Origin of the sequence: Pseudomonas tumuqii (assembly GCF_013184545.1) — a bacterium.
Taxonomy (GTDB): domain Bacteria; phylum Pseudomonadota; class Gammaproteobacteria; order Pseudomonadales; family Pseudomonadaceae; genus Aquipseudomonas; species Aquipseudomonas tumuqii.
This window is the reverse complement of record NZ_JAAOJA010000002.1, coordinates 169917-227587: the sequence shown is the minus strand read 5'-3', so window position 1 is coordinate 227587 and position 57671 is coordinate 169917. Positions and strand designations below refer to the sequence as shown.

48 protein-coding genes and 1 tRNA gene (2 of these 49 cut by a window edge) are annotated in these 57671 nt (G+C 60.8%); 22 read left to right on the top strand and 27 right to left on the bottom strand.

The window, feature by feature from the left end; genetic code table 11:
- The 3 genes from G9C89_RS04945 to G9C89_RS04935 form a co-directional block, all read right to left on the bottom strand.
- A protein-coding gene (locus tag G9C89_RS04945; protein WP_218575908.1) for a WD40/YVTN/BNR-like repeat-containing protein crosses the window boundary here: on the bottom strand, nucleotides 1-1127 show its 5' portion. Its footprint begins 37 nt before the window's first position; 1127 of the gene's 1164 nt are visible here — the first part of the coding sequence; it begins with the start codon at nucleotides 1125-1127; the stop codon falls past the left edge of the window.
- A 147-nt stretch (nucleotides 1128-1274) separates the two neighbouring features.
- Nucleotides 1275-2645, bottom strand: coding sequence for a DUF1329 domain-containing protein (locus G9C89_RS04940; protein WP_172145543.1), 1371 nt, complete (start codon nucleotides 2643-2645; stop codon nucleotides 1275-1277).
- Nucleotides 2646-2671: 26 nt separating this feature from the next.
- Nucleotides 2672-4291: a DUF1302 domain-containing protein gene (locus tag G9C89_RS04935; protein WP_172145541.1), complete on the bottom strand. Its 1620-nt coding sequence runs from the start codon at nucleotides 4289-4291 to the stop codon at nucleotides 2672-2674.
- 540 nt (nucleotides 4292-4831) lie between these two features.
- Between G9C89_RS04935 and G9C89_RS04930 the strand changes: the two genes are divergently transcribed.
- From G9C89_RS04930 to G9C89_RS04900, 7 genes are all read left to right on the top strand, one after another.
- Complete coding sequence (locus G9C89_RS04930; RefSeq protein ID WP_172145539.1) at nucleotides 4832-6343, top strand: CoA-acylating methylmalonate-semialdehyde dehydrogenase; 1512 nt, start codon at nucleotides 4832-4834, stop codon at nucleotides 6341-6343.
- Between the two features lie 51 nt (nucleotides 6344-6394).
- A complete protein-coding gene (locus tag G9C89_RS04925) occupies nucleotides 6395-7168 on the top strand; it encodes an enoyl-CoA hydratase (protein ID WP_172145537.1) in 774 nt (257 codons plus the stop codon).
- A gap of 27 nt (nucleotides 7169-7195) precedes the next feature.
- Nucleotides 7196-8086 (top strand): 3-hydroxyisobutyrate dehydrogenase, encoded by an 891-nt coding sequence (gene mmsB / locus G9C89_RS04920; RefSeq protein WP_172145535.1) that lies wholly within the window; start codon nucleotides 7196-7198, stop codon nucleotides 8084-8086.
- Between the two features lie 2 nt (nucleotides 8087-8088).
- Nucleotides 8089-9183, top strand: coding sequence for an enoyl-CoA hydratase/isomerase family protein (locus tag G9C89_RS04915; protein ID WP_172145533.1), 1095 nt, complete (start codon nucleotides 8089-8091; stop codon nucleotides 9181-9183).
- A gap of 26 nt (nucleotides 9184-9209) precedes the next feature.
- Nucleotides 9210-10361, top strand: a complete 1152-nt coding sequence (locus tag G9C89_RS04910) for an acyl-CoA dehydrogenase family protein (RefSeq protein WP_172145530.1) — start codon at nucleotides 9210-9212, stop codon at nucleotides 10359-10361.
- A gap of 69 nt (nucleotides 10362-10430) precedes the next feature.
- A complete protein-coding gene (locus G9C89_RS04905) occupies nucleotides 10431-11180 on the top strand; it encodes an electron transfer flavoprotein subunit beta/FixA family protein (RefSeq protein WP_172145527.1) in 750 nt (249 codons plus the stop codon).
- Nucleotides 11180-12121, top strand: coding sequence for an electron transfer flavoprotein subunit alpha/FixB family protein (locus G9C89_RS04900; RefSeq protein ID WP_172145525.1), 942 nt, complete (start codon nucleotides 11180-11182; stop codon nucleotides 12119-12121). The genes G9C89_RS04905 and G9C89_RS04900 overlap by 1 nt, the downstream gene beginning before the upstream one ends.
- 135 nt (nucleotides 12122-12256) lie before the next feature.
- On the opposite strand, the gene G9C89_RS04895 is transcribed toward G9C89_RS04900, so the two are convergent.
- The 6 genes from G9C89_RS04895 to ltrA form a co-directional block, all read right to left on the bottom strand.
- Nucleotides 12257-13150 (bottom strand): LysR family transcriptional regulator, encoded by an 894-nt coding sequence (locus tag G9C89_RS04895; protein ID WP_172145522.1) that lies wholly within the window; start codon nucleotides 13148-13150, stop codon nucleotides 12257-12259.
- A 231-nt stretch (nucleotides 13151-13381) separates the two neighbouring features.
- A tRNA-Ser gene (locus G9C89_RS04890) sits at nucleotides 13382-13471 on the bottom strand.
- A 192-nt stretch (nucleotides 13472-13663) separates the two neighbouring features.
- Nucleotides 13664-14533, bottom strand: a complete 870-nt coding sequence (locus G9C89_RS04885) for a phosphoribosylaminoimidazolesuccinocarboxamide synthase (protein ID WP_172145519.1) — start codon at nucleotides 14531-14533, stop codon at nucleotides 13664-13666.
- An 84-nt stretch (nucleotides 14534-14617) separates the two neighbouring features.
- Nucleotides 14618-15736: an outer membrane protein assembly factor BamC gene (gene bamC / locus G9C89_RS04880; protein WP_172145516.1), complete on the bottom strand. Its 1119-nt coding sequence runs from the start codon at nucleotides 15734-15736 to the stop codon at nucleotides 14618-14620.
- 17 nt (nucleotides 15737-15753) lie between these two features.
- On the bottom strand, nucleotides 15754-16632 hold the full coding sequence (gene dapA, locus G9C89_RS04875; RefSeq protein ID WP_172145513.1) for a 4-hydroxy-tetrahydrodipicolinate synthase: 879 nt from the start codon (nucleotides 16630-16632) through the stop codon (nucleotides 15754-15756).
- A gap of 155 nt (nucleotides 16633-16787) precedes the next feature.
- A complete protein-coding gene (ltrA, locus tag G9C89_RS04870) occupies nucleotides 16788-18521 on the bottom strand; it encodes a group II intron reverse transcriptase/maturase (RefSeq protein ID WP_172145510.1) in 1734 nt (577 codons plus the stop codon).
- 1271 nt (nucleotides 18522-19792) lie between these two features.
- Here ltrA and G9C89_RS04865 point away from each other — a divergent pair.
- Together G9C89_RS04865 and G9C89_RS04860 are read left to right on the top strand one after the other, a co-directional pair.
- The gene (locus G9C89_RS04865) at nucleotides 19793-20350 is read left to right on the top strand and encodes a glycine cleavage system protein R (protein WP_172145507.1); all 558 of its coding nucleotides are present in this window, start codon (nucleotides 19793-19795) and stop codon (nucleotides 20348-20350) included.
- A gap of 10 nt (nucleotides 20351-20360) precedes the next feature.
- The gene (locus G9C89_RS04860) at nucleotides 20361-20834 is read left to right on the top strand and encodes a peroxiredoxin (RefSeq protein ID WP_172145504.1); all 474 of its coding nucleotides are present in this window, start codon (nucleotides 20361-20363) and stop codon (nucleotides 20832-20834) included.
- A 120-nt stretch (nucleotides 20835-20954) separates the two neighbouring features.
- On the opposite strand, the gene G9C89_RS04855 is transcribed toward G9C89_RS04860, so the two are convergent.
- Nucleotides 20955-22022 carry an AI-2E family transporter gene (locus G9C89_RS04855; RefSeq protein ID WP_172145501.1) on the bottom strand — a complete coding sequence of 356 codons (1068 nt, stop codon included), beginning with the start codon at nucleotides 22020-22022 and terminating at the stop codon, nucleotides 20955-20957.
- Nucleotides 22023-22062: 40 nt separating this feature from the next.
- Nucleotides 22063-22314, bottom strand: a complete 252-nt coding sequence (locus G9C89_RS04850; RefSeq protein ID WP_172145498.1) for a sulfurtransferase TusA family protein — start codon at nucleotides 22312-22314, stop codon at nucleotides 22063-22065.
- A gap of 106 nt (nucleotides 22315-22420) precedes the next feature.
- Between G9C89_RS04850 and G9C89_RS04845 the strand changes: the two genes are divergently transcribed.
- Nucleotides 22421-23854 (top strand): M48 family metalloprotease, encoded by a 1434-nt coding sequence (locus G9C89_RS04845; RefSeq protein ID WP_172145495.1) that lies wholly within the window; start codon nucleotides 22421-22423, stop codon nucleotides 23852-23854.
- A gap of 97 nt (nucleotides 23855-23951) precedes the next feature.
- Here G9C89_RS04845 and ltaE read toward each other — a convergent pair whose 3' ends face one another.
- The 11 genes from ltaE to G9C89_RS04790 form a co-directional block, all read right to left on the bottom strand.
- Nucleotides 23952-24956, bottom strand: coding sequence for a low-specificity L-threonine aldolase (gene ltaE, locus G9C89_RS04840; RefSeq protein ID WP_172145492.1), 1005 nt, complete (start codon nucleotides 24954-24956; stop codon nucleotides 23952-23954).
- A gap of 348 nt (nucleotides 24957-25304) precedes the next feature.
- Nucleotides 25305-26321, bottom strand: coding sequence for a succinylglutamate desuccinylase (gene astE, locus G9C89_RS04835; protein ID WP_172145488.1), 1017 nt, complete (start codon nucleotides 26319-26321; stop codon nucleotides 25305-25307).
- Nucleotides 26322-26331: 10 nt separating this feature from the next.
- Nucleotides 26332-26616, bottom strand: coding sequence for a topoisomerase II (locus G9C89_RS04830; RefSeq protein WP_172145485.1), 285 nt, complete (start codon nucleotides 26614-26616; stop codon nucleotides 26332-26334).
- Between the two features lie 79 nt (nucleotides 26617-26695).
- Nucleotides 26696-28042, bottom strand: a complete 1347-nt coding sequence (astB, locus tag G9C89_RS04825) for an N-succinylarginine dihydrolase (RefSeq protein ID WP_172145481.1) — start codon at nucleotides 28040-28042, stop codon at nucleotides 26696-26698.
- Nucleotides 28042-29505: a succinylglutamate-semialdehyde dehydrogenase gene (astD, locus tag G9C89_RS04820; protein ID WP_172145478.1), complete on the bottom strand. Its 1464-nt coding sequence runs from the start codon at nucleotides 29503-29505 to the stop codon at nucleotides 28042-28044. The genes astB and astD overlap by 1 nt, the downstream gene beginning before the upstream one ends.
- 98 nt (nucleotides 29506-29603) lie before the next feature.
- Entirely contained in the window at nucleotides 29604-30620 is a 1017-nt protein-coding gene (gene astA / locus G9C89_RS04815; RefSeq protein ID WP_172145475.1) for an arginine N-succinyltransferase, read from the bottom strand.
- An 11-nt stretch (nucleotides 30621-30631) separates the two neighbouring features.
- Entirely contained in the window at nucleotides 30632-31648 is a 1017-nt protein-coding gene (aruF, locus tag G9C89_RS04810; protein WP_172145472.1) for an arginine/ornithine succinyltransferase subunit alpha, read from the bottom strand.
- Between the two features lie 180 nt (nucleotides 31649-31828).
- Nucleotides 31829-33049, bottom strand: a complete 1221-nt coding sequence (locus G9C89_RS04805) for an aspartate aminotransferase family protein (protein ID WP_172145469.1) — start codon at nucleotides 33047-33049, stop codon at nucleotides 31829-31831.
- Between the two features lie 251 nt (nucleotides 33050-33300).
- Nucleotides 33301-34503, bottom strand: a complete 1203-nt coding sequence (locus G9C89_RS04800) for a patatin-like phospholipase family protein (protein WP_172145466.1) — start codon at nucleotides 34501-34503, stop codon at nucleotides 33301-33303.
- Between the two features lie 342 nt (nucleotides 34504-34845).
- Nucleotides 34846-35775 carry a lipid A biosynthesis lauroyl acyltransferase gene (locus G9C89_RS04795; protein WP_172145463.1) on the bottom strand — a complete coding sequence of 310 codons (930 nt, stop codon included), beginning with the start codon at nucleotides 35773-35775 and terminating at the stop codon, nucleotides 34846-34848.
- Nucleotides 35776-35966: 191 nt separating this feature from the next.
- Entirely contained in the window at nucleotides 35967-36902 is a 936-nt protein-coding gene (locus G9C89_RS04790; protein ID WP_172145460.1) for a lipid A biosynthesis lauroyl acyltransferase, read from the bottom strand.
- A gap of 129 nt (nucleotides 36903-37031) precedes the next feature.
- Between G9C89_RS04790 and minC the strand changes: the two genes are divergently transcribed.
- From minC to G9C89_RS04755, 7 genes are all read left to right on the top strand, one after another.
- On the top strand, nucleotides 37032-37772 hold the full coding sequence (minC, locus tag G9C89_RS04785; RefSeq protein WP_172145457.1) for a septum site-determining protein MinC: 741 nt from the start codon (nucleotides 37032-37034) through the stop codon (nucleotides 37770-37772).
- A 100-nt stretch (nucleotides 37773-37872) separates the two neighbouring features.
- Nucleotides 37873-38685 carry a septum site-determining protein MinD gene (gene minD / locus G9C89_RS04780; RefSeq protein ID WP_172145454.1) on the top strand — a complete coding sequence of 271 codons (813 nt, stop codon included), beginning with the start codon at nucleotides 37873-37875 and terminating at the stop codon, nucleotides 38683-38685.
- Nucleotides 38685-38939 (top strand): cell division topological specificity factor MinE, encoded by a 255-nt coding sequence (minE, locus tag G9C89_RS04775; protein ID WP_172145452.1) that lies wholly within the window; start codon nucleotides 38685-38687, stop codon nucleotides 38937-38939. The genes minD and minE overlap by 1 nt, the downstream gene beginning before the upstream one ends.
- A gap of 143 nt (nucleotides 38940-39082) precedes the next feature.
- Nucleotides 39083-39718, top strand: coding sequence for an RluA family pseudouridine synthase (locus G9C89_RS04770; protein WP_172145450.1), 636 nt, complete (start codon nucleotides 39083-39085; stop codon nucleotides 39716-39718).
- A 508-nt stretch (nucleotides 39719-40226) separates the two neighbouring features.
- Nucleotides 40227-40679, top strand: a complete 453-nt coding sequence (locus tag G9C89_RS04765; protein ID WP_172145448.1) for an Hsp20/alpha crystallin family protein — start codon at nucleotides 40227-40229, stop codon at nucleotides 40677-40679.
- Between the two features lie 24 nt (nucleotides 40680-40703).
- Nucleotides 40704-41081, top strand: coding sequence for an Hsp20/alpha crystallin family protein (locus tag G9C89_RS04760; protein ID WP_172145446.1), 378 nt, complete (start codon nucleotides 40704-40706; stop codon nucleotides 41079-41081).
- 60 nt (nucleotides 41082-41141) lie between these two features.
- Nucleotides 41142-41657: an Hsp20/alpha crystallin family protein gene (locus tag G9C89_RS04755; protein WP_172145444.1), complete on the top strand. Its 516-nt coding sequence runs from the start codon at nucleotides 41142-41144 to the stop codon at nucleotides 41655-41657.
- Nucleotides 41658-42120: 463 nt separating this feature from the next.
- Here G9C89_RS04755 and G9C89_RS04750 read toward each other — a convergent pair whose 3' ends face one another.
- Both G9C89_RS04750 and G9C89_RS04745 read right to left on the bottom strand, forming a co-directional pair.
- Nucleotides 42121-43725, bottom strand: a complete 1605-nt coding sequence (locus G9C89_RS04750; RefSeq protein WP_172145442.1) for an ATP-binding protein — start codon at nucleotides 43723-43725, stop codon at nucleotides 42121-42123.
- Entirely contained in the window at nucleotides 43722-44447 is a 726-nt protein-coding gene (locus G9C89_RS04745; protein ID WP_172145440.1) for a winged helix-turn-helix domain-containing protein, read from the bottom strand. The genes G9C89_RS04750 and G9C89_RS04745 overlap by 4 nt, the downstream gene beginning before the upstream one ends.
- A gap of 748 nt (nucleotides 44448-45195) precedes the next feature.
- Here G9C89_RS04745 and G9C89_RS04740 point away from each other — a divergent pair.
- The 4 genes from G9C89_RS04740 to G9C89_RS04725 all read left to right on the top strand — a co-directional run bounded on the left by G9C89_RS04740 (nucleotide 45196) and on the right by G9C89_RS04725 (nucleotide 52805).
- A complete protein-coding gene (locus G9C89_RS04740; RefSeq protein ID WP_172145437.1) occupies nucleotides 45196-48099 on the top strand; it encodes a ribonucleoside-diphosphate reductase subunit alpha in 2904 nt (967 codons plus the stop codon).
- Nucleotides 48100-48495: 396 nt separating this feature from the next.
- Nucleotides 48496-49746, top strand: a complete 1251-nt coding sequence (locus tag G9C89_RS04735) for a ribonucleotide-diphosphate reductase subunit beta (protein WP_172145434.1) — start codon at nucleotides 48496-48498, stop codon at nucleotides 49744-49746.
- A 104-nt stretch (nucleotides 49747-49850) separates the two neighbouring features.
- Complete coding sequence (locus tag G9C89_RS04730; RefSeq protein WP_172145432.1) at nucleotides 49851-51410, top strand: ATP-dependent nuclease; 1560 nt, start codon at nucleotides 49851-49853, stop codon at nucleotides 51408-51410.
- A gap of 159 nt (nucleotides 51411-51569) precedes the next feature.
- The gene (locus G9C89_RS04725; protein WP_172145430.1) at nucleotides 51570-52805 is read left to right on the top strand and encodes a DUF6161 domain-containing protein; all 1236 of its coding nucleotides are present in this window, start codon (nucleotides 51570-51572) and stop codon (nucleotides 52803-52805) included.
- A 410-nt stretch (nucleotides 52806-53215) separates the two neighbouring features.
- Here the strand turns inward: G9C89_RS04725 and G9C89_RS04720 are convergent, their stop codons facing one another.
- The 3 genes from G9C89_RS04720 to G9C89_RS04710 are packed head-to-tail and all read right to left on the bottom strand — an operon-like array spanning nucleotide 53216 to nucleotide 56017.
- Complete coding sequence (locus G9C89_RS04720; RefSeq protein ID WP_172145428.1) at nucleotides 53216-54253, bottom strand: RES domain-containing protein; 1038 nt, start codon at nucleotides 54251-54253, stop codon at nucleotides 53216-53218.
- 1 nt (nucleotide 54254) lies between these two features.
- Nucleotides 54255-55169, bottom strand: a complete 915-nt coding sequence (locus G9C89_RS04715; RefSeq protein WP_172145426.1) for a sce7725 family protein — start codon at nucleotides 55167-55169, stop codon at nucleotides 54255-54257.
- An 11-nt stretch (nucleotides 55170-55180) separates the two neighbouring features.
- Nucleotides 55181-56017, bottom strand: a complete 837-nt coding sequence (locus G9C89_RS04710; protein ID WP_172145424.1) for a sce7726 family protein — start codon at nucleotides 56015-56017, stop codon at nucleotides 55181-55183.
- A gap of 822 nt (nucleotides 56018-56839) precedes the next feature.
- On the opposite strand from G9C89_RS04710, the gene G9C89_RS04705 reads away from it, so the two are divergent.
- Nucleotides 56840-57671 carry the 5' portion of a hypothetical protein gene (locus tag G9C89_RS04705; protein WP_172145423.1) on the top strand. The gene runs 221 nt beyond the window's last position, so only the first 832 of its 1053 coding nucleotides appear in the window; the start codon lies at nucleotides 56840-56842; its stop codon lies beyond the right edge, outside the window.

The following is a 57671-nucleotide window of genomic DNA, read 5'->3' as shown; positions in this document are numbered from 1 at the left end:
GACATAGGATCGGAGGTGCTATCGACTACGGCACTCGATTCCCTGGCCTTGATGGCCGCCAGCGCCATCGTTTCGCGCTGCACACCGCTGGCGCCCACCAAGGTCAGGTTGCCATCCACCCCGGCCACCAAGCCAAACAGCGGCATCGACTGCTTGAGCTGCACCCGGCTGAAGGTCCGGCCTTCATCCATGCTCAAGTCCACCTCGCCGGCCAAATTGGTCAGTAGTAGATGCCCGCTCGGTAAAAACACCCCAGCCGTGATGCCGGCCTGGGTATCGACCGGGATACGCGCCCAATTCACGCCCTCGTCGGTGGAACGAAACACACTGCCGCGCATGCCGAAAGCGATCAGGCTTTTACCGTTACTGGTCGCGCCGAACAGCGTTCCGGCATAGTCGGTGGGGATGGCGACGAATGACGCCTGATCGTGGCCCATGCGCCAAACCATGCCCTGCTCGCCGGTTATGTAGAGCGCCCGCGCGTCGGCACTGAGCGAATAGAAATGCAGCTCGTTGGGATTGTCGACCCGGTGCAGCCAGGGTTCCCAGGTCTTGCCCCCGTCGACCGTTTTAAGAATCCGGTTGAACAGCCCCACCACGAATCCGACCTGTTCATCGATGAAATGCACTGCCATCAGCGGCTGCGTACCGCCATAGCCAATCAAGCTCTGCTCGCGCTCGATATACAGCTGCGCGTTCTCCAGCGCACCACCGCGAGCGTTGTCCGTGTAGTAATCGAGGATCAGCCTGGATGCCTGCTGCCCATCCAGCTGCAACGCCCAGTTGAAACCGCCGTCCTCGCTATGCAACACCACCCCGCCATGACCCACGGCCCAGCCGTGTTGCGGGCTGGGAAAACTCACTGCCACCAGATCACTGCTGACAGGCACCCGTGCCTGCAGCCAGCTATGGCCAGCGTCTTGGGAAAGGGCAATGTGCCCACGCTGCCCCACCGCTACCCTACGCTCGCCAGCCATGGCAACGGCTATCAGCGGGCTCATGAGCAATTTCTCGCTCATTGCCGCAGCAACCTGCGTCGGATCTTCAAACGCCTGAACATAGCCACAGGTCATCAGCCAGATACTCAGCAAGAAGGCCCTGCAATCAGAAAAAGCAAAGACTCGCATCGAAACTCTCCTCACACCGCAGCCCCAGAAGATGCAGGGCTATCGCCCTGCCCCTGAAAACGCGCGGACATGTTCCACAAGCAAGCATCAGCCTGACTCAGCATGTGGCGCGGCAAAAATGATTGCGCCACGCCACTGCACGGGGCCTTAGCGAATACCGCCGCCAGTCAGTGCCGAGGCTGAGAAGGTATTGGTCGGCACCGGATCAGCGGTATACCAACCGGTTTTACCGGTGGAGTAGGCCTGACGGGTATAGGCGCCACTGGCCAGGTCATACACGGCGAACTGGCCGCTGATATGACCGGCCGACTCGTAGAACGGGAAGGATTCTGACTGCACCACACGGTAGACCTTACCGGTGCTGTCATAGGAGTCGGCCATACCCACGCCGAGGTAATCCTCATCCCAGTAAAGGGTACGAGTCGGGTAGATGTGACGCTTGCCGGGCTTCAGCTTGGCGTCGACCACCCAGACCCGGTGCAACTCCCAGCGCACGCAATCCGGATTGATGAAGTTCGCCGTAAACACCACATCCTTGCCGCACTTGCTCTGATCCTGGATCTTGAACATGTTGTAGGGAATGTACATTTCCTTCTTGCCGACCAGGGTGAAGTCATAGCGGTCGAACGCACCGTAGAATACCGAGGAATCATCCACCGTGCCGATACCCGCACCGGTCGGCGATGGCGTGTCGTAGGCTACGTCCGGCGACAGTTTCACCCGACGCTGACCCACTACATAACTCCAGGCACGACGCGGGTTGGTGAGCATGTTGATGCCATCGTGCAGCACCAGCTTTTCCCCCGCCTTGCGCGCCGGCGCGTTGTAGTCCGCCCGATACATCTCGTTGAGTTCATCACCGACCAGCTTCTCGTTCTGCTTGTCGATCCACAGCGGATATTGGTTCCACTGTTTCCAACCCGCGGTGTTGATCACGGTGCCGTTGGCATCGACCACCGTGGTCATCAGATCGTCGGCACGAAACGCAGCCTGCTCGAACTTGAAGATGCGGTTCCACATGACTTCCTGTCCGCTCTTCGGAATCGGGAACGGTGCACCGGCCCAGCAGTTGCTGACGGACAAGCCTTCCGGGGTCAATTGGCACTCGGTGGCGTTTTTCTTGCTGTTTTCCAGGTAGAAGTCCGGATACCGCGCGGTGCGATGCGTCGGATAGACGTCTATACGGAAATTCGGGTACTTGGCGAACAGCGCCTTGGTGCCCTCGGTCAGTTTGTCCGCGTGCTCGGCCATGTTGGCGGAGGTGATGGTCAACACCACTGGCTCGTCGGCAAACGGATCGGGCCGAATGCCCGGTTTGCTCGGGTCATAGTTGGCCGGTGGCTGAATACCGCCACTGTAAGCGGGGATGGTACCGTCCGCATTGCCGGCGACCTCGGCGCCCCAAGGGGTCAGCGTAGTGCCCAGTTGCTTGGCTTCTTCAGGAGACACGGCGGCCAGCAGCGAACCGCTGACGACCATACCGATGACCGCAGAGAGCAGTTTGATTGTGTGCTGCATCTTGTTTGCCTCTTTTATTGTTGTCATCAGAAGGTGGTCTTCAGTGTCAGGGACAACCAACCACGATCATTCAGCGTGCCGCTGCCATTGAAACCGATGATCTGATCGGTACCCGGCGCCTGGACGTAGTCGCCGAAATAATCGTTGTAGGCCAGGTTGACCTTGTACTGCGAGTAAATGTCGAGTCCCACACCGACGCTCCAGGCTCCGGCGTTCTCGGCTGCGCCCAAGGGTGCTGGCGAGTTGCCCTTGAGGCCCATACCGAAGTTCAGCGGCAGGGTCATGTCGATGCCCGGGAAGACCTGATACCAGGTCGGGGTGAAGGCGACGTTCATGCCCCACGCCTCGTCGCTCACACAGCCACCTTTGGTGCCCAGGGTGCAGCCATGATCCTCGTGCTGGGCCTCGAACTGGGCCTTGGTCGAGCTGCTGACCTTGTCCAGGCGCGAATAGGTCAGCTCGACCAGCAATGGTGCCGAGTCGAACAGCGGAGTCTGGCCGATATAGGCGATCATGTTGACCAGCGCGTGCCAGGTGTCGCCACGCGCGTTACCGGCCAGGGCGGTGTCCTCGCGCCGCGACAGCTCGGCACCGACCGAGACCGAACCGACCAGGCGGTTGTAGCTCAGGCCGTAGAGTTTCACGTCCTCGGCATAGTCGTTGAAGAGCACCCCGGTGACCGGATCGAACACCAGATTGGGCATGCGGTCATCGAACTTGCGGTAGTACAGACCGACGCTGCCGCCCAGGGTATCGGACTGGATCTTCGCGTTGAGGCCGAAGCTGCCCTTGTCGTCGGGGGTCTTGTTGGGCCCGCTGTCCACATCGCCGACGTAGGGCAGACCGCCAAGGACCTGGCCGCCCAACAGGCTGACATCGCTGGCGCCCAGGTAGGTGCCGCCGTCGGGAAAGCGGTGCGGATCCCATTCCATGTAATAGTTGGCCGCCACGCTGATCTTGTCGGTCAGCTGCGCCGAAGCGGACAGCTGGTTCTGCGGCAGGAACAGTTCCTTGGCCTCGATGCCCGGCGTCGAAGTGGCCTTGCGCAGATCCAGCGGCCCCTGACCGTAGGAAATACCATCGCCAATGGTAAACAGTGCCTCGCCCCAATAGAGATTGTGGCGACCCGCGCGAATGTTGAGCGGCACGCTGCCCAGATCGAGCCTGGTGAAGACGAAGGCATCGAGAATTTCGCCGGAGCGCTTGTAGTAGCGCTCCACGTCGCTGGTGAACCTGTTGTTCGGGTAGGGCGAATCGCCGAACACGGGATTGAACTTGACCTTGTCATCGTATTCGAAGTCGTTCCAACCCGCCGCCGACACACGGAAGCCGTGGTCATCCTTATAGATGAAGTCGAACTCGCTGAAGATGTCGACACGGTTGGTCACCATATCGCCCTTGTCGTGGGACAGGGTCGACGAATTGAAGACGGCGGAGTTCACCAGGTTCTTGTCGCGCCCTTCAACCCGCCAGCCAGCGTTGTACTTCAGGGTGTTGTCCCAACGCACGGCCAGGTCCGGGTTACCCACGTCGATGCTGAATGCACTGGCTGGCTGGGTTGCAAGCGCCAGCGCCGCCGCACTGATCGCCGTCGCCAGGTGCACCCTGACAAACCTCTCCACCTTCGTTTTTTTATTCTTATTCATTGGATTCTCCGAACTGAGTTGAGTCGGCAGTCGATCAAGTGTACCGACATATTAAAACCAGCATGATCGTTTTAATTTATCTATTTCTTCCTACACCTTTGCTTGTTTCAACCCTGGCTCGGTGCTGACCGGCCGTTTTATCGATCTCTCGATGTGCTCGAACCGCGGCAAACGGGAGCTCTCATCTACGATTTATTAAAAACCAACAAGGCGGTTTTTTATTAAGCTACACCCGCATCAGCCAATGCACAAGCCACTCAACACAAGAATTTTCAGGATCCGTACGGTGCCAACAAGCGCGGCCTGAACAACTGGCCCCTCCGCTTGGCGCTGTTGGCCAATCAGGGCCCCTCGCCACGCGATGCGCCTAACCCAGACGGCAGCTTGTAAAAAAGAGCCAAGTGTCCGTGCAAAAACGCACAACAAATCTGCACATCCACCTATTTAATAAAGCAAATATGCACTGATAGTCTGTTTGCATGCTCGCTCTATGGCCGAGTTGGCCGAGCCCTTACAACAAATCACCAGGCGGAGTGCCTCATGACGACTCAAAGCTCGATTCCCACCGTCAAACTGCTGATCGGCGGCCAACTGGTCGAATCCAAGACCACCCAATGGCGCGACGTGGTCAATCCGGCCACCCAGGAAGTCCTGGCCCGTGTGCCCTTCGCTACCATTGAGGAAATGAATGCCGCGGTGGCCAGCGCCAAGGAAGCCTTCAAGACCTGGCGCAAGACGCCGATCGGCGCCCGTGCGCGGGTCTTCCTCAAGTATCAGCAACTGATCCGCGAGAACATGAAGGAGCTGGCGGCGATCCTCACCGCCGAACAGGGCAAGACCCTGCCAGACGCCGAAGGTGACGTGTTCCGCGGTCTGGAAGTGGTCGAGCATGCGGCCAGCATCGGCAACCTGCAGCTCGGCGAGCTGGCCAATAACGTCGCCGGTGGCGTCGACACCTACACCCTGCTGCAGCCGCTGGGCGTGTGCGCCGGCATCACCCCGTTCAACTTCCCGGCAATGATTCCGCTGTGGATGTTCCCGATGGCCATCGCCACCGGCAACACCTTTGTGCTCAAGCCGTCCGAGCAGGACCCGATGGTGACCATGCGCCTGGCCGAACTGGCCATGGAAGCAGGGGTTCCGCCAGGCGTGCTCAACGTGATTCACGGTGGCGTCGATGCGGTCAACCTGATCTGCGATCACCCGGACATCAAGGCAGTGTCCTTCGTCGGCTCGACCAAGGTCGGCACCCACGTCTACAACCGCGCCACCCAGAACGGCAAGCGCGCGCAATGCATGATGGGCGCGAAGAACCACGCCATCGTGCTGCCAGACGCGAACAAGGCGCAGACCCTGAACAACCTGCTCGGCGCCGCCTTCGGTGCCGCCGGCCAGCGCTGCATGGCGCTGCCGGTGGTGATCCTGGTCGGCGAGGCACAACAGTGGCTGCCGGAGCTGGTCGAGAAGACCAAGACCCTGAAGATCAGCGGTGGCGCCGAGCCAGGCACCGATATCGGCCCGGTGGTGTCCTGCTCGGCGCTGGACCGGATCGGCAGCCTGATCGCCACCGGCATCGGCGAAGGCGCCACGCTGGTACTGGATGGCCGCAACCCAGAGGTGGTCGGCTACACCCAGGGCAACTTCGTCGGCCCGACCATCTTCTCCGACGTGACCACGGAGATGAGCATCTACCGCGAAGAGATCTTCGGCCCGGTCCTCTGCGTCTTGCACGCCGACACCCTGAACGATGCCATCGAGCTGATCAACGCCAACCCGAACGGTAACGGCACGGCCCTGTTCACCCGCTCCGGCGCCGCCGCAAGGCACTTCCAGGAAGAAATCGACGTCGGCCAGGTCGGCATCAACGTGCCGATTCCGGTGCCGGTCCCGCTGTTCTCCTTCAGCGGTTCGCGCGCGTCCAAGCTCGGCGACCTCGGTCCGTACGGTAAGCAGGTGGTGCAGTTCTATACCCAGACCAAGACCATCACCCAGCGCTGGTTCGACGAAGACGAAGTCAGCGGCGCCGTCAACACCACCATCACCCTGAAATAAACCGCCAGGCAGGCGCCAGCCTGGCGCCTGCCTGACTCAGGAGTCTGCGTCATGCAATTTGAAACCCTGCTACTCGAGGTGCAAGGACGTGTTGGGCTAATCACCCTGAACCGCCCGCAAGCGCTGAACGCGCTCAACAGCCAACTGATCTCCGAGCTGAACCTGGCACTGGACCAGCTGGAGAAGGATCCGCAGATCGGCTGCACGGTTCTCACTGGTTCGGCCAAGGCCTTCGCCGCCGGTGCCGATATCAAGGAAATGACCGAGCTGACCTTCCCCCAGGTGTTCCTCGACGACTTCTTCTCCAGCGCCGACCGCATTGCCAGCCGACGCAAACCGCTGATCGCCGCCGTCGCCGGTTATGCCCTGGGCGGCGGTTGTGAACTGGCGCTGATGTGCGACTTCATCTACGCCGCCGACAACGCCAAGTTCGGTCAGCCGGAAATCAACCTCGGCGTGCTCCCCGGGATCGGCGGCACCCAGCGCCTGACCCGCGCCCTGGGCAAGGCCAAGGCCATGGAGATGTGCCTGACCGGCCGCCAGATGGACGCCCAGGAAGCCGAGCGCGCCGGTCTGGTTGCCCGCGTACTACCAGCCGACAGCCTGCTGGAAGAAACCCTCAAGGCCGCCCATGCCATCGCGGAAAAATCATTGCCGAGCAGCATGCTGGTCAAGGAATGCATCAACCGCGTGTTCGAGGGCGGCCTCAGCGAAGGCGTGCGCTTCGAGCGTCGGGTATTCCACTCGATATTCGCCACCGCCGATCAGAAGGAAGGCATGAGCGCCTTCGTCGAGAAACGCGCCGCGCAGTTCAAGCACTGCTGACGCCACCCCATTTAGCGAGGATCCACCATGCACATAGGTTTTCTAGGGCTCGGCAACATGGGCGGCCCGATGGCCCTCAATCTGCTCAAGGCTGGCCACAGCCTGACGGTATTCGACTTGTCGCCGGCCTCGCTGGCACGCCTGGTCGAGGCCGGCGCCACCGCCGCCGCCTCGCCGGCCGCCATCGCCCAGAGCGACGCCGAACTGATCATCAGCATGCTGCCCGCCGCTGCGCATGTGAAGTCCGTGTACCTGGGCGACAACGGCCTGCTGGCCCATGTACAGCCTGGCGTCCTGCTGATCGACTGCTCGACCATCGACCCGCTCAGCGCCCGTGAAGTGGCCAAGGCTGCCACCGAACACGGCAACCCCATGCTCGACGCGCCGGTTTCCGGCGGCACCGGCGGCGCGACTGCCGGCACCCTGACCTTTATGGTCGGTGGCTCGCTTGCCGACTTCGACCGCGCCCAGCCGATTCTTGCGGCCATGGGCAAGAACATCGTGCACTGCGGCGACACCGGCAACGGCCAGGTGGCCAAGGTCGCCAACAACATGCTGCTCGGCATCTCCATGATCGGCGTCGCCGAAGCCATGGCCCTCGGCGTGTCCCTGGGGATGGATGCCAGCGTCCTGGCCGGCATCATCAACACTTCCAGCGGCCGCTGCTGGAGCTCGGACAGCTACAACCCCTTCCCCGGCGTGCTGGAAACTGCGCCGGCCACCCGTGGCTACAGCGGCGGTTTCGGTACCGATCTGATGCTCAAGGACCTCGGCCTGGCCAGCGAAGCGGCCAAGCAGGTCGGTCAGCCGGTGATCCTCGGCGCCCTCGCCCAGCAGCTCTACCAGAGCTTCAGTGCCCAGGGGAATGGCGGCCTGGATTTCTCCGCAATCATCAACCTGTACCGCAAGGACGCCTGAACATGAGCGATGTCGAAGCGCCCGTTCTGGCGGCAGTCCGCAATCGCATCGGCCACCTGACGCTGAATCGTCCGGCCGGCCTGAATGCCCTGACCCTGCCCATGGTGCGTCTGCTCCTGCAGCAGTTGCATGCCTGGGAACAGGATCCGCAAATCGTCGCCGTGGTGTTGCGCGCCGCCGGCGAGAAAGCCTTCTGTGCGGGCGGCGACATTCGCATGCTTTACGACAGCCACAAGTCAGGCAACAACCAGCACGAGATCTTCCTCGAAGAGGAATATGCCCTCGACGAATACATCCACACCTACCCCAAACCGATCATGGCGCTGATGGACGGCTTCGTCCTCGGCGGCGGCATGGGTCTGGCGCAGGGTGCCACGCTGCGGGTGATTACCGAACGCACGCGCATGGGCATGCCGGAAGTGGGTATCGGCTTCTACCCGGATGTCGCTGGCAGCTATTTTCTGCCGCGCCTGCCCGGCGAGCTGGGCATCTACCTGGGCGTCAGCGGCATCCAGGTACGCGCCGCCGATGCCCTTTACGCGCGCCTGGCTGACTGGTGCATCACCAGCGAGCAGATTGCCGAACTGGATCGCTGCCTCGACAGCATGAGCTGGACCAGCCATCCCCGGGAAGCCTTGCGCACCCTGCTCGCCACCCTCGCCGTGAGCAAGCTGCCGGGCTCGGAGCTCAAGGCCTTGCGTCCGGCCATCGACGAGTACTTCGCCCTGCCCGACCTGGCGTCGATACGCGCGGCACTGCTGACAGAAAGCCGTCCAGAGTTTCAGGACTGGGCCGAGGAAACCGTCAAGGTGCTCGACAGCCGCTCGCCGCTGGCCATGGCCGTGACCCTGGAACTGTTGCGCCGCGGGCGCAACCTGCCGCTGGCCGACTGCTTCGCCCAGGAACTGCACCTGGACTACCAGTGGTTCGACAAGGGCGACCTGATGGAAGGCGTGCGCGCACTGATCATCGACAAGGACAAGAACCCACGCTGGAACCCAGCCACCCTGGCAGAACTTGACCCCGCACGGGTGCAGGCCTTCTTCGCCGGCTTCAAGCCCTCCCCTGGCAAATCCCGGCGCACAGTCAGCGCCTGAGCCCCACAGAACAAGAGAGATACCCGATGCACGACCTCGAACTGAGTGAAGAGCAACGCATGATCCGCGACATGGCCCGCGACTTCGCCCGTCGCGAAATCGCGCCCAAGGCCCAGGCCATGGAGAAAGCCGGCTGGATCGATGACGCCCTGGTGGCCCAGATGGGCGAGTTGGGCCTGCTCGGCATGGTGGTGCCCGAAGAATGGGGCGGCAGCTACATCGATTACGTCGCCTATGCCCTGGCCGTAGAGGAAATCTCGGCCGGCGACGGCGCCGTCGGGGCGCTGATGAGCATCCATAACTCGGTCGGTTGCGGCCCGATCCTGAATTTCGGCACCCAGGCGCAGAAGGATTTCTGGCTCGCGGATCTGGCCAGCGGCCAGGCGATTGGCTGCTTCTGCCTGACCGAGCCGCAGGCTGGCTCCGAAGCCAACAACCTGCGCACCCGTGCCGAGCTGCGCGATGGCCAATGGGTACTGAATGGCGCCAAGCAGTTCGTCAGCAACGGCAAACGCGCCAAGCTGGCCATCGTCTTCGCCGTCACCGACCCGGAACTGGGCAAGAAAGGCCTGTCGGCCTTCCTGGTGCCGACCGACACCCCGGGCTTCACGGTCGACCGCAGCGAACACAAGATGGGCATCCGCGCCTCCGACACCTGCGCGGTGACCTTGAGCGATTGCACCATCCCCGAAGCCAACCTGCTCGGCCCGCGCGGTAAAGGCTTGTCGATCGCCCTGTCCAACCTGGAAGGCGGCCGCATCGGCATCGCCGCCCAGGCCCTGGGCATCGCCCGCGCGGCCTTCGACGCCGCCCTGGGTTATTCCCGCGAGCGAATCCAGTTCGGCAAACCGATTGGCGAGCACCAGAGCATCGCCAACCTGCTCGCCGACATGCACACCCAGCTCAATGCCGCGCGCCTGCTGATCCTGCATGCGGCACGCCTGAAGAGCGCCGGGCATCCCTGCCTGTCGCAGGCCTCGCAGGCCAAGTTGTTCGCCTCGGAGATGGCCGAGCGGGTGTGTTCCAAGGCGGTACAGATCCACGGTGGCTACGGTTACCTGGAGGACTACCCGGTGGAGCGCTACTACCGCGACGCGCGCATCACCCAGATCTACGAAGGCTCAAGCGAAATCCAGCGTTTGCTGATCGCCCGAGAGCTGGCCAACTACCCGCTGTAATCCCCTTTTGCGCACGGCACGCCCTTACCTGGGCAGCCTGCGCTTTTTTATTCGATGAAGAGAGGCCCCATGAGAGTTCTGGTCGCGATCAAACGAGTGGTCGACTACAACGTCAAGGTTCGCGTCAAGGCGGACAACAGCGGCGTTGATCTTGCCAACGTCAAGATGTCGATGAATCCCTTCTGCGAAATCGCCGTGGAAGAAGCGGTACGCCTGAAAGAAAAAGGCGTAGCCAGCGAAATCGTCGTGGTGTCGATCGGTCCGACTGCTGCTCAAGAGCAGCTGCGTACCGCGCTGGCCCTGGGCGCCGATCGCGCCATCCTGGTCGAGTCGAATGACGAGCTGAATTCCCTGGCCGTGGCCAAGCTGCTCAAGGCGGTGGTCGACAAGGAGCAGCCGCAGCTGGTGATCCTCGGCAAACAAGCGATCGACAGCGACAACAACCAGACCGGGCAGATGCTCGCCGCCCTGAGCGGTTACGCGCAAGGTACCTTCGCCTCCAAGGTGGAAGTGGCGGGCGACAAGGTCAACGTGACTCGCGAAGTCGACGGCGGCCTGCAGACCGTGGCATTGAACCTGCCGGCGATCGTCACCACCGACCTGCGTTTGAACGAGCCGCGCTATGCCTCCCTGCCGAATATCATGAAGGCCAAGAAGAAGCCGCTGGAAGTGGTCACCCCTGAAGCCCTGGGCGTTGCCACCACCTCCACCGTGAAGACCCTGAAAGTCGAAGCGCCTGCTACCCGCAGCGCCGGGATCAAGGTCAAGTCGGTCGCGGAACTGGTCGAGAAACTGAAGAACGAAGCGAAGGTAATCTAATGACTATCCTGGTTGTTGCAGAGCACACCAATGCGGCCCTGGCGCCTGCCACCCTGAATACCGTTGCTGCGGCCCTGAAAATGGGCGGTGATGTGCACCTACTGGTGGCCGGTAGCGGTTGCGCCGCTGCCGCCGAAGCCGCGGCCAAAGTCGCCGGCGTGGCCAAGGTGCTGGTGGCCGACAACGCCGCCTTCGCCCACCAGCTGCCTGAGAATGTCGCCCCTTTAGTGGCAAGCCTGGTGATCGCGCAGCGCACGATTTACAGCCATGTATTGGCTGCCGCCACCAGCAACGGCAAGAACATCCTGCCGCGGGTCGCCGCTGCGCTGGACGTCGATCAGATCTCCGAAATCATCGCAGTGGAAAGCACCGATACCTTCAAGCGACCGATCTATGCCGGTAACGCCATCGCCACCGTGCAGTCCAGCGCTGCCGTGAAAGTCATCACCGTGCGTGCCACCGGTTTCGACCCGGTGACTGCCGAAGGCGGCAGCGCTGCCGTTGAAGCCGTGATGGCTGGCGGCGATGCCGGCAAGTCGGCGTTCGTCGGCGAAGAACTGGCCAAGTCCGATCGTCCGGAACTGACTGCTGCCAAGATCGTCGTGTCCGGCGGCCGCGGCATGCAGAACGGCGATAACTTCAAGCATCTGTACGCCCTGGCCGACAAGCTCGGCGCGGCAGTCGGTGCTTCGCGCGCCGCGGTCGACGCCGATTTCGTGCCCAACGACATGCAGGTCGGTCAGACCGGCAAGATCGTCGCGCCGCAGCTGTACATCGCCGTCGGTATCTCCGGCGCGATCCAGCACCTGGCCGGCATGAAGGACTCCAAGGTGATAGTCGCGATCAACAAGGACGAAGAGGCGCCGATCTTCCAGGTGGCCGATTACGGCCTGGTGGCGGATCTGTTCGAGGTCGTACCTGAGCTGGAAAAGCTGCTCTAAGGTCACCCGGCCAAGCGATGCCCTTTGTCGGAGCCAGCTTGCTGGCGATCTCTGATGCCCGCGGCAGATCGCCAGAATACCGATCCACCCCAAGCTGTCTCCTGGCTGCCGCAGCAGTCAGGAGACAGCTGCCTGCTAACGCCCCATCATCAGATCCTGATTTTGCTGCGCCATCTCGCGCAGAAAGTCCCAGGTCACACGGATGCGCGCCAGGTCCTTGCCTTCCACCGGCATCAGCATCCAGAAGGTGCGGATGAACTCGACCTGATCGGCGAGGATCTCCTGAAGCTGCGGCACCCTACGCGCGGAAAAACTGGGCAGAATGGCGATGCCGGCACCGGCAATGGCGGCGTTCTGCTGGGCCAGGATACTGGTGCTGCGCAGGGCGATCTGCAGCGGTTTGCCGATCTCATCCAGGTAATGCAGCTCCTTGCTGTAGAGCAGATCCTCGATATAGCTGACGAAGGTGTGCTGGCGCAGATCCTCGCGGCTGTGGATCGGCGGATGGCTGTCGAGGTACTCCGTCGAGGCGTACAACCGCAGACAGTAATCGGTCAGTTTGGTGATGATGTAGGGGCCGCGCTCCGGGCGCTCCAGAGTGATCACGATATCCGCCTCGTGCCGCGCGAGACGCACCATGCGCGGCACGGCAAGCAGGTCGAGACCCAGATTGGGATGGCGCTTGGACAAGGACGCCAATTGTCCAGCCAGCAGTTCAACCCCATAGCCTTCGGTAGCGCCAATGCGCACCAGGCCGGAAACACCTCCTCCCCCACCCTCGCCATCACCCTGCTCGATTGACAGGTAAGCACTCTCCATCGCCTCCACCTGCGACAACAAGCGCCGGCCAACCTCCGTCAGGCTGTAGCCGGCACCACCGCGAATGAACAGTGGCTGGCCCAGGCTCTTCTCCAGCGCCTGCACGCGGCGCGCTACCGTGGTGTGATCGACCCCCAGACGACGAGCCGCCGCGGTCAACTTGCCCGCCCTCGACAGCTCGAGGAAGTAACGCAGATTGTCCCAGTCCATCGCTTGATTCCCGTGCAAAAGCCCTGTGCAAAAATACACAATTCACGTGCATCTAGCTGCATCTAAATAGCTGTTTCACACAGGCACGACGGCATCCCGAATTTGGCTGCAGGCTATAGGTAAACAGGCGCCCTATAGGTAAGCAGGCGCCGGATTTGGCATAGCCGGCACTCCAGAAACGCAAAAGCCCCTGAAGTCTTTATAGACGTCAGGGGCTTAGCGTTACATGTATGGCGGGAAGATAGGGATTTGAACCCTAGGTGCTATCGCTAACACAACGGATTTCGAATCCGTCCCGTTCGGCCACTCCGGCATCTTCCCGTGGCGGCGCGCATGATAGCAGCACAAGCGCGTTTGGCGAAGCCCAATCGGTAGAATTTTTCGCATGCTTTCAGATGCTTGCGCTGGCACCTTGGGTGCGCGTGCCTGGAAGCGCCCCGCGCGCTATCGAGGAGCAGGAGCTTCGCGGCTGAAGCCGCTCCTCCCCCAGTCGTTGTGCTGCACAGCGGTCGATCAGGCGGTCAGCCGGGTCAGCGCCTCGCGGTATTTGTCGGCGGTCTTCTGCGCGACCTCGGCCGGTACGGCGGGGGCCGGTGGCTCCTTGTTCCAGCCGGTGGATTCCAGCCAGTCACGCACGAACTGCTTGTCGAAGCTCGGCGGGTTCTTGCCTTCGACGTAGCTGTCGGCCGGCCAGAAGCGGCTGGAGTCGGGGGTCAGCACTTCGTCCATCAGGGTCAGGGTACCGTTTTCGTCCAGGCCGAACTCGAACTTGGTGTCGGCGATGATGATGCCGCGGGTGGCGGCGTACTCGACGGCGGCGCTGTACAGGGCGATGGCGGTATCACGCACCTGGGCGGCCAGTTCGGCACCGATGATCGCGGCGCACTGCTCGAAGGAGATGTTCTCGTCGTGGTCGCCAACGGCGGCCTTGGTCGAGGGGGTGAAGATCGGTTGCGGCAGCTTGGAGGCTTCCTGCAACCCGGCGGGCAGCTGGATGCCGCAGATGGTGCCGCTGTTCTGGTATTCCTTCCAGCCGGAGCCGGCGATGTAACCGCGCACGATGGCTTCCACGGCAACCGGCTTGAGGCGCTTGGCGACTACTGCGCGGCCTTCCACCAGTGGCAACTCGGCGGCCGGCACCACATCTTCGACCTTGTCGCCGGTGAAGTGGTTGGGCACCAGGCCGGCCAGCTTGTCGAACCAGAAGTTGGAAATCGCGGTGAGGATCTTGCCCTTGTCCGGAATCGGCTCGGCGAGGATCACGTCGAACGCCGAGAGACGGTCGGTGGCGACCATCAGCATGCGCTTGTCGTCGATTTCGTAGAGGTCGCGGACTTTACCCGAGTAGATTTTCTTCAGGCTCAGGGTCGCAGGAGTGGTCATATCGGGATTTCCGCCTTTAGCAAACGAAACAGGCGAAACCCGCCGGGTTTCGCCTATTGGTATCACAGCTGTGCATACAGCCGATTAGCCGAGATTTTCCTGGATCAGGCCGAGGATGCGGCGCGCCACATCGGCCGGGGCAATGGTATTCAGGTCTTTTTCCACGGTGACCTGGACGCTGTCACCCACCGGCGTCAGGCGCACCTGGTAACGCTCGGCACGCGCATCGATTTCTTCCTTGTCCGGCTCGCCACCGAACAGGCCAGCGAAGAAGCCCGGCTCTTCGTCCTTCTTCTGTGCACCTTCGGCCAGGTTGATGTAGTACACACCGAGGCTACGGTTGAGGTCGTCGATGCGCACATCGGCCATTTCCAGGGAGCGACCGACACCGGACCAGGCGCGATCGAAATCGGCACCTAGGTTCAATACCGGGTTGCCGTTACCGTCTTCTGACAGGCTGACGCGGCTCGGCGCATCGAAGTCGCGGGCGGCCAGCAGCGATACGGAACCGCCCTGCTCGGCACTGCGCGCCATGCTCACCAGCATTTCGTCGAGCAGCGCGGCTTCCAGGCTGGCATTGCCGCTACCGCTGGCGAAGGCCACATCGGCGCTGCTGCCAGCTGGACGCTCGGCACTGAGCACGAAGACTTCGCTGGTATTGCGTTGCACGCCTGGCTCGATACGCACCCGCACGCGGGTTTCGGCATCTGCCGCCACGCCCGACACACGACTGCTCAAACGCTGCGCCATGGCCGCGGAGAGCTGATCGAAGCGCTGCCACTCGGTGACGAATTCGCCGGTCTGCGGACGCTCGTCGGCAATCCGGAAGCCGTTGTCTTCGAAGAATTGACGGGCGACTGGCCAGACTTCGGCCGGCACGCGCTGGGCGATCAGCCAACGCGACTCGCCGCTTTTCTGCAGGCTGAACTCGCTGGCATCGGCACGCACGGCCAGCGCCTGCGGTCGCGGGACTTCGTATTTACCCTCGACCGTGCTGCTGGCAACCTGCGGCGGCACCGGCAACAACGGATCGAGGCGCTTGGATACAACGTTCGCCGGCAACTGCATGGGCGCAGTTTGCCGGGCAGTGAGGTAGTCGCTGCCGCGATCGCGGAAATAGCCATCTTCACCATAGATCCAGCCACAACCGCTGGTGCTGGAGATGATCAGAGCAAGTGCGGAGAGTCCGCCCAGTCGCTTCATGCGTAGTATTTCCTCGATTAAACCAATACGCCGGTCTGGCGCAGGGCCTGACGCAGCGGTTCATGACAACGCGGGCTGAGCCAGGTCAGCGGCAAGCGGATACCGTCCGGCATCATGCCCATTTCATGCAGGGCGAATTTCACCGGTATCGGGTTGGACTCGATAAACAGCGCCTTGTGCAGTGGCATCAGACGATCATTGATGGCGCGCGCAGTAACGGCGTCGCCAGCCATGGCGGCGGCGCACATTTCGGCCATGGCGCGCGGCGCGACGTTGGCGGTCACCGAGATATTGCCCTTGCCGCCAATCAGCATCAGTTCGACGGCGGTAGCGTCATCGCCGGAATACACCAGGAAATCCTTGCTCACCCGATCCAGTACTTCCTGGCCGCGCTGCAGGTCGCCGGTGGCTTCCTTGATCCCGATGATGTTGGCGATCTTCGACAGACGCTCGACCGTTTCCGGCAGCATGTCGCACACGGTGCGCCCCGGCACGTTGTAGAGAATCTGCGGAATGGCCACCGACTCGGCGATATGCCTGAAGTGTAGATACAAGCCTTCCTGGGTCGGCTTATTGTAATAAGGCGTGACCAACAGGCAGGCATCGGCGCCCACATCCTTGGCGGCGCGCGTCAGTTCGACCGATTCGCGCGTGGAATTGCCACCCGTACCGGCGATCACCGGAATGCGGCCGGCGACCTGATCGACCACACGTCGGATTACTTCGATGTGTTCGGACACTTCCAACGTGGCCGACTCGCCGGTGGTACCGACCGCGACGATGGCGTTGGTGCCCTCTTGCAGGTGGAAATCCACCAGTTTGCTCAGGCTGTCCCAATCGAGACCACCTTGCGCATCCATGGGCGTGACCAGTGCCACCATACTGCCCGCAATCATGCAACCACTCCTGCCGGAAAAAGTCGGGTAGCCCTGAGATCATTACTGATCCAGGGCCCCCGAAGAACCGTACGTGCGGCTTTCACCGCATACGGCTCAGGTTCACGTAAAGCCAGCCTAATGCTGGCCGGTAACTTTGGAGCGCGATCTTAGCACTACAGACCGCTATATCGAAGAGTCACCTTGAGTTGCTGACTGTGGGCCAGCGCATGACAGTTGGGGTGAAGCAGCACGCGATTGCTCAGAATGTCCGAACCGCCGTCCACTCGTCTGATGACGTGGTGGTCGTGCCAGCCGGTTTCCTTGCTGATCGCTTGCCCACAATGGGCACAGAGGCCCTTCTGCCTGCGAAAGATGCTGAGAATCTGCCCCCGATAACGCAGCTTGTGCTGCATCCGTTGGACTCTCAGTGCCTCCCACTTCAGCTCGTGCTCCGCGTCGTAGGGCTGATACTCACCCGACAGACGCTTGTGGCGCACGATTGCGGTTTCCGCCAAATTGTACAACCGGCGAAATTTCTTCTCACCCTTGCCATTCTTGTAGGGATGCGCGAACACCCAGTTTTGCCCGCCAACGGATCGGAAGTATTTATTCCTGATCCACCCAGCAGACTTTTTCGAGTGCCTACGCTTCGCCCACCTCCAGAGTCGCCAATGGATCAGATGATCCAGCTTGCTGAAGGTTTCCTTTGCCACGACCGGGGAGTGGTATTGCGCCCACCCCTTCAGTACCGGGTTCAGCTGGCCGATCAACGCTTCCTGCGTCATGGCTCCGCTGTTCTTGATGATCTCCCGCACCTTCCGATAAAACGCCGAGGCGTTCTTCTTCGAGGGTTTGATCAACAGCTTGGCCTTCCTGTACGGCGATTTCGGCACGTACTTCCTGAAGTTCCACCCGAGAAAATCGAAGCCTTCGGTGATACATACGATCTGCGTTTTCTCCTGGGACAGCGCAACCCCTCGTACCGACAGGAATTGTTCCACCCAAGGTTTGATCTCGCTTTCCAGCAACTCTTTCGAGTCCGCCAGAATCACGAAATCATCCGCATAGCGCACCACCTGAACCTTGGTCTTCTTGGCCTTTTTGATTCCCAGCATCTGCGCCAGATGGCCTTTCAGCGAGGTTTCCAGACCATTAAGAGTGGCGTTTGCCAGGCAGGGGGAGATGATCCCTCCCTGCGGCGTCCCGGCCTCCGTGGCCATGATTTGTCGCCGGTCGATCACCCCGGCCTTCAACCACTTGCGCAGCACCGCCCTGTCCATCGGGACATTTCGGCACAGCCACTCGTGGTTGATATTGTCGAAGAACCCCTTGATGTCCCCCTCCAGAATCCATACCGGCGCCACTTGCGGCGCCAGTAGGTGAAAGATCTCCACCATCGCATCGGCGGTCGAGCGGTCAGGCCGGAAGCCGTAACTTCTCGGATCACTGTTGCTCTCCACCACGGGTTCTAGTGCTTGCAGATAAAGCGCCTGCATGGCCCGATCCAACATCGTCGGGATACCCAATGGGCGCTTCTCCTGCTTGCCTGGCTTCGGAATCCATACCCGCCGCAGCGGTCTGGGCCGATAACCCCGTTTTTTCGACAGACGCATCACGGCGTGGAGCTTGGCTTGGGGCGAGCCCCAGGTTTCTCCGTCGACGCCCGGGGTCTTGCGACCCCGGTTCTCCGTCACTCGTCGCACAGCCAAACAACGGCCGTGAAACGAGTGGGTCAGCATCCGTTGCAGGCGTTTAACCCTGCGCCAGTCGCCTTCCCGTGTTGCCTGCGCAATCTTTAGCTGCGTTTTCCGAACAGAGGTCTGAACCTTGGCCCAATCGAGATCGTGCCAGTTCATTGCTCCGTCGAAGGACGCAGGCGTAACCGGTGTTGCTGGTTGCGCTTTCATACAGTCCTCCTGAAGTATTTACAGACCATCAGGACGGACTCTTCCCTAGGGGCAGAATCCACCCCTAGGGTCGTTATTACGCTGGAATCAGCGGCTCTTGTTGCGCTCGTAAACCAGATGCACGTCAGCCAGGGTTGTCCCTGCCGGTAATGTTTCAACCGGTATGCCACCCATTACAGGCGGCCATTCGCTTCTTGCATCGTCCTATTCCCCACACCCATCAGCGCTCCTTGCGGTTTGCCTGCCGCGCCGATGTTGCTGGCAAGGCGGGTGGTCGGGATTGCCACGTTCCCCGAGTCGCATCGATTCCCCGTTTAGGCTTCGTCTTTCCCCCGGCAGTTGTGATGGCACCGCATCACTTACTCCCAATGTGATGACCAACTGCATTGCCGTTTTGGCTGGGGCCGATAATTGCCGTAGGCCCGTTCATTATCACGAGGGTTCTGTCGACGATTCACATGCGTTAGCCATGCGGGTTAGGTCACTAGCCTCCATACATCCGTGCAATTCGGACATAACACGCGCGCCGTCACCGGAGCGCATTTCTCGCATGGAGAGGAGACATTGTTAATCGGGCTTCACACCCCGGGGTTGGCCCCCGACGCATGCCGATCTAGTGAACTGATGGGTACACATCAGGCTCGGTACTCCCTGGACCAGCAGAGCTGAGCAATGCGATTCGGAACTTGCGTTCCGTGCTTGGTCAATGCATCTCCCACGTCTCACGACGGTGGCGAAGGGCTCAAATAGCCAACGCCTTGAAGATGAAAGCGCACCCAAGGGCGCGGATTCACCCTCTTGGCTTGACATATTTAGTAACAATCCAATCAGGTTGGACTGCCACCTACCTCTCTATTTGTGTCGATCACTGCGCCCTTTCGGACCGAATCGAACACATTTTTTTTGTCCGCTCTACAGATACAAGAACGTATCCGTGAACGGTACAGTGCTAGGAAAAGCCCAGCTGCATTGACTGCATTTCAGGCTTCAAACCCCTTGATAGCAAGGAATTCAGGTGCCAAGGCGCAGTGGCCAGACCAAGCACGACACGAACATACGTGTCGCACGAGAGCGGTAATGGTACTGGCGCCACCCACCTTGTACAAGCGAAGGAAAAGGCCGATCGGCAAGCGCAGTGACTGTGCGAGCGACCCGGCATTCCTTTCACTCATCCATTGACGAGCATTCCCCTGAGCGACGCTTTTCGCTACCCTTCCGGCTTTGCTCGGTACTCATTGTGGGCCGAGCGTTCATCGCTCTAGGAATGCTGCATGTCCACCCCCCAAGTTCGCGAACAATTCCTCGTCATCAGCGCACTCGGCCCCAACGCCATGGAGCTGACCAATGTGCTGTGCCGCACCAGCAATGAAAATCGCTGCGCCGTCATCAGTACCCGCCTGAGCCGTCATGGCGAGTTCAGCGCCCTGGTGCTGCAGGTCTCCGGCAGCTGGGACGCCTTGGCGCGCCTGGAGTCGAGCCTGCCGGCCCTGGCCAAGAAGCACGGCTTTACGGTCAACGTGACGCGCAGTGCGGCGGCGGAGAATCGCCCCCAGGCCCTGCCGTACGTGGCCTACGTCAGCTCGGCTTACCGTCCGGACATCCTCAATGAGCTGTGTCAGTTCTTCATCGACCACAACGTCGAACTGGAAAGCCTGACCTGCGATACCTACCAGGCTCCGCAGACCGGCGGCACCATGCTCAATGCGACCCTCACCGTAACGCTGCCGGCTGGCACGCAGATCAGCTGGCTGCGCGATCAGTTCCTCGACTTCTCCGATGCCCTGAACCTCGATGCCCTGATCGAACCCTGGCGCCCACAGAATCCATAAGGAACCGCCCATGGCCGTAGCACTCGACACCCCGGTTGCCGATTTCCAGGCCCAGGCCACCAGCGGCCAGCAGGTTCAGCTGTCGGCCCTGCGCGGCCAGCAGGTGGTGATCTATTTCTATCCGAAAGACAGCACCCCGGGCTGCACCACCGAAGGCCAGGGCTTTCGCGATTACTACCCGGCCTTCCAGGCCGCCAACACCCTGGTATTCGGCGTATCGCGGGACAGCCTCAAGTCCCACGAGAACTTCAAGTGCAAGCAGGCGTTCCCCTTCGAGCTGATCTCGGACAAGGATGAGGCGCTCTGTCAGCTATTCGACGTGATCAAGCTGAAGAAGCTCTACGGCAAGGAATACCTGGGCGTCGACCGCAGCACCTTCCTGCTCGACACGCACGGCGTGCTGCGCCAGGAATGGCGCGGGGTGAAGGTGCCAGGGCATGTCGAGACCGTGCTGGCCGCAGCGCAGGCACTGAAGCAGGGCTAAGGGTTACCTTCACGGTACTGACAAAAAGGCCGCTTGCCGGGAATTTCCGCAAGCGGCCTTTTTCGTTTGGGCCTGACCCAGTCATCACCCGGCGGCGCCCATCAACCAGGCGCCTGCCCCTCACTCGCCCTGCAACGCCAGCTCCCTGCGCGGCCAGGCATTGAGCACGGCCTTGAACAGGGTGGCCAGGGGAATGGCGAAGAACACGCCCCAGAAGCCCCACAAGCCACCGAACAGCAATACCGCGCAGATGATCGCCACCGGGTGCAGGTTGACCGCCTCGGAGAACAGCAGCGGCACCAGCACGTTACCGTCCAGCGCCTGGATCACGCCATAGACCACCATCAGGTAGAGGAACTGATCGCCGAAGCCCCACTGGAACAACCCGATCAGCGCCACCGGCACGGTCACCACCACCGCGCCGATGTAGGGCACCACCACCGACAGCCCCACCAGCAACGCCAGCAGCGCCGCATAGTTGAGCCCCAGCGCGGCGAAGGCGATGTAGGTGACCACGCCGCAGATGATGATCTCGATGAACTTGCCGCGAATGTAATTGGCGATCTGCTGGTTCATCTCCTGGGCCACCTGGGTGATCAGGGTGCGCTCGCGCGGCAGGTAGCCGCGAAACCAGGCGCCGATCACCTCGCGATCCTTGAGGAAGAAAAACACCAGGATCGGCACCAGCACCAGGTAGATCATGATGCTGACCAGCAGCGGCAGGCTGGACAGGGAGAACGACAGCGCCCACTGACCGAACTTACCGGCCTCGCCGCTGATCGCCTCGGTCAACTGCAACACCTGGGCGTCGCTGATCAGGTTCGGGTAACGCTCCGGCAACAGCAGGAACAGCGCCTGCCACTCCCCAAGCATGCGCGGCAGCTCGTTGAACAGGGTGCTCAACTGGCTCCAGAGCAGCGGCATCAGCACCAGCAGGAACAAGCCGAGCGCACTCATGAACAACAGGAACACCAGCGACACCGCCACTATCGGCGGCAGGCGCAAGCGCTCCAGGGCATTGACCAGCCCCTGCATGAGAAACGCCAGCACCAGCCCGGTCAGCACCGGCGCCAGCATGCCGCCGAGGGTCAGAACGGCGGCAAAGCCGAGCACCAACAGCACCGCCAGGACCACCGCTTGCTCATCGGAAAAATAGCGGTGGATCCAGTCGCGCAACACCTTAATCATCAACATTCCCTAGATCGAAACAGCCCACGCAGAACGCGTATCAGGCCTTACGCAACCAATAGCGGTAAATACCCGCCTCTTCCTCTTCACGCAACAAGCGATGCCCGGCGAGCCTGGCGAAGGCCCGAAAATCGCGCTGCGAGCCGGCATCCGTGGCGATGACCTTGAGCACCGCCCCGCTTGCCAGGCGATTCAACTCCAGCTTGGCCTTGAGCAACGGCAGCGGGCAATTCAGACCACTGGCATCCAGCTCGGCGTCGCAGGCACCGTTCCACTCCTGTACATCGTTCATTCGAGCCCTCCTAAACAGCGCCAAGGATACCCAACACCGGGCAACCCTGGCCAGGTGAACGCTTGCCCGGCTACAGTAGCGACTTTGTTCGCCAAGAGCTTTGTGCATGAATGTTCTGCGCCCCATCCTGTTGACGCTCGCCTGCCTGACCGCCCAGCCCGGCCTGGCCAGCGATCTACCGTCACTCGGCGACGCCAGCTCCTCGATTGTCTCGCCACAGCAGGAACATCAACTGGGCCGCGCCTGGCTGAGCCTGCTGCGTGGCCAGATCAGCCAGCTGTCGGACCCTCAGCTCAAGGATTTCGTCGAGAGCAGTGTCTATCGCCTGGGCGAAACCAGCGAGTTGCAGGATCGCCGCCTGGAATTCGTCCTGCTCGACAGCCCGCAAATCAACGCCTTCGCCGCGCCCGGCGGAATCATCGGGGTCAACGGCGGCCTGTTTCTCTACGCCCAGACCGAAGCCGAATATGCCTCGGTAATGACCCACGAACTCGCCCACCTGTCGCAACGCCACTTTGCCCGCGGCCTGGAAGCCCAGCAGCGCATGCAACTGCCGATGATGGCCGCCATGCTCGCCGGGATCGTTGCCGCCGCGGCGGGTGCCGGCGACGTCGGCATGGCCGCCATTGCCTCGACCCAGGCGGCGGCCATCCAGGAACAGCGGCGCTTCTCCCGGCAGAACGAGCAGGAGGCCGATCGCATCGGCCTGATCAATCTGGAGAAAGCCGGCTACGACCCCCGCGCCATGCCGAGCATGTTCGAGCGCCTGATGCGCCAGTATCGCTACGACCGCAAGCCACCGGAATTCCTCCTTACCCACCCGGTTTCCGAATCGCGCATCGCCGACACCCGCAACCGCGCCGAACAAGCCAAGGCCGGCGGCGTGACCGACAGCGTGCGCTATCAGCTGATGCGCGCCCGCGTGCAACTGATCTACGAAGACACACCAGGCCTGGCGGCCAAGCGCTTTCGCGCCATGCTCGAGGAAACCCCCAAACTGCAAGCTGCCCGCTACGGCCTGGCCCTGGCGCAGATCAAGAGCGGCCAGCACCAGCAGGCCCGCGAGAGCCTGCAACCGCTGCTGCAGGCGGCACCCGACGACATTACCTACAACCTGGCCCAGGTCGAACTGGACATCGCCGCCAATCGCCTGCCGGAAGCGCAGAGCCGCATCGAGCGACTCATGCGCGACTTCCCGAGCAACTACCCGCTGAACCAGGCCCGCATCGACCTGCTGATGAAGCAGGGCAACGCCCGGGATGCCGAGCGCGCCCTCGATGACCTGCTGAAAAGCCGCGCCAACGACCCGGATGTCTGGTATCAGGTCGCCGAAGTACGCGGCCTCAACGGCAACACCATCGGCCTGCACCAGGCGCGCGCGGAGTTCTTCGCCCTGGTCGGCGACTACGATCAAGCCATCGAGCAACTCGACTTCGCCAAACGCCGCTCGACCAACAACTTCCAACTGGCCTCACGCATCGACGCGCGGCAACGCGAGCTGCTGGAAGACCAGCGGATCATCGAGCAGATGCTGCGCTAGGCCGGCGGGAAAAGCGGCGCGGACGGAGCGGGCCGCATAACCGAGACATCCGAGGAGACCGCCGCATGGGTGCTAACCCATCAGTCGCCCCAAGGGCTCAGGTACGCGCGAAGGCGGAAAACGCCTCGAGTACCCGGTCGATGTCCGCGGCGCTGACATCCAGATGGGTGACCATGCGCAGACGCGGCGCGGCGATCAGCTTGATCCCGCGTTCGGCGCAGAAGGCCTTGAGTGCGCCGGCCTGCTCGCCGACCTGGGCATAGACCATATTGGTCTGCACCGGCTCGACCGCGTAGCCCAACCCGCGTAGCCCGTCGGCCAGGCGTTCGGCATTGGCGTGATCCTCGGCCAAGCGCGCCACCTGATGCTCTAGGGCATAGAGCCCGGCGGCAGCCAAGATGCCTGCCTGGCGCATGCCGCCGCCGACCACCTTGCGCCAGCGCCGCGCCTTGCCGATCAGCTCATCGCTGCCACACAGCACCGAGCCCACGGGCGCGCCCAGGCCCTTGGACAAACAGACCGAGACCGAATCGAAGTGCCGGGTAATGTCCCTGGCCGCCACGCCCTGCTTGACCGCCGCGTTGTACAGCCGCGCGCCGTCCAGGTGCAGGGCCAGGCCGCGCGTGCGGGTCAACTCGCGGGCCGCGGCCAGATAACTCGACGGCAGGACCTTGCCCTGCATGGTATTTTCCAGCGCCAGCAGGCGGGTGCGGGCGAAGTGGAAGTCGTCCTGCTTGATTGCCGCCTCGACTTTCCCCAGGTCGAGCGAGCCATCGGCTTCGCCCTCGATTGGCTGCGGCTGGATCGAGCCCAGCACCGCGGCGCCGCCGCCTTCGTATTTATAGGTGTGCGCCTGCTGGCCGACGATGTATTCGTCGCCACGCTCACAATGGGCCATCAGGCCGAGCAGGTTGCTCATGGTGCCGGTCGGCACGAACAGCGCGCGGGCAAAACCCAGCTCGGCCGCCAGGTACTGCTCCAGGCGGTTGACCGTGGGATCCTCGCCGTAGACGTCATCGCCCAGCTCGGCCGCCAGCATGGCCTCGCGCATGCCCGGGGTTGGCTGGGTAACGGTGTCGCTGCGCAGGTCGATGACGGCCATGGACGGTTTTCCTTGAGGTGGCGAAAACGCCGATGCTAAGGCGCCCCAGGCATGGGAACAAGGTACAGATAGACGAATAGGACGCAGGACAGATCAGCCCGGAGCTGCGCAGGATCCTTTCGCGGACAAGTCCGCTGCCACAGCAGCAGTCCTGTAGCCCGGATGCAATCCGGGAGGATTTATTGGCTATCCACCGTAGGGGGCGCCGCGCGCACCGAATATATTGATCGTCCGGAACCCGATCATGCACCCCGTCACACTGGTGCGCACGGCGCACCCTACGACGGTTGAGCGCAGCGAGGCTTGTGCATAAACATTGGATCTACAGATCGCCCCCCCTGGGACCGATCAGGCCAGCTGCACGTCTGCGGCGGGGACGATGAGGATGGCGGCGCGCAGGCCGTTTTTCACCTTGGGGTTGGGGAAGATGATCCGCGCATCCGGCTCTTCCACGACCCAGCGGGTGCCGGCCAGATCCTCGGCCAGCAGGTAGCCGACCGGCAGCTTGCTGAAGTTTTCGATATCCGCCGGCAGGTGCAGCTTGAAGGTGTCGCTGTGCTTGATGATTTCCCGCGCCACGGCGAACATCTGCAGCCCGTCCAGTTCGGCCCCTTGCTGCTCGGGTTCGGGCTCGTTGCCTTCGATGATCTCCTGCAGACGCTGCTCGAGCCGATCCAGGTTGACCTGCTGGTTCTGGCCGAAGGCACGCGCCTTGCCCAGCTCCAGGGTGAACGACTCTGCCCCCAGCTGGGTGTAGGTGTAGGCGCTGAAGGTGATCGAGCTCTTGTTGTGCAGCAGCACCGCCTCGATCCCCGCGGCATTCAACCGGGCCAGCTCGCGCAGGCTGCGCGGCCGTCCCTCCTGCCAGGGATAGAGGGCGAACTGCTCGATTTGCGACGCACGGATCGCGGTATGCAGGTCGTAGTGCAGGCGCGTGCGTTGCGACTTGCTGAAAAAAGTCGCGGCCAGATGCTCGAGATCACAGGCGCGCATGGCCTCGACCCCGGCATGTTGCTCGTGCTGGCCGTTGAACAGGCGATTGATGTCCTGCTCGATATAGCGCTCGCCGCGGCGGATCGCCGGCGGGTTGCCGAACAGGAAGAGGATCCGCGCGCGCGGCTTCAGCTCGCCACGGGCAATGCCGCGCAGCAGGCGGTCGAGCAATTCGATGGGGGCTGTTTCGTTGCCGTGGATGCCGGCCGAGAGCAGCAGGTCCAGGCCGTTGTCGCTGGCCACCGGCGGCGTGACCTCGAGGGCGCCTTCGGCCAGCCAGCGCAAGCGCGCGCCCTCGGGCGTCAGCTGGATCTTCGCTGCCGGTTCGTGGCCGGCCAGGGTCAGTTCAAGCAGTTTGCCGAGGGCAAGCATAGGAGTTACCTCAATCGTGATTGCAGTCGGGGCCGTGCACGTGCCCGTCGTCGCCAGGCTCGGCCGGCTCCATCTCCAGCTCCAGGCTGACCAGGTTGGTAGCCAGCGGGCGCAGCAGCAGATTGGCGTACTCGCTATCACCCTCCTCCACGTCCACGCCGATCATCAGCTGCCCATTACCCACCTGTTGAAACCAGACTTCCTTGCCCTGCCACATCACCGCGAAGCGGGTGCAGGTCGTTTCCAGCTGGGTGCCATCTTCATCTTCGAGGATCAGTTGCAGGACATCGGACATTATTCAAAGCTCCACGCTATATGCCACAAGCAGCAAGTTTAGAACGCCAAGCGTGCGCTTGAGGCTGGTGGCTTGCCGCTCAGTTCAGTTGGAAAGGATAAACCGCGCCCAGTTTAAGGATCTGGGTCAATTCATCCAATGCCGTTCGGCATTCGATCAGCAATTGCGGGTCGGCCAATTCGCTCTCGCTGAGGCGATCGCGGTAGTGCTTGTCGACCCAGACGTTGAGCGTGTCATACAGCTCCGGGGTCATGATCACCCCCGGATTCACCGCCGCCAGCTCGTTATCCTTGAGCGCCACGCGCAGGCGCAGGCAGGCCGGACCGCCACCGTTCTGCATACTTTGCTTGAGATCGAACACCTTGACCTCGCGAATCGGCCCGCTGCCGCTGGTGAGCTGCTGCAGGTAATTCCACACCTTGGCGTTGTTGCGGCACTCCTCCGGCACGATCAGCAACATGCCGCCGGCGGCGCGCGACAACAACTGGCTGTTGAACAGGTAGGACTTCACCGCGTCCTCCACCGTGACCGCATCGCGCGGCACGCACACCGCCTGCAGGTTACCGCCACGACGAGCAAGCTTGTCCGCCAGCTCGGCCAGCACCTTGTCGGTATCGAGGAAGGCATCCTGGTGATAGAACAGCACTTCGCCGTTACCCACCGCGATCACGTCGTTGTGGAATACCCCCTGATCGATCACCGCCGGGTTCTGTTGAGCATAGACCACCCCGGCCTCGCTCAGCCCATGCAGGCGCACCACGGCCTGCGAGGCTTCCAGGGTCTGCCGCGCCGGGTAGCGTTGCGGCGCCGGGTAACGGCCGTCGAAGGCGCTGCGCCCGAACACGAAGAACTCCACCCCGGCATCGCCGTAGTCCTTGCAGAAACGCGTGTGGTTGGCCGCGCCCTCGTCGCCGAACTGCGCCACCGCCGGCAAGGCGGCGTGGTGAGCGAAGTGCCGCTCATTGGCGAACATGGCGCCGAGCACGCGGCTGGTGGTCGGATGCTCGATTGAGCGGTGGAACTTGCAATTGAGGTTGGCGGCGGTGAAGTGCACCCGGCCGTCAAAGGTATCGGCACTCGGGCTGACGGTGCAGGCGTTGGCCGTCCACATGCTCGAGGCCGAGCAGCTGGCAACCAGCAAGGGCATGGCGTCCTTCGCCGCCCGCTCGATCACCTGGGCATCGCTGCCGGTGAAGCCGAGGCGGCGCAGCACCGCGACATCCGGGCGCTCCTGCGGGGCCAGCACGCCCTGCTTGAAGCCCATCTCCATCAGCGCCTTCATCTTCGCCAGGCCCTGCTTGGCGGCTTGTTTCGGGCTGGAGGCGGCCTGGCTGTTGCTCTGCGAAGCGACGTTGCCGTAGGACAGGCCGCCGTAGTTGTGGGTCGGGCCGACCAGACCGTCGAAATTCATCTCATAGGCGGACATTACAGGCTTACTCCCGGGGTCAGGGTGGCGGGCAGGCTCAGGCGTTCACTTTCCAGCGAGGCCACCGGATAGGCGCAGTAGTCCGCCGCGTAGTAAGCACTGGCGCGATGATTGCCGGAGGCGCCGACACCACCGAACGGGGCCGTGCTCGCGGCGCCGGTGAGTTGCTTGTTCCAGTTGACGATGCCGGCGCGGCTGCGCAGCCAGAACTGCTGGTAACGCGCCGCGGAATCCGACAGCAAACCGGCGGCCAGGCCGAACTGGGTGTTGTTGGCCTCGGCGATCGCGTCCTCGAAATCGGCATAGCGGATCACCTGCAGCAGCGGGCCGAAGAACTCTTCGTCCGGCCGCTCGGCCACCGCGCTGACATCGATGATCCCCGGGGTCAGCAAGGCGGCGCCGGGCTGCGGCTGGGTCATTGCCAGCAACGCCGTGGCGCCCTTGTCGAGCAGTTGCTGCTGGGCCTGCAGCAGGTGTTCGGCCGCCGCCAGGGAAATCACCGAGCCCATGAAGGGCGCCGGCTGTTCGTCATAACGACCGACCTTGATCTGCCCGGCGACCTGGACCAAGCGTGCGAGCAAGGCATCGCCCCACTCGCCCTGCGGCACCAGCAGACGCCGCGCGCAGGTGCAGCGCTGGCCGGCGGAGATGAAGGCCGACTGCACGATGCAGTACACCGCCGCCTCGACATCGGCGAGCCGATCGACGATCAGCGGGTTGTTGCCGCCCATTTCCAGGGCGAGGATCTTCTCCGGGCGACCGGCGAACTGGCTGTGCAGCAGGTTGCCGGTGCGGCTCGAGCCGGTGAAGAACAGCCCGTCGATGCCGGGGTCGGCGGCCAGGGCCACGCCGGTGTCCCGCGCGCCCTGCAGCAGATTGAGCACGCCGGCCGGCAGACCGGCTTCGATCCAGCACTTGAGCGTCAGCTCGGCGACTTTCGGGGTCAGCTCGCTGGGCTTGAACAGCACGCAGTTGCCCGCCAGCAGCGCCGGCACTATATGACCGTTGGGCAGGTGGCCGGGGAAGTTGTAGGGACCGAACACCGCCACCACACCATGCGGCTTGTGCCGCAGCACGGCGGTGGCATCGGCCAGCGGCGCGCTCTTCTCACCGGTCCGTTCGCGGTAGCTCTGCACCGAGATGGCGACCTTGTTGACCATGCTGGTCACCTCGGTGGCCGACTCCCACAGCGGCTTGCCGGTTTCCTCGCCAATCGCCCGGGCCAGCTCGTCGGCATGCGCCTTGAGGGCCACGGCGAAACGCTCCAGCACGGCGATGCGCCCGTCCAGGGAGCACGAGGCCCAGCCCGGGAATGCCGCGCGGGCGGCCACCACGGCGGCCTCGACCTGGGCGGCAGAGGCCGCCTGGCCACGCCAGACCACGGCCTGGCTGACTGGATTCAACGATTCCAGGGCTTCGCCCTGACCAAGCTGCCAGTTACCGGCGATGTAATGAGTGCTCATATTGTTTTATCACTCCCAGCAATTTCATCACCCGGCGTTGCGCCGGGTGGGCTATTCGATCGAACGGCCCGGATCGTCTCCAGGCGGCTCGGGGGTATTCAGCCGCGGGCCGACAGCGACACCGCTCTTACCTGATCGCCGACCGACAACTGCAAACGCTTGGCGGTCAACGGATCGACCACCAGGGTGCCGGCGGCCAGGCGTGCGGCGCCGACGGTGATCCGGCAGTCTTCGCGTTTGCGGTTGTGGATCAGGAAGGTGGTGGCGTCATCACCCGGTGTGCCTATGGCCAGCACCAGCGCCTGGCTGTCGCGCACGGCACGAATTTTCGCGGTTTCCGCCTCGATGGCCGGGCCGGCGTCGAAGATGTCGACATAGCCCTGATAACTGAAGCCTTCGCCCTTGAGCATGGCCAGCGCCGGCTCGGTATCCGGGTGGACGCGGCCGATGATGTTGCGCGCGTCTTCGGAGAGGAAGCAGGTATAGAGCGGGAACTTGGGCATCAACTCGGCGATGAAGGCCTTGTTGCCGACCCCGGTCAGGTAGTCCGCCTGGCTGAATTCCATCTTGAAGAAGTGCCGCCCCAGGCTTTCCCAGAACGGCGAACGGCCCTGTTCGTCGGACATGCCACGCATCTCGGCGATCACCTTGTCGCCGAACGACTCGCGGAACTCGGCGATAAACAGCAGGCGCGCCTTGGACAGCAGGCGGCCATTGAGCCCCGTGCGGTGATCGCTGCGCAGAAACAGCGAACACAGCTCGGAGTTGCCGGTCAGGTCGTTGGCCAGGAACAGGGTGGGAATCTGCCGGTGAATCTTCAGTTCCTGCGAGGCGCTGACGGTCAGGCCCACCCGGTAGTTGTACCAGGGCTCACGCAGACCGACCGCACCGGCCACGGCGGAGATCCCCACCACCTGGCCGGCGTCGTTTTCCAGCACGAACAGGTAGTCGGCATCGGCACGCTCGGCCTTGCCGGTGAAGGTCTTCTCCGCCCAGCCGACGCGGTGCGCCAGGCGCTCCTCGTTGGCTGGCAGGGTGGTCAGGCCGGCGCCGGTAGTGCGCGCCAGATCAATCAGGGCCGGAAGATCGGCGGTGCGAACGGGACGAACGATCATGCGCTAACTCCTTAAACCGCAACCAGACGCACGCTGGCGCCCTCGCCGACGCCGAGTGCTTCGGCAGCTTCGAGACTGAGGGTGACCGGCTTGCCTGGCACCCAATCCAGGTCCGCGACAATCGCGCGGAAATCCTGCAGCAGGCCATTGCTCACCAGATACGGACGCCCACCCTTGATCGGCTCGCCGAGCCTGACCGGCACCACCCGGCTCTGGGCGATCGAGCGAATCCCCGAGGTCCGCGCATGCAGGGTCGGCCCGCCGTCGAAGATGTCGATGTAATGATCGGTTTCGAAGCCTTCGCGCATCAGGATGTCGAAGGTCACCTGGGCCCGCGGGTGCACCTGGCCCATGGCCTCCTGCGCCGCATCCGGCAGCAGCGGCACATAGATCGGGTAATGCGGCATCAGCTCGGCCAGAAAGGTCCGGCTCTTCAGCCCGCACAGACGCTCGGCCTCGGCGTAGTTCATGTCGAAGAAATTGCGCCCCACGGCATCCCAGAACGGCGAATCGCCGTGCTCGTCGCTGTGGCCGACGATCTCAACCACCACGGCATCGGCGAAGCGCTCCGGATGGTTGGCGACGAACAACAAACGCGCGCGCGAGTTCAGCTCGGACCAGACACTGCCCACCAACGGCCGCTCGACGTAGAAACTGGTCAGCAGGCTGTTGCCGGTCAGGTCGTGGCACAGCGAGAGCACGTGGATCTTGTTGTGGATCTTCAGCTCACGGGAGTTGTGCACGAAGGTTTCGTTGCGAAAGCTGTAGAACGGCTCGGAATAACCAGCCGAGGCGACAATCCCGGAACAGCCGAGCAGGTGCCCGCTGTCGCTGTCTTCGAGGACGAAGAAGTAGCTTTCTTCACCATTGAAGCTCACCTCGGCGGCCAGCGAGGCATCCGACGCGGCGATCTTGTCGCGCAGCCGATCGGCATCGTCCGGCAGCGAAGTCACACCAACCGGGCTGTCCGCGGCGAGACGCTGCACTTCACTCAGGTCGGCCATTTGCGCGGGGCGCATCACCAGCATGGTGTCACTCCTTTTCAAGAAAAACTCCAGGCCGCTCAGCGCGAACCGCCTGGAGAAACCGCAACCCGAAGGCCACAGCACACACGGAGAGAGTCATCCCTGGAAGTAGCTCGGCTTATCCATAAGCCAAGCAAGCACAGCCCGTGGCGAGCGCAAACGGCTCGCCGCCGGACTGTCGACTCAGGCTTGCGTCAGCTGGACCAGCGCACGTTCGAAACGCGCCAGGCCCTCATCGATATCGGCATCTTCCACCACCAGGCTCGGGGCGAAACGCACCACGTCCGGGCCGGCTTGCAGCACCATCACCCCTTGCGCCGCGGCGGCATCGAGAATCGCCTTGGCCTTGCCTTTCCAGGCATCGCTGAGCACCGCACCGATCAGCAGGCCGAGGCCGCGCACCTGGCTGAACACGCCGTACTGCTCGCCGAACTGTTCCAGGGTGGTCTTGAAACGCTGCTGCTTGGCCTTCACCCCAGCCAGCACTTGCGGGGTATTGATCACATCGATCACCGCCTCGGCCACCGCACAGGCCAGCGGGTTGCCGCCGTAGGTGGTGCCATGGGTGCCGACCACCAGGTGCTTGGCCAGCGCCGCAGTGGTGAGCATGGCGCCGATCGGGAAACCACCGCCCAGGCTCTTGGCGCTGGAGAGGATGTCCGGAATCACCCCGTAATGCTGGTAGGCGAACAGCGAACCGCTGCGGCCCATGCCGGTCTGCACCTCGTCGAAGATCAGCAGCGCGTCGTGCTGGTCGCACAGCTCGCGGGCCGCCTGCAGGTAGGCCAGGTCGGCCGGCAAGACGCCGCCTTCACCCTGGATCGGCTCCAGCACCACGGCGCAGGTCTTGGCGGAAACCGCCGCTCGCAGCGCCTCGATATCGTTGTATGGCACATGGCTGATGCCCTGGATCTTCGGCCCGAAACCATCGGAATACTTGGGTTGACCGCCAACGCTGACGGTAAACAGGGTACGGCCGTGGAAGCTGTTGGTCGCCGCGATGATTTCGTACTTGTCTTCACCGAACCGGTCGAAGGCCACCCGACGGGCCAGCTTGAAGGCGGCCTCGTTGGCTTCGGCGCCGGAGTTGCAGAAGAACACCCGCTCGGCGAAGGTCGCGTTGACCAGCTTGTGTGCCAGGCGCAGGGCCGGCTCGTTGGTGAACACGTTGGAAATGTGCCACAGCCTGGTGGCCTGCTCGGTCAAGGCGGCGACCAGGGCCGGATGGCAATGGCCCAGGGCATTCACGGCGATGCCGCCAGTGAAGTCGATCAGCTCGCGACCACTTTGATCCCAGACTCGGGAACCCGCGCCGCGCACCGGAATAAAGCCGGCCGGGGCATAGTTGGGAACCATCACTTGGTCGAAATCGGCGCGTTGCACCGGATCGTGCTGAACGGACATCGGAGCTCTCCTGACGAGTAACACCTGCATTGGGTGGCAGGCGATGGGAAGGATTGTAGGGATTGATTCGGGGCGGGCATTGCCGCCATGCGACAACTTCTTATAGCGCCAACCCGAGGAAAACCGCCGCTTGCGCAAATGCGACAGAAAGCGTCGGGAAGGCGCAGTTTAAACGCTGATCGGCACATTCGTGCACTGCACGGGCAATTTCTCCACAAGCTGACCGGCAGGTTTTTTTGCGCCTGAATCGGCTAGGCCGTGATCGGCTGCCCCTGCGCCACCGGCGGGCGGGCCAGGCCGAGGAAATCGCTCAAGGCGACTTTCTGCACCATCGCATCCTGATAGCCCAGCTCGATCAGCTCATTGCAATAGCCGGCCTCGAACAGCAGATAGCTGAGCACCCCCGCACCGCTGACCTTGGTCGCCCCCGGGCCACGCAGGAACAGGCGCAGCACCGCCGACAGCTCGTGGCGATGGCGGGCGGCGATGGCATCCAGCGGCTGGCTCGGCGAAATCACCAGCACCTCCACCGGGTTGAGCCCCAGGCCACGCGGGCGCTGCTCCGGCGGGATCAGCTTGCTCATCAGGTTGAGCCGTTCGAGCAGTTCGATGTCGCCTTCCAGGCTGTCGATAAAGGTGCTGTTGAGCATATGCCCGCCGATTTGCGCCAGGCTCGGCGGCTTGGCGGTCGGCACCGGAACGCTGACCACGCCGTCCTGCTCGGCCTGCGGGTTGCCACTGACGCCGACCACCAGCACCCGGGTCGCACCCAGGTGCAGCGCCGGGCTGATCGGGGCGGGCTGACGCACGGCGCCGTCGCCGAAATACTCGCGATTGATCTTCACCGGCGGGAACAGCAGCGGAATCGAAGAACTGGCCAGCAGATGGTCGACGCACAGGCGGGTCGGCACCCCGACCCGGCGATGGCGCATCCACGGATCGATGGTGGCGCGCCCCTGATAGAAGGTCACCGCCTGCCCGGACTCGTAGCCGAACGCCGTCACTGCCACCGCCCGCAACTGACGCTGGCGCACCGCGGCCGCGATCCCGGAAAAATCCAGCTCGCGCAGCAACAGTTCGCGCAGCGGCGTACTGTCGAGCAGCGCCACCGGCACTTCCCCGCCCAGGCCCAGCATGCTGTGGCCGATAAAGCGGCTGGCCTGGCGCAACACCCCCGGCCAGTCGCTGCGATACACCTGATGAGTATGAAAGCCCTGCCAGACGCTGGTCAGGCGGCGCACCGCCTCGCCAAAATGCAAGGCCCCGCAGGCCAGGCCGACCGCATTGATGGCCCCGGCCGAGGTGCCGACGATCACCGGAAAGGGATTCTGCGCGGTATCCGGCAGCAAATCGGCAATCGCCGCCAGCACCCCGACCTGATAAGCCGCCCGCGCGCCGCCACCGGAAAGAATCAACCCGGTGACCGGCTGGCTGGAAGGCGTGTTTGGCGTCATAGGGGAAGTTCCGAATCCTTTAACTTGCAGCCTGGAAGGCTGTCGGGCCTGTCGGCTTGTGGGCACTTGCAGGAGCCGGTAACTGTAGGATGGTGTTGAGCGCAGCGATACCCATCGGGCGGTTTATGCCTGTACCCGTTGACAGGGCGAATATCGATGATGGGTTACGGTGCCTTTGTTCTGCTGACAGCAGGTCAATTTGCGGGCGCCTAACCCATCCTACGGTCTTGACCCTTGAGTGCCCCAGTTTGCTGCGCGACAGCGCTGCGTCGAAGGCGGGGCATCTGCTCCTACGGGAGCGGCATACTTGATCGCTAATCGAGCGCACCAATACCGCCAACACTAACTACGGCGCTTCTTGTACATTTTTTCCTCACCGGCCGGGCGCGTCTTGAAGCGCCGGTGGGCCCACAGGTACTGCTCGGGTTGCTGGCGAATCGCCGCCTCGATCCACTGATTGAGCCGCAGACAATCGGCCTCCTCGCTCTCCCCGGGAAAATCGGCCAGCGGCGGGTGTACCACCACCTTATAGCCGGTGCCGTCGGCCAGCCGGGTCTGGGTGAAGGGAATCACCCGCGCCCGCCCCAGACGGGCAAATTTGCTGGTCGCTGTCACCGTCGCGGCCGGCACACCGAACAGCGGCACGAAAATACTGCGCTGCGCGCCATAGTCCTGATCCGGCGCGTACCAGATCACCTTGCCGGCACGCAGCAGCTTGAGCATGCCGCGTACATCGTCGCGCTCGATCACGCCCTGCAGACGCTGCTCGCGGCCACGGCGCTGGATGAAGTCGAACAGCGGATTCTTGTGCTCGCGGTACATGCCGTACATGTCCTGGCGCATTCCCAGCAGCCCGCCGCCCATTTCCAGGGTGGTGAAATGCAGGGCCATCAGCAGCACGCCCTGCCCTTCGGCCTCGGCCGCGCGAATATGCTCGAGCCCCTCGACCTGCCCCAACCTGGCCAGCCGCGCCGCCGGCCACCACCAGCTGATCGCCATCTCGAAGAAGGTCATGCCGGTCGAGGCGAAGTTTTCCCGCAACAAGGCGTCGTGCTCAGCGGCCGACAGTTCGGGGAAACACAGTTCCAGGTTGCGCGCGGCGATCTGCCGGCGCGAACGCGCCAGACGAAACATCAAGCCCCCCAGCCAACGCCCCAGGCGCATCAACACCCGGTACGGCAGCAACGAGACCAGCCACAGCGAGCCCAGCCCCAACCACAGCAGCCAGAAGCGCGGATGGAGGAAATAGGCACGAAAACGAGGACGATCCATGGATGATTCCGCACGAGCGACAAAGCCCGGCATTCTACAGGACTCGGCCCGGTGACGGGCTGGCGGGAGGGCGCATTTGCCGCCATGGCGGGCTCAGCAGGTTTTTATCCAGGATTAACAGGCGTGCCGGTCGCAGCCGCAGGATGGGCAGCAATGACTGATCGCCCTGCCCTGCGCCAACCCACCCGCCACTAACCGCGGTGCTTCCGGTACAGCTTCGCCGCACCCGGCGGCCGCGTCTTGAAGCGCCGGTGGGTCCACAGGTACTGCTCGGGACAGGCGCCGATCGCCTGCTCGACCCACTGGTTGATCAACCGGCCGTCGGCTTCCTCGCTCGCGGCCGGAAAACCGGCCAGCGGCGGGTGGATGGTCAGTTGGTAACCGCGGCCGTCGGCCAGGCGCTGCTGGGTAAAAGGCAGCACCCGCGCCCGGCCCAGGCGGGCGAACTTGGTGGTGGCGGTGACGGTCGCCGCCGGAATGCCGAACAGCGGCACGAAGATGCTCTGCTTGGCGCCGTAATCCTGGTCCGGCGCGTACCAGATCGCCCGTCCGCCACGCAGCACCTTGAGCATGGCGCGCACGTCCTCGCGCTCGATGGCCGTGGCGTCCAGGTTGTGCCGCTCGCGGCCGCGGCGCTGGATGAAGTCGAACAGCGGATTCTTGTGCTCGCGGTACATGCCGTCGATGGTGTGCACCTGGCCGAGCAACGCCGCGCCGATTTCCAGGGTGGTGAAATGGATCGCCATCAGGATGACGCCCTGACCGTCCGCCTGGGCCTGCTGCAGATGCTCCAGGCCCTCGATATGCGCCAGCCTGGCCAGCCTGGCCTTGGGCCACCACCAGCTCATGGCCATCTCGAAGAAGGCGATGCCGGTGGAGGCGAAGTTCTCTTGCAACAGGCGTTCGCGCTCGGCGGCGGACAGCTGCGCAAAGCACAGCTCCAGGTTGCGCGCGGCGATCGTGCGCCGCGAGCCGGCCAAGCGGTACAGCAGCGCACCCAGCGCGCGCCCCAGCATGAGCAGCACCCGGTACGGCAACTGCACGAGCAACCACAGCAGCACCAGACCCAGCCACAACAACCAGAAACGCGGATGGAGGAAATAGGCACGAAAGCGAGGACGGTCCATGGATCAATTCGCACAAACGACAAAGCCCGGCATTCTACAGGCTCCCAGACTCGGCTTGCAGCCCGGCGGGGTTATCGCTATAAGTCCGGGCTACTTTCGTCACGACCGACAAGGCGTATCAGGCAGACCATGAGCCAAGCCGATCTACTCGAGCAAGACCCCGTATTCCAGCTCAAGGGCAGCATGCTGGCCATCACCGTGATGGAACTGGCGCACAACGACCTCGAGCGCCTCGACCAGCAACTGGCGGCGAAAGTCGCCCAAGCGCCGAACTTCTTCAGCAATACCCCGCTGGTCTTGGCCCTGGACAAGCTGCCGGAAGGCGAAGGCAACCTCGATCTGGGCGCCTTGATGGCCCTGTGCCGTAGCCATGGCCTGCGCACCCTGGCCGTGCGCGCCAACCGTGAAGATGACATCGCCGCCGCCGGCGCCCTGGATTTACCGGTGCTGCCGCCGTCCGGCGCCCGCGAGCGCCCGGTCGATCCGACCGACGGTAGCGCCACGCCGAAAAAACCGGAAAAGCCCGCAGAGCCCGAAGTCAGGCCGAGCAAGATCATCACCAGCCCGGTGCGCGGCGGCCAGCAGGTCTATGCCCAGGGCGGCGACCTGATCGTCCTGGCGCCGGTCAGCTCCGGCGCGGAACTTCTCGCCGATGGCAACATCCATGTTTACGCCCCCATGCGCGGCCGTGCCCTGGCCGGCATCAAGGGCAACATCAAGGCACGCATCTTCTGCCAGCAAATGGGCGCGGAACTGCTGTCCATTGCCGGCCAATACAAGGTTGCCGAAGACCTGCGCCGCGACCCGTTATGGGGCGAGGCGATACAGGTCAGCTTGTCGGGTGACGTGTTGAACATCACCCGCCTTTAACGGATACTGCCGCCAATTTTCAGGGACATAAAAAGGCATCTGGAAGCCGCATATGGCTCTCGGGTTCCCGTCTTTACTTCACATTTTGGGGTGAATCACCTTGGCCAAGATCCTCGTAGTCACTTCCGGCAAGGGTGGCGTGGGTAAAACCACCACCAGCGCCGCCATCGGTACCGGCCTCGCCCTGCGCGGGCACAAAACTGTCATCGTCGACTTCGACGTCGGCTTGCGTAACCTCGACCTGATCATGGGCTGCGAACGTCGCGTGGTGTACGACTTCGTCAACGTGGTCAACGGCGAAGCCACGCTGAGCCAGGCGCTGATCAAGGACAAGCGCCTGGAAAACCTCTACGTGCTGGCCGCCAGCCAGACCCGTGACAAAGACGCGCTGACCGAAGAAGGCGTGGAAAAAGTCATCAACGAACTGCGCGAGAACTTCGAATTCGTGGTCTGCGACTCGCCGGCCGGGATCGAAAAAGGCGCGCACCTGGCGATGTACTTCGCCGACGAAGCGATTGTCGTGACCAACCCCGAGGTTTCCTCGGTGCGCGACTCCGACCGCATGCTCGGCCTGCTGGCGAGCAAATCGCGGCGCGCCGTGAAAGGCGAAGAGCCGATCAAGGAACACCTGCTGCTGACCCGCTACAACCCCGAGCGGGTTACCCGCGGCGAAATGCTCGGAGTGGAAGACGTCGAGGAAATCCTCGCCATCCGCCTGCTCGGCGTGATCCCCGAATCGCAAGCCGTGTTGAAAGCCTCCAACCAGGGCGTGCCGGTCATCCTCGACGACCAGAGCGACGCCGGCCAGGCCTACAGCGATGCCGTCGACCGTCTGCTCGGCAAGGAAGTTGCCCATCGCTTTCTCGACGTGCAGAAGAAAGGACTCATGCAACGCTTGTTTGGAGCTCGCTAATGAATATTTTTGACTTCTTTCGTGAACGTAAAAAGGAAGCCACTGCGTCCATTGCGAAAGAGCGTCTGCAGATCATCGTCGCCCACGAGCGCGGCCAGCGCAGCCAGCCGGACTACCTGCCGGCCCTGCAGCAAGAGCTGGTCGAGGTGATTCGCAAGTACGTCAATATCGACTCGGATCAAGTGCAAGTCGCCCTGGAAAGCCAAGGCAGCTGCTCGATCCTGGAACTCAACATCACCCTGCCGGATCGCTGAAAGCATCCGCTCATGTAGGAGCCAGCTTGCTGGCGATCAGGAACCGAGGCGCTGCCCGGAGCATCGCCAGCAAGCTGGCTCCTACAGGATATTTCCAAATAATCGGCGACCTCGGTCGCCGATTGCTTTTTCCGGACTGCCCCATGCCGCTCAGCCAAATCGAAATTCTCCACCAGGACGCCGCCCTGCTGGTGATCAATAAGCCGACCCTGCTGCTCTCGGTGCCCGGCCGCGCCGAGGACAACCGCGACTGCCTGGTCACCCGCCTGCAGGACAACGGCTTCCCGGAAGCGCGCATCGTCCATCGCCTGGACTGGGAAACCTCAGGGCTAATCGTCCTGGCCCGCGACGTCGACAGCCACCGCGAACTGTCGCGCCAGTTCCACGACCGCGAGACGGAAAAAGCCTACATCGCCCTGTGCTGGGGCCAGCCCGAGCAGGACAGCGGCAGCATCGACCTGCCGCTGCGCTACGACCCGCCGACCAAGCCGCGGCATGTGGTCGACCATGCAGTCGGCAAACATGCCCTGACCCACTGGCGCGTGCTCGAACGCTGCGGCGATTACTGCCGGGTCGAGCTGACCCCGATCACCGGCCGCTCGCACCAGCTGCGCGTGCACATGCTGTCGATCGGCCACCCGCTGCTCGGTGACGCCCTCTACGCCCCGCCCCAGGCCCTGGCCGCCTACCCGCGCCTGTGTCTGCACGCCTGCATGCTCGGCCTGACCCACCCGCAAAGCGGCGAACGCCTGCGCTTCGACTGCCCCGCACCGTTTTAGCCTCGCGTAGGGTGCGTCGCGCGCACCAATACCCCCCGCGCCATAGCCTCGAACGCCGGTGCGCACAGCGCACCCTACCCGACAGCCTTGTAGGGTGGATGACGCTTCACCCATCCACCAACTGCAATGGTGGATGAAAAAGGCGTCATCCACCCTACACAACCCCTGTAGCCCGACGGCCATCCGGGGCAGCGCCGGCAGTCATGCGCCCGCCCCCCCCCCCCCCCCCCCCCCCCCCCCCCCCCCCCCCCCCCCCCCCCCCCCCCCCCCCCCGGATTACGCTGGCACTCATCCGGGCCACGTAGACCAATGATCGTTGCCAGGCGCCGCATCGCAGCACTTATGCCCGCAACCTGGATGCTGCGCCTATCAATCATTCGATAATGTTCTTAAAACATCCCTTGAAGCCGCTTCCAGCCGCCAACATATTTTTCTCGACGGGGGCTTGAAGCCTCAGCCTCGAGCCCCGCAAACACGTCTCTGGTCAACTCACCACAGGAGGTTTGCGATGTACGAATCCCTGCTTAACTTCCCCGGCGGCCTGCTCGCCGAGTTCGAACGGCTGCAGCAGGAGTTGCAGCAAGAGTTTGCCAATCCCGGCCGACCGGGCAGCATTCGGGCGCTTGCCAGCGGTGCCTTCCCGAGCATCAACGTCGGCAGCACCCCTGGGACCATCGAAGTTTACGCCTTCGCCCCGGGTCTCGACCCGGCCAAACTGGATATCCAGATCGACCACGGTCTGCTGTCGATCAGCGGCGAGCGCGCCAGCGCCGAGCCGGAAGACAACGGCACCCTGTCGGTCTATGCCAACGAGCGTTTCACCGGGAGCTTCAAGCGCACCGTGAACCTGTCCAAGGATGCCGACCCGGACAAGGTCGAGGCGCACTACCGCAATGGCGTGCTGCACATCAAGGTGGCGCGGCTGGAGGCTGCCCAACCCAAGCGCATCACTATCCAGTGACATTTCGCTAAGGAGGAAACTGCGATGACCGAGAAACGAGTAGTCCGCCGCGACGAATCCGCGGAAGAGCTGCAGACGCTGCTGCCGCGGGTCGATGTGTTCGAGAACAAGGACGGCATTCTGCTGCTCGCCGACATGCCGGGCGTGCCCAAGGACAAGCTCGAACTGCGGGTCGAAAACGACACCCTGCTGATCGAGGGCGAGATAGCCCCCGACACTCCGGAAAACATGGAGGCGGTGTATGCCGAGGTGCGCCTGTCGCGCTATCGCCGGGCCTTCAGCCTGAGCAGCGAACTGGATACGTCGCGGATCGACGCCCAGCTGCGCGATGGCGTGCTCAACCTGCGCATTCCCAAGCATGCCCATGCGCAACCGCGCAAGATCGAGGTGAAAGTCGCCTGAACTGCCCGAGCGGCCGGGCCGCCAGCCTGGCCCGACCGCCCGCATCCTGGAGGTCAACCGATGGAAAAACTGACTGATCTGAAACACGGCCTGGAGGAAACCTGGCACTCGATCGGCGAGGGCTGGCGGAGTTTTCGCGAGCGCACCAGCGGCGCCCTGACCCGCTTCACCCCATTGACCAGGAGCAAGGCGTCGACCGAGGTAGCGGCCGAGACCCCGGCTCATCCCGACTTCCCGTCGGCGAACTGGGCCCTCCTGGCCGGCGATGTGTTCGAGGACAGCGACAAGTTCGTGGTGCGCCTGGAAGTCCCCGGCCTGGACAAGCAGGACGTGGACATCGAGGTACGCAACGACGTGCTGATCGTGCGCGGCGAGAAACGCTACGAGCAGGAATCCAGCAGCGGCCAGTACCGCGTGCGCCAGTGCGCCTTCGGCAGCTTCCATCGCAGCATCCCGCTGCCCCTGCCGGTACTTGCCGACAAGACCTCGGCCAGCTACCGCAATGGCGTGCTGCGCATCGAACTGCCCAAGGCCGAACATGCCCGCGGCCGGCGCATCGAAGTCCGCGGCGAGTGACGCTCGCCGCGCCATGCGCCCGTATGCCCAGCCCCGAAACCCGGGGCGGAGCTGCGCAACCGCTCCCCCACGCCGGGATTCACCGCGCGGCCCTGTAGGAGCGGGCCATGCCCGCGAAACGCATCGCGGCCATGGAACTGGGCGTCCCCGCCGCTCCTACAGGTACCCACAAACTGATAGGCGCAATTGCACCCCAGTTTGCTGCGCGACAGCGCGGCGTCTGGACGACGGGGGATCTCTTATCAAACAAGAAATAACTCATTGTTTTATATATATAAATTTAATATTCACAACGACCTGTAGGAGCGGGCCATGCCCGCGAAACGCATCGCGGGCATGGCCCGCTCCTACAAGTACCTACAAGCCGATAGACGCAATTGCCCCCAGCTTGCTGCGCGACAGCGCGGAGTCGTAGACGGCGAGCGAACGCCTACAGGTGCCTACGGACCGGCCGGCTTGCCGCTCAGCCCTGCTTGCGCGGCCAGATCAGGCTGAAATGCGCGCCGCCGAGGCGTTCGCTGCGGCTGATCTGCGCGCGGCCGCCGTGCCAGTAGATGATCCGGCGCACGATCGACAGGCCCAGGCCGTGGCCGCCGGAGGCGCGGGTGCGGCTGTCGTCCAGGCGCAGGAAGGGCTTGAAGATGCGTTCCCAGGCGTCTTCCGGCACCCCGGGGCCGTCGTCCTCGATATCCACGCGGCAACGCTGCTGGCCGATCTGGTAACTCACCCGCACCCGCGATTCGGCATGGCGCATGGCGTTGCTCACCAGGTTCTGCAAGGCGCGGTGCAGGTAGCGCACTTCCGCCTCGACCAGCGCACCGCTGCCATCCAGGGCCGGCAGTGCCGGACCGCGTTCGACCCGCACGTCGGCGCGCAGCGGCGCCAGCTCGTCGATCACCTGGTCGATCAGCTGGCCCAGGTCGACCTGCTGGAAGTTCAGCGCCGGCGCGCCCTGCTCCAGGCGCGCATAGGTCAGCATCTCGTCGACCAGCTTGTCGAGGTCCTGGATATCGCTGTCCATGCCCTCCATGTACTTGCGCCGCGCCGTTTCGCTCTCGGCATCGCCGATCATCTCCAGGCCGAAGCGCAGGCGCGCCACCGGCGTGCGCAGTTCATGGGACACCGCCCGGACCATTTCGCGCTGGATGCTCAGCGAGCGCTGCAGGTGCTCGGCCATGGCATTGAACGCCGCCGCCAGCCGCCCCACCGAATCCGTGCCGCGGCTTGGCACCCGCGCATCCAGGTTGCCACCGGCGATCCGCGTGGCGGCGCCCTCCAGATCGCCCAGGCGCTGCTCCAGGGGCCGCACCAGCAGATAGACGGTCAAGCCGATCAGGCTCAGGCCCAGCACCCCGATCAATACCAGCAACTGCGGCGGGTAGGGATTCATCTGATACAGCGGGCCGATCTCCAGCACCCAGTCCGTACCGACGATGCCGGAGAACACATGAATGCTGTCGCCGCCCTTGCCCAGCGCCATCACCGTGTCGCCCTCGTCCACCCGCCGGCGCTGGTCGACATCCAGGTCCGCCTGCTCGAGGCTGACCAGGCGCAGGTCGAAACCGAACTGCTTGGCCTCCTTGAGCTCGGCCAGACGCTGCGGCTGCTCGGCCTGCGGAGAGCGGATCAGCTCGTCGATCAGCAGAAAAACCGTCGCCCGCGCCAGCTGTTCGCTGATCTGCTGCACCTCGCCAGTCAGCAGCAACTGCTGCGCTTCGTCGACCTGGCTATAGACGGTTGCCGAATGCGGGCCGGTTTGCCGCACCAACACCAGGCCACGCTTGAGACGGTTGCGCTCACCGTTATCCAGCGGGGCCGCGGCCACCGGCTGAATGGACAGCGGGATGCCCAGCAGGCGCGACCACAACACCACGGCGCGACGCCGCTCGAGCTCGCTCATCGGCGCCAAATTATCGGCCATCAGGCGAAAGGTGCCGCGCGCCAGGCGCTCGCGGTATTGCTCCGAACGCACCTCGTTGACCAGGTGCAGGGTGCCGACGCCGAGCAGCGCCACCAGCACCAGCACCGCCAGCATGCCGGCGTAGATGCGCAGAAAGATCGAATTCATAGCAGCGCTTCGGCCGCCTCGGCGACGAACAGATAGCCCTTGCTGCGCACGGTCTTGATCAGGCGTGGATGCATCGGATCGTCGCCGATCTTCGGCCGGATCCGCGAGATGCGCACGTCGATGGATCTATCCTGGCCGTCGTACTCGATCCCGCGCAGGGCATTGAAAATCTCCTCGCGCGAGAGAATCCGCCCGGCGTTGGCCATCAGCAACCAGAGCAGGTCGAACTCGGCGCTGGTCAGCTCGATGCCCTGCTCGCCCAGCCAGGCCTCGCGCATCGCGCTGTCGATCACCAGCGGGCCGAACTCCAGGCGCCGCGCCCCTTCGCCGGCCGGCGCCGCGACGCCCTCGCGCCGCCGCAACAGCGCGCGGATCCGCGCCAGCAGCACGCGCGGGCGCACCGGCTTGCACACGTAATCGTCGGCGCCCATTTCCAGGCCGAGCACCTGGTCCATGTCGTCGGTGCGCGCGGTCAGCATCAGGATCGGCCCGTCGTACTGGTCGCGCACCTTGCGGCAGATCGACAGACCATCCTCGCCCGGCAGCATCAGATCGAGAATCACCAGATCCGGCTGCTCCTTGAGGATGCGCGCGGCCGCCTGCGCGCCGTCGCCCTCGATGCTCACCGTCAGGCCATTGCCCTGCAGGTAATCACGGGTCAGTTCGGCCAGACGCTGGTCGTCTTCGACGATAAGGATTTGCCAGGTGTCTTGCTGCTGCACGGCTGCCTCCGGGGACAGATCAACGACGGCGAAAAAGACGCTGATTGTAGCAATGCCGCACGCCACCGCGCAGGTCTGCTGCACAGCAGTGAAAGTCCGGCGGGGCCTTTGCACAGAGCAGGCCAAAACGCCACAAAAAAAACTACATATTGTGTTTCTGTGTCGGACTCGAAAACTCGCGCCGAACGCAAAAATAAACCCATAACAACGACGAACGGTACAGGACCGCCCACCCCAGCAAACACGCGGGTTTGCGCAAGTTACCCCAAGTTAACCCACAGCTTTATCCACAGGCCGGAGGACTTGCCATCCCCCCAACACCGCACTATCTTGTATCTCCAACGCACTAAACACCTATATGTTGGGTTTTGACCTCAAAAACGGCACAAGCACAATTGCCCACAAAAGGTCCAGCCCCCAACCCAGATCGGTGAGCGAAAGAACCTCGATGGCGGCCTGCGCACACGCGTTGCGGCCATTGCTCCAGCAGCGCGACCTGCCTGCCGGAGCCAGAATAACGGTAGGCAGCCCTTGCGCCCCTACCACTACATCTAGTAGTGCCGGCCATGGCCGACACAAGACATGCAGCCAGGGAGGCGCTTTCAGCTCAAACCCTTCCAGCCAGTTTGCAAGCCCCCTGCTCCCAGCCTCTGGCTGCGTGCAGGCGTTGTTGAAATGGTAACGAACGGCAGTAGATCCACCGGAAAGCGCCGACCCGACAAATTACAGATCACGGAGACACTCCTACATGCATACCGACACCTCTCGCGAGAACCCGCAGGCCCAAGCGCCACAGGCCACCGATGGCAACCTGGAACTGAGCGCCACCGCGCCGGGCCAGTTGCGCGTGATCAAGCGTAACGGCACCGTCGTGCCCTACACCGATGACAAGATCACCGTCGCCATCACCAAGGCGTTTCTCGCAGTAGAAGGCGGCACCGCCGCCGCGTCGTCGCGTATCCATGAAACCGTCGCGCGCCTGACCGAACAGGTCAGCGCCACCTTCAAGCGCCGCATGCCGTCCGGCGGCACCATCCACATCGAGGAAATCCAGGACCAGGTCGAACTGGCCCTGATGCGCGCCGGCGAGCAGAAAGTCGCCCGCGACTACGTGATCTACCGCGAGTCGCGCAGCCAGGAGCGCAAGCGCGGCGGCAGCGACGTCGCCGAGCCGCACCCGAGCCTGCGCGTCACCCACCTCGACGGCAGCCTGGCGCCGCTGGACATGGGCCGCCTCAACACCATCGTCACCGAAGCCTGCGAAGGCCTGGCCGAAGTCGACGGCGCGCTGATCCAGAAAGAAACCCTGAAGAACCTCTACGACGGCGTGGCCCAGAGCGACGTCAGCACCGCCCTGGTGATGACCGCGCGCACCCTGGTCGAGCGCGAGCCGAACTACAGCTACGTCACCGCGCGCCTGCTGATGGACAACATCCGCGCCGAAGGCCTGGGCTTCCTCGGGGTCGCCACCAGCGCCACCCACCACGAGATGGTCGACTTCTACGCCAAGGCCCTGCCGGCCTACATCGACAAGGGCATCGAGCTGGAACTGCTCAACCCCGTGCTGAAAAGCTTCGACCTGGAAAAACTCGGCGCAGCGATCGATCACGAGCGTGACCAGCAGTTCACCTACCTCGGCCTGCAGACCCTCTACGACCGTTACTTCATCCACAAGGACGGCACCCGCTTCGAACTGCCGCAGATCTTCTTCATGCGCGTGGCCATGGGCCTGGCGATCGAAGAGAAGCAGAAAGAAGACCGCGCCATCGAGTTCTACAACCTGCTGTCCTCGTTCGACTACATGGCCTCGACGCCGACCCTGTTCAACGCCGGCACCCTGCGTCCGCAGCTGTCCTCGTGCTACCTGACCACAGTGCCGGACGACCTGGGCGGTATCTACGACGCCATCCGCGACAACGCCCTGCTGAGCAAATTCGCCGGCGGCCTGGGCAACGACTGGACCCCGGTGCGCGCCCTCGGCGCCTACATCAAGGGCACCAACGGCAAATCCCAGGGCGTGGTGCCCTTCCTCAAGGTGGTCAACGACACCGCCGTGGCGGTCAACCAGGGCGGCAAGCGCAAGGGCGCGGTCTGCGCGTATCTCGAAACCTGGCACATGGACATCGAAGAGTTCATCGAGCTGCGCAAGAACACCGGTGACGACCGCCGCCGCACCCACGACATGAACACCGCCAACTGGATCCCGGACCTGTTCATGAAGCGCGTGTTCGACGACGGCTCCTGGACCCTGTTCAGCCCGAGCGAAGTGCCGGACCTGCACGACCTCACCGGCCGCGCCTTCGAAGAGCGCTACGAGTACTACGAAGCCCTGACCCAGTACGGCAAGATCAAGCTGTTCAAGACCATCCAGGCCAAAGACCTGTGGCGCAAGATGCTCAGCATGCTGTTCGAAACCGGCCACCCATGGCTGACCTTCAAGGACCCGTGCAACCTGCGCAGCCCGCAGCAGCACGTCGGCGTGGTACACAGCTCGAACCTGTGCACCGAGATCACCCTGAACACCAACGCCGACGAGATCGCCGTGTGCAACCTCGGCTCGGTCAACCTGCCGAACCACATCGTCGACGGCAAGCTCGACCGCGCCAAGCTGCAGAAGACCATCAAGACTGCCGTGCGCATGCTCGATAACGTCATCGACATCAACTACTACTCGGTGCCGCAAGCGCGCAACTCCAACTTCAAGCACCGCCCGGTCGGCCTCGGCATCATGGGCTTCCAGGACGCCCTGTACCTGCAGCACATCCCCTACGGCTCGGACGCGGCGGTCGACTTCGCCGACAAATCCATGGAAGCGGTCAGCTTCTACGCGATCCAGGCCTCCTGCGACCTGGCCGACGAGCGCGGCGCCTACGAGACCTTCCAGGGTTCGCTGTGGAGCAAGGGCGTACTGCCGCTGGATTCGCAGCAGATCCTCATCGAGCAACGCGGCCAGAAGTACATCGACGTCGACCTGAGCGAGTCGCTGGACTGGGCGCCGGTACGTGAGCGCGTGCAGAAAGGCATCCGCAACTCGAACATCATGGCCATCGCCCCGACCGCCACCATCGCCAACATCACCGGCGTGTCGCAGTCGATCGAACCGACCTACCAGAACCTCTACGTGAAATCGAACCTCTCGGGCGAATTCACCGTGATCAACCCCTACCTGGTCCACGACCTCAAGGCCCGCGGCCTGTGGGACTCGGTGATGATCAACGACCTCAAGTACTACGACGGCTCGGTGCAGCAGATCGAACGCATCCCGCAGGAGTTGAAAGACCTCTACGCCACCGCCTTCGAAGTCGACACCAAGTGGATCGTCGACGCCGCCAGCCGCCGCCAGAAGTGGATCGACCAGGCCCAGTCGCTGAACCTGTACATCGCCGGAGCCAGCGGCAAGAAGCTCGACGTGACCTACCGCATGGCCTGGTACCGCGGCCTGAAAACCACCTACTACCTCCGCGCCTTGGCCGCCACCAGCACCGAGAAATCCACCGTCAACACCGGCAAGCTCAACGCCGTGTCCAGCGGCGGCAACGACGGCCTCAGCGCAGCACCGGCCAAAGCCCCGGAAGTGGAAATGAGCGCCGGCCCAGCACCAGTACCCAAGGCCTGCGCCATCGACGAACCAGACTGCGAGGCGTGTCAATAAGCGCGCGGATCTGAGCGGCGCCCGCGTTGTTGCCGCACGGCCCGACCCCGGTCATGTACAGCCGTACACTCCCGGGGCCGGCCCGCACGGCGCCTAGCGCTCACTCGCTCAGCTACACGCTCGAAGGGTGGACATAAAAGCTGAAGCAACACCCGATCCGCTCTTGTAGGAGGGGCCTTGGCCGCGAAACTACAGACTCGAAGGGTGAAAAAAGCTAAAGCCGCACACGATCAGTTCGTCGGATGGGTCGCGCCGCGCAGGTTGAGCGCAGCGCTACCCATCCAGCGACAAGAACACCAGGTTACAAGCCGTTTGCGTGCACTCGACAACGGACTAGAATTAACTGTACATCCATACAGGCCGGTTATTTCACCGCCCTGAAGCAGGAGCCAAGCCATGCTGAGCTGGGACGAATTCGACAAGGAAGACGGCGCAGACGCAGCCGTCGCCGGCAACACCACCGCCCAAGTCGCGGACATGAACATCGACAAGCTCGACCAGGTCGGCGGTGCCGCCGCGGTCGAAGCGCGCGCCATCGCCGCCGATGACAGCGCCGCCGTGGCCCGCGCCAAGGCCGCCCTCGACCAGCTCGACATCGCCGAAGGCCTGGCCGAACTGGAAGGCGCCTCCGCCCGCGTCGCGGTCGACGAGAAGCGCATGATCAACTGCCGCGCCGACCTCAACCAGCTCGTACCCTTCAAGTACGACTGGGCCTGGCAGAAGTACCTGGATGGTTGCGCCAACCACTGGATGCCCCAGGAAGTGAACATGAACGCGGACATCGCGTTGTGGAAAAGCACCGACGGCCTGACCGACGACGAGCGCCGCATCGTCATGCGCAACCTCGGCTTCTTCTCCACCGCCGACTCCCTGGTCGCCAACAACCTGGTGCTGGCCGTCTACCGCCTGATCACCAACCCCGAGTGCCGCCAGTACATCCTCCGTCAGGCCTTCGAAGAGGCGATCCACACCCACGCCTACCAGTACTGCATCGAGTCGCTGGGCATGGACGAAGGCGCGATCTTCAACATGTACCACGAGATCCCCAGCGTCGCGAAAAAGGCCGCCTGGGGCCTCAAGTACACCCGCTCGATCTCCGACCCGACCTTCAACACCGGCACGGTCGAGACCGACAAGGAACTGCTGCGCAACCTGATCGCCTACTACTGCGTACTGGAAGGCATTTTCTTCTATTGCGGCTTCACCCAGATCCTCTCCATGGGCCGGCGCAACAAGATGACCGGCGTCGCCGAGCAGTTCCAGTACATCCTGCGCGACGAATCCATGCACCTGAACTTCGGCATCGACGTGATCAACCAGATCAAGATCGAAAACCCGCACCTGTGGGATGCCGCGATGAAGGACGAAGCGACCCAGATGATCCTGGAAGGCACCCAGCTGGAAATCGAATACGCCCGCGACACCATGCCGCGCGGCGTACTGGGCATGAACGCCGCGATGATGGAGGACTACCTCAAATTCATCGCCAACCGCCGCCTGACCCAGATCGGCCTGAAGGAAGAGTACCCGGGCACCACCAACCCCTTCCCGTGGATGAGCGAGATCATGGACCTGAAGAAGGAGAAAAATTTCTTCGAGACGCGGGTTATTGAGTATCAGACCGGTGGGGCGTTGAGCTGGGATTGATTCTGGCTAACACTATTATTTAAAGCTGTGCCTTACATGGATGTCGGGGCGATTAGACAAACTAAAAGCCCCGCCTTGTGCGGGGCTTTTAGTTTGGAATACTAATGAAATACAGAAACAGCGCAACAGACAAAAAACTAAGAAGCTGGTTCAGCAATGATTATTCAAACAGCCATCTCAGGAAAATTGAAATAGCACAAGGGAGCATCCGAGGGCTCACAACTTGCACAATACCTATAGACTATCCAATAATTGCAATAGCCGGAAAAAACGGGGCAGGGAAGTCTACTGCGCTGGCTCTAGCTTGCTGCGCCTACCATAATAAAAAGGACGGCATAAAAGCCAGCAACAGAAAGCAAACTTATTACACATTTGCAGATTTTTTCATTCGCCACCAAAACGAACCCTCACCAGAAGAAATAATCATAGAGTATGATTTCGCATACGACAACTGGAAAGTCACTCCAGAATCCCCTAACAAAAAAGAAATTAACTCCCAGGTACGATATAAATCAGAAGGCGGAAAATGGAACGACTATGCCAGCCGAATCAACAGAAACGTTATATTCATTGGCATCGAACGCATAGTGCCGCATAGCGAGAAGAGCCAATCAAAAAGCTATCGAAGACACTTTAAAGTCGTAGAGCCAAAGGGCTGGGAAAAGGACCTCGGCGATATAGTCGGCTACATACTCAATAAAAAATATGAAGACGTAAAAATTGCCCGCCACTCAAAGTATAAGCTACCGCTCGCAAAAATTAACGGTATATTATTATCAGGCTTTAACATGGGCGCAGGAGAGAATGCTCTTTTCGAAATCTTCTCAACGATATACTCAGCACCAAAAGGATCACTGATCGTAATTGATGAAATAGAACTCGGCCTCCACATTGAAGCGCAATCTAGATTCATTCGAAAATTAAAAGAAACATGTATAGAAAGGCAAATACAGGTTATTTGTACAACTCACTCAAGCGAAATATTTGACTACCTTCCAGAGGACGCAAGGATCTTCATCGAAAAGACCAATGGAAAAACAATTTGCACGCCAGGACACTCCTCAGAATATGCATTCTCAAAATTAAGCTCTGAAAACTCAAATGAACTATGCATTTTAGTCGAAGACGATGTAGCACAAAAACTAACAACATTAATCCTTCCAGCTGAACTTAGATCTCGAATAACGATAGAAATTATAGGGTCAGCCTCAGCACTAAGCGTCCAACTTGCATCAACATACAAAAGAGCAAATAGTAAAAAAACAATCATCTTATTTGATGGAGACCAAAAATCAAAATCAAAATACAACTGCAATTTCGCAGCAAATACATTAGAAATAAAGGATCCCGCATTTAGCGACTGGTTCACACTAAAAACAAACTATTTGCCCAGTGACACCTGGCCAGAATCATGGATTATTGAAACTTCGAAAAGCAGCACAAAACAACTAGCCGCCCATTTAAAAACCACCGAATCCGCGCTTAAGGACATAATTGAATACGGCCTTGGGGCCGGCAAGCATAATGAATTTTACGAGATAGGAAAACACACCAGCCTAACCAGAGAAGAAGTCCTATCTTTATTCTGCTTAAACATAGCGCAAAATCACGCCACCACTTTTTCAACAATTATCGACATGATCACAAATGAATTAACCTTGTAGCAAGCAAGGACCGTAGGATGGGTTGAACGCGTATTAGGGGACAGACCACGATTTCTTCGCTTCTACTTGATCATTCAAGCGAAACGGTGGCCCGTCCCTATCATCACTAGCCGCCGAAGAAAACCACTTAACACTCAAAACGGATAAGGATGTCATCAAATGACCGCCCAATTCAAATTTTCCCTGACAGACCTCAAAGGAATACGGAAAAACTTTGAGAGCATTGAGACATTTCTTGACTTTGCGAAGTGCGAGAGAGACTTCTGGAATGGTGAAGCGAAACATAAGCTCCAAGAACTAGGGGTGAATGTTAGATCCAATGTACTGAGCAACGCACTTGGCGCCGGGAATATCTTCCACAGCCTAATATCTACCGTCGAATCGTGGCTTCCTATTCCTGAAGAAATGGAGGAGCGTGAATTCAATTCAAAGCTACAAACCCTCCAACGGGAGGCAAGTAACCTGAATAGTCGTTGGATTCGGAGCGATTATCCATTCATTATGCCGTGGCTTGAAAGTTACAAGATTTCAGACCAAACGGGGGACGGTTTTTTTGAGGCTGTCACCAAGGACCAGTCATCTAACGCCAACAATTATAGTTATTTGAAAGGATACATCCTTGCTTACGAGTATCTATTTCAGAACGAAAACAACCTCACAAAACGCCGTAATGCGGAAGAAAAAACGTTCGCTAGCCTACAAAATCAACTCAGCACTAAGAAGGATGAGCTGATTGATGAAATCTCTGTATTCCAGGCGGATATCCGGAAATGGGCTCAGGAAACACGTGATAATTTCTCCGAATGGCACGAAGCTCAAAAGAAGGTTGATGTGGAATCAACGGCCAATCGATCAGACGAATTCGATGCTCAAATGAGCAATTGGAAAAGCAAAATTTCCTCCCTTGAACAAACATTTCGAGAGAAACTTCGGTTTGATGGCCCAGCCACTTACTGGAAGAAACAAGCAGGAAAATATCGGCACCAAGGAATAGTCTGGACTTTGGCACTTGTTGCGATAGTGGCTTTAGCCTTGATCTACTTTCGCGAGTTTTTCCTACTATGGGCGGACGGCCAGAGACTTAAGCTGAACTTAGCGACTTTGGAAGGTGCGGTAATTTTTGCTGCGATTTTGTCTTCTTTCATCTTTCTTTCGCGTGTTTTCTCTAGACTCGCATTCAGCTCATTCCACCTCCAACGTGATGCCGAAGAGAGAGAACAGTTAACGCACCTGTACCTTGCGCTTGGACATGAAACAGAGATTGATAGTGAGTCCCGGCAGATAGTGTTGCAAGCTCTGTTCAGTCGCTCTGAGACAGGCCTGCTCTCCAATGAATCAGGTCCGACAATGCCTGGATTACATGAAGCGGTCAGCGCAGCTGTTCGTAAGGGATGACGAGCAATTAGTCGATCGGGTAGTCGATCGGGGACAGACCACGATTTCCGTTAACCGCTATTACGAGTTTCGCCCTTACGGCGAGTCACTTTCTCTTTGCTCGCGCGAAAGAGAAAGTAACCAAAGAGAAAACGCGCCCGGCATCCGGGTTTCGCTGCGCTCAACTTCCCTCACTCCGGCGCTGTTCCGAGGGTCGTCACGGTGGGCCATCCCTGGCCCATCGTTCCTCGTTTGGCATCCATGCCAAACGCCCCTCTACACAGTGGATCGGGGACAGACCACGGTTTTTTGCTTCTGCTTTATCACTCAAGCAAAACCGTGGTCTGTCCCCTATCATTGACGAAATGCTCACTTAAAAAACTTTTCGCCTCATCCATTAACAAAACCACCGATAAAACTCCTTTTTAGCATCAAACGGGATCAGCTAAAAACTCGTGCCGTGTTTTTACCACCTGACCACGGTAGGGTTCTCTCGCATAGAAAATATCGCTATTAAATATAACGTAATTGCGGCCCTGCCCGAATGAGCTATTAAAGACAATCCCATCATAATTGGCTACTGATTTAACGAACTCACACATATACTGCGTGGGAATATACTCAATATGAGACTTATCAGGTAATACAGGCTTAGACAACTCAAGCGAAAATCGCTCAAGCAGATCTAGAAAACAAAGTACATCTTGCATCTGCTGCTCTTCAAATTTCAGCACTGAAGAATCGCGTCGAGGATCCGTCAAGCTGAGCAAGTTTAAATCACTATTTGCCACAAACTCCGAGACATATATTACACTTGCATTATTAGGCCTGACCTCTGCCACACATGTATCTTCATTTTCGGCAAGGTACAAGTACGGTATCCCTATTGGATTAGCTCGCCCACCAGATGCAACCATAGGAGGCGGCGTTCCCATTTGACTGGCCGTTAAAGGACTCTCAGATATTCGCGCCCTAAACAGGACCCCTCCCGCCTCAAAAGGAGCCTTCAGCTGTTCCAGAAGAGCTAAAAAAACCTCAAAACTTGAATTGTTAGCCGAAGGGTCTAACACTTGTGAAATCAAAGTACTGCGCGGGAAAAATCTATTTTGATGCTTCAGCTCTTCTTTAAAATCTAACCACTGACTTGAGTACAAAGACACATCAAATTTAAACACATACTTTAAGCCAGCAATCTCATCACCAAACATTTCGCGCACCAGCCTTTCGGGGTCCTTCACGACCGTCGGGCTAAACAACCCAAACTGATTGTACAATAAGGTAACCAGCCCTTCACCCACATCGGAAACTTCCAAACCATACAAAATCAATTCGATTGATGAAAAAAAGATATCAGCACTAACTGTTGGAACCCTAACTGAATTGCAGTGAGCACAACTTCCAATAGTACCTTTCGATGCTGCTTCTATTAAAACCGAGCCAGTAAAGCAATGAATGCAACACCGGGCCATTTCAACGCTCCCGGATGTAGCTGCACGTCGTTTCAATATGATGCTTTATTGATATCTTCTTCACATGACCAAGTCCCGGATAATGCCTTGAACCATGAAGACTAAAAAACTCACCCAACCCAGTTGTCTCAGTAAATTTACCAGGATTAGCGTGCACATACTGGACAAGTTTATTCAGGGCATCCATAAACTTGCCGCCGGGATTTGTAGGGGTACGATCATCATAAGAAGAAAAATGCCGCACATGCATGGCATCGTATTCATCACGATTTATGTACGACAAATGCACAGCCACAACATATGCGGGCCCACCTGACTCGGAATAGTCTTCACTTAAAATAGTAAAATCACCAAAACCGACGACATTATCTAGTCGTCTATATTCAGCATGCATACCAGAGAACAAAGACTCCTCAGAATAATCAGAATTCTTAACTTCTTTCTTGAAGCAATCACTATACACTACTTTATTTCGAAGCTCTGCGAAAGCAGCGGAACTGACTCTAGTCTGATTCACCAAAGTATACAGCGACTGATTAACAATGTTAACCAGAGCTCTATCCACGCTGCTTTCAAGATATGCCGCTGCTCTACCATCAAATGATTGGAAAAGGCTGATCGCCGCAACATCCTGAGGGTTTTTTATTTTCACACAAGGTAGATATGCACCCTCCTCTCCTTCTAGCAACGAACTTATGAGATCCTCACCGCCAGCATAATCGCCTAGAGATGGATTTATAACCACAAGAGGAACTATCTCATGTTCCGCGAGCTGCTGAATCGTCCTTTTTAATGGGGATATATTTTCTCTAACCGGCTCTATTACCGGCTTTATATATTGAGCACTAATATTCGCTGACAGCTCACGTAAAGCTATCAGTTCATTTTGCTTACCCTTTAATATAGGAAAATACATCAAACATCCCTTTAAATTGGAGAGTTAAGCACCCTCATAAGATTATTTTTCTTAGCATGTGATAGCTTCATACTAAGGCTAGCCATGAGCAATGTACGTGGTAAAGCGAGCGAAAACTCTCGACTTAAACGCCGCGTTTCCTTTAGAGTTTTGCAAAAAATTGTTCGTAACAAGTCTGCATCAGCTTTCAAAAAAACCGATTCACACCAACTAAAAACATCTGTATTAGAAAGGCCAAACGGTGCCTTTTCGATCTGACAAGCCATTGAAAAATACTCAGGCTTACGCAACGATCTAATTAAAACCTTCGGATCTATCTTATTTCTAACAAGCCTAGCACTTCTAACCTCCGACAACGTATCTCTAGCAGTTAGCACGATCAACCCAACACTATCATGTATGTTCTTTAACGCATACTCCCTGTGCGCCTCAGCTATCACCACATACGTCTTATCAAATAATTTCTCATAAGCGCTCAACTGATCATTTAATCTTGAGAAATTATCAAGATCTGTTTTAATTTCGTAACATGTACTGCTACCATTCAAAATTACACAATCAGCTTTATTATTTTCAACCCTAAACTCAGATATTAGAGTAGCCGTCGAAAGCCTATGACGACCTAAAACAATCTTATTCGCCACAACATTTTTAAAGAAGTACTCAAACCGATAGTTCTTACCAAGATCTTTATAACAAACCTCATACACATCGGCAGGAGTAAACTCTCGAGGGAGGAAATCCAGGTAGGCACGAGAAACATCAAGCACGTGCTCGATATTTCCATACGCAAGACTTTCAACGTAACTAGTAGAAAAAATCCTACTCAAATCTCGATAATTTTTCATTGCTGTATCTACTACCCACCGTACTGCGGTCACCGACATTCTGGAGTCATGCTAGCAGAGAGCTTCGTGTCAAGCGCGATTTAGAATCACAAAAATCGAGGATGACTACCCTTGACCACCACCCGATCAAATCATTACCTCTCAAGCCGGGGCCTAAGAAACACCTCGCACAGCGGCCTGACCTCTACTTCTGGCGAATACTAAAAATGGGGGGATAACCGGAGGTTTGGTTGAGCGCAGCGATACCCATAAAAATGCTGTAGTTCTGCTTTTGGTCATCAAACCGCAATGGCACAGACGACGCCAAATGCCCCATCAGGAGGCCGAGTGGAATCGTTGCGGAAGGGGTTGAACGGCATGGATGCCGCGAGAGCCACGATGGGCCAAGGATGGCCCTTCGTGGGGGGCCGCCTAGGTCGTGCCCCTGGAGCAATGATGGAACGAGGGAAGTCCCGCGCAGCGAGACCCGGATGCCAGGGGCAAGACTTTTTGGTTACTTTTGGCGGGGCCGGCCATCCGGGCGACTGCCAAAAGTGACCTGCCGTAAGGGCGGAACCGTTAGATATGTCGATACTGAAGCGGCGGATACATGCCGGCGACCGGCGTTTTGCAAGGTAGTTGTCGCGTCAGCCGAGGGTGTTTTTAAGCTGCTATTTTCACTGCCGGCTGCTCCCTTTCCAGGTTGATCGCGACCACGCTCCCGAATGGGAATGCCGCCCGGGATGCGTTCAGGTGGAGCGTAGGGACTATCAGAAGAAGAGCCAGCACTGCGGGTTCAGCCTCTGTAAACTTCCGTTTCGAACCGACGCCAAGGACGATGAAATGCAACAAAAATGGATTGACCGCCCGGCAACGGACACCGATTGGTTTGATCTGGCACTTGAGCTATCTAATGGCTTTTTCCGTCGGCACTTTTCCGTGGTGGCCAAGGTCGCCCCGCCGCTCTTCGGCTTTGGCATATTCGTCTTCTATTTCTACCGCAACCATTTCTACCCCAGCTTCGACCTGTTCCAGTTTTCCTCTCTGCTGCTTGCTGCTGCGGCCATTGGCTTCGCCATCATTGGCGTTCTGGTAGTGCCGCTGTTCCTACCGGGCCCTTGGATCTTCACCCAATTTCTCGAGCACAAGACGATCAAGGACAAGCTGCGGCACTCGCGCCCCTATATCGACAACCAACGCGTCTGGTGGGTCCTGAAACTGGGCTGTCTGGTGTACTGGCTTCCCTTCTTGGCCTGTGCGGCCGGTCTGCTGACGGTCGCCATCCTTGCCCCGAAACTCTTTGTTCTATCGCTAGTTCTGATGCCAGTTCTGATCAGCCTGATCGCCGGCCGAATCGTCCAAGCCGCTTTTGGGTTACCACCGTTCAGCTTCCTTCGCTATCTATGGGCCGCGGATGTAGCAGTCATGGCAGTAGGTGGGTTTATCACTTTCATGCTGGTGCAAACTGCACCGGTCATCGAAGGGTTCGATATTGGTGCCTGGAAGTGGCTGGTTTATATCGCAGTCATGCTAGCCGCCTCACTCATAGCGGCGATGTGCTCGTTTCTCTTTATCGCAGGCTGGAATATTGCACTGCACTTTTCCGTATTCTTCGCACTGCTGATTGCCGGCTACAGCGGCCTACTCACCACCCTGCCAGAGAAAACGGTGCGTG

Bases quoted from the DNA above. Each gene is read 5' to 3' on its own strand.
- G9C89_RS04940 (WP_172145543.1), bottom strand. From the start codon at position 2,645: ATGCAGCACACAATCAAACTGCTCTCTGCGGTCATCGGTATGGTCGTC.
- G9C89_RS04935 (WP_172145541.1), bottom strand. From the start codon at position 4,291: ATGAATAAGAATAAAAAAACGAAGGTGGAGAGGTTTGTCAGGGTGCAC.
- G9C89_RS04930 (WP_172145539.1), top strand. From the start codon at position 4,832: ATGACGACTCAAAGCTCGATTCCCACCGTCAAACTGCTGATCGGCGGC.
- G9C89_RS04925 (WP_172145537.1), top strand. From the start codon at position 6,395: ATGCAATTTGAAACCCTGCTACTCGAGGTGCAAGGACGTGTTGGGCTA.
- mmsB (WP_172145535.1), top strand. From the start codon at position 7,196: ATGCACATAGGTTTTCTAGGGCTCGGCAACATGGGCGGCCCGATGGCC.
- G9C89_RS04915 (WP_172145533.1), top strand. From the start codon at position 8,089: ATGAGCGATGTCGAAGCGCCCGTTCTGGCGGCAGTCCGCAATCGCATC.
- G9C89_RS04910 (WP_172145530.1), top strand. From the start codon at position 9,210: ATGCACGACCTCGAACTGAGTGAAGAGCAACGCATGATCCGCGACATG.
- G9C89_RS04905 (WP_172145527.1), top strand. From the start codon at position 10,431: ATGAGAGTTCTGGTCGCGATCAAACGAGTGGTCGACTACAACGTCAAG.
- G9C89_RS04900 (WP_172145525.1), top strand. From the start codon at position 11,180: ATGACTATCCTGGTTGTTGCAGAGCACACCAATGCGGCCCTGGCGCCT.
- G9C89_RS04895 (WP_172145522.1), bottom strand. From the start codon at position 13,150: ATGGACTGGGACAATCTGCGTTACTTCCTCGAGCTGTCGAGGGCGGGC.
- G9C89_RS04885 (WP_172145519.1), bottom strand. From the start codon at position 14,533: ATGACCACTCCTGCGACCCTGAGCCTGAAGAAAATCTACTCGGGTAAA.
- bamC (WP_172145516.1), bottom strand. From the start codon at position 15,736: ATGAAGCGACTGGGCGGACTCTCCGCACTTGCTCTGATCATCTCCAGC.
- dapA (WP_172145513.1), bottom strand. From the start codon at position 16,632: ATGATTGCGGGCAGTATGGTGGCACTGGTCACGCCCATGGATGCGCAA.
- ltrA (WP_172145510.1), bottom strand. From the start codon at position 18,521: ATGAAAGCGCAACCAGCAACACCGGTTACGCCTGCGTCCTTCGACGGA.
- G9C89_RS04865 (WP_172145507.1), top strand. From the start codon at position 19,793: ATGTCCACCCCCCAAGTTCGCGAACAATTCCTCGTCATCAGCGCACTC.
- G9C89_RS04860 (WP_172145504.1), top strand. From the start codon at position 20,361: ATGGCCGTAGCACTCGACACCCCGGTTGCCGATTTCCAGGCCCAGGCC.
- G9C89_RS04855 (WP_172145501.1), bottom strand. From the start codon at position 22,022: ATGATTAAGGTGTTGCGCGACTGGATCCACCGCTATTTTTCCGATGAG.
- G9C89_RS04850 (WP_172145498.1), bottom strand. From the start codon at position 22,314: ATGAACGATGTACAGGAGTGGAACGGTGCCTGCGACGCCGAGCTGGAT.
- G9C89_RS04845 (WP_172145495.1), top strand. From the start codon at position 22,421: ATGAATGTTCTGCGCCCCATCCTGTTGACGCTCGCCTGCCTGACCGCC.
- ltaE (WP_172145492.1), bottom strand. From the start codon at position 24,956: ATGGCCGTCATCGACCTGCGCAGCGACACCGTTACCCAGCCAACCCCG.
- astE (WP_172145488.1), bottom strand. From the start codon at position 26,321: ATGCTTGCCCTCGGCAAACTGCTTGAACTGACCCTGGCCGGCCACGAA.
- G9C89_RS04830 (WP_172145485.1), bottom strand. From the start codon at position 26,616: ATGTCCGATGTCCTGCAACTGATCCTCGAAGATGAAGATGGCACCCAG.
- astB (WP_172145481.1), bottom strand. From the start codon at position 28,042: ATGTCCGCCTATGAGATGAATTTCGACGGTCTGGTCGGCCCGACCCAC.
- astD (WP_172145478.1), bottom strand. From the start codon at position 29,505: ATGAGCACTCATTACATCGCCGGTAACTGGCAGCTTGGTCAGGGCGAA.
- astA (WP_172145475.1), bottom strand. From the start codon at position 30,620: ATGATCGTTCGTCCCGTTCGCACCGCCGATCTTCCGGCCCTGATTGAT.
- aruF (WP_172145472.1), bottom strand. From the start codon at position 31,648: ATGCTGGTGATGCGCCCCGCGCAAATGGCCGACCTGAGTGAAGTGCAG.
- G9C89_RS04805 (WP_172145469.1), bottom strand. From the start codon at position 33,049: ATGTCCGTTCAGCACGATCCGGTGCAACGCGCCGATTTCGACCAAGTG.
- G9C89_RS04800 (WP_172145466.1), bottom strand. From the start codon at position 34,503: ATGACGCCAAACACGCCTTCCAGCCAGCCGGTCACCGGGTTGATTCTT.
- G9C89_RS04795 (WP_172145463.1), bottom strand. From the start codon at position 35,775: ATGGATCGTCCTCGTTTTCGTGCCTATTTCCTCCATCCGCGCTTCTGG.
- G9C89_RS04790 (WP_172145460.1), bottom strand. From the start codon at position 36,902: ATGGACCGTCCTCGCTTTCGTGCCTATTTCCTCCATCCGCGTTTCTGG.
- minC (WP_172145457.1), top strand. From the start codon at position 37,032: ATGAGCCAAGCCGATCTACTCGAGCAAGACCCCGTATTCCAGCTCAAG.
- minE (WP_172145452.1), top strand. From the start codon at position 38,685: ATGAATATTTTTGACTTCTTTCGTGAACGTAAAAAGGAAGCCACTGCG.
- G9C89_RS04770 (WP_172145450.1), top strand. From the start codon at position 39,083: ATGCCGCTCAGCCAAATCGAAATTCTCCACCAGGACGCCGCCCTGCTG.
- G9C89_RS04765 (WP_172145448.1), top strand. From the start codon at position 40,227: ATGTACGAATCCCTGCTTAACTTCCCCGGCGGCCTGCTCGCCGAGTTC.
- G9C89_RS04760 (WP_172145446.1), top strand. From the start codon at position 40,704: ATGACCGAGAAACGAGTAGTCCGCCGCGACGAATCCGCGGAAGAGCTG.
- G9C89_RS04755 (WP_172145444.1), top strand. From the start codon at position 41,142: ATGGAAAAACTGACTGATCTGAAACACGGCCTGGAGGAAACCTGGCAC.
- G9C89_RS04750 (WP_172145442.1), bottom strand. From the start codon at position 43,725: ATGAATTCGATCTTTCTGCGCATCTACGCCGGCATGCTGGCGGTGCTG.
- G9C89_RS04740 (WP_172145437.1), top strand. From the start codon at position 45,196: ATGCATACCGACACCTCTCGCGAGAACCCGCAGGCCCAAGCGCCACAG.
- G9C89_RS04735 (WP_172145434.1), top strand. From the start codon at position 48,496: ATGCTGAGCTGGGACGAATTCGACAAGGAAGACGGCGCAGACGCAGCC.
- G9C89_RS04730 (WP_172145432.1), top strand. From the start codon at position 49,851: ATGAAATACAGAAACAGCGCAACAGACAAAAAACTAAGAAGCTGGTTC.
- G9C89_RS04725 (WP_172145430.1), top strand. From the start codon at position 51,570: ATGACCGCCCAATTCAAATTTTCCCTGACAGACCTCAAAGGAATACGG.
- G9C89_RS04720 (WP_172145428.1), bottom strand. From the start codon at position 54,253: ATGGCCCGGTGTTGCATTCATTGCTTTACTGGCTCGGTTTTAATAGAA.
- G9C89_RS04715 (WP_172145426.1), bottom strand. From the start codon at position 55,169: ATGTATTTTCCTATATTAAAGGGTAAGCAAAATGAACTGATAGCTTTA.
- G9C89_RS04710 (WP_172145424.1), bottom strand. From the start codon at position 56,017: ATGAAAAATTATCGAGATTTGAGTAGGATTTTTTCTACTAGTTACGTT.